Below are 54697 nucleotides of genomic sequence, written 5' to 3'. Positions count from 1 at the left end.
CGCTGCAGAAGCACCGGGCGGCGATCACCGACGAGCCGGTACCGCTCGTGGCGGTCTCCCGCAACGGAACCAGCTGTTCCGGGCTCCAGGCGGCGTACGGCCCCGAGGAACTACTCAGCGCCTGGCGCAGCGCGTGAGGAGGGGCCGGGCTCCTGGGGTTGCAGTTCCGATTGCATTCACCTCCGTCCGGCGCGTCCCCCGTGCTCCCGGTACGGCCGACGTTCACGCGACCCGTACCAACACCGTGGTGGTAGACCAGTCCGGCAACCGGACCTGGTAGGTCGGCGTCGGCTCGGTCGTCCGCCTGCTGCTTCGCGGCTTTACGTTGATCCCTGCCCCGCTGTACCGCGGTGATGATCCAGCCCACCACGGCGACGAGCAACGCGACGATGACGGCGGCGGCCGTCCCCCAGCCTCGAAGCACCTGCGAGGTGCTCTCCACCGGGGGTAGCGGCGGCGGGGTTGCCGTCATGGTCACCGTCTCGGTGGCAGTGGCTGTGACGGTCGGGACCGATGGTATAGGCGAACTCATGCAGGGCATTCTGCCGCCCTTCACATCACGGAATCAGGCCGACCATCCAGCTCAACCTGTTCGCCCGAGGCGGCCTCGGGCTTGAGTTCCTCGGCCAAAGACCGAAACAAACGGTCGGCCCTTTCCTGGTCACTTGGAGCAAGCTGCCCGGGGTCATTGCTGTAGGCGAGGTATATCCCCGGGTCGGTGACATTCTCTAGGTGAAGGGTGAAGGTCAGAAGGGGCATCCAGCCGTCATGGTGGCCCAGCTTCGCCTCGATCTCGACGCGCTGCTCCTTCGGCTCGAATGCGAACTCGCCGAAGGGCGTGCCGAAGTCGGCGATAAGCTCCAATGCCTTGCGTCCCTCGACGGCAAAGACGGCCGGGAGGTCCTTGTAGTCGCCCTTGCCTGGATCGAACCGGCTGCGGGTGTTTCGCCAGGGGAGCGGAAGCACCGTGCCAGGCTCGTCCAGGAAGCGCATGCGCAGGTCCTGTACCACGATGGGCTTGGCCCCGGTGTTGAAGAGAATCAGGGGGATACGGATCGCCAGGTTCTTCTTGAAGGAGCCGGCGAAGGTGTGGGGCTCGAACGCCTGCAGCCTTCCCTGACGGGCATGCAGCCACCAGAACGACCCAATCGTGAAGGCCAGGGCGAGCAGTGAGATGAAAGCCGCGGAAGTCATCCACGCGATCTCTATCGAGGGTGTCACCCGAGAAGCATGGCAGCATCCGCGCGCATCTGCGCGGACCGGCTATAACCGGGACTATGTTCTTATCGATCTTGACCACATGCTCAGAAGTCAGGCCAAAGCCGCTCGCAACCACTGGCACTTCGGAACAATTAGCGCGTGAAGACTGATCTCCCGCCGCGACCACTCCGCGCCATCATCGGCGCGGTGCTGATGGCGCCTCTACTCGTCGCCATGTATGTCCTCCTGACGATACCAATAGCCGAGGAACCGGTACAACTTCTACCACGCTGGGCACAGTGGTACTACCTGGGTGGCATCACCCTTGTCGTCGCTATTTGGCTCGCCTTCCTCCTCTATCGTCGCGACACAGAGGCCTATCGTCGGGCACTTGAGCAGGTTGGGCGAAACCCGAGTGATCGAATTCAAGATCGTATCGATGCGGTCCACCGCTCGTTCAGCGAAGCGGCCACGCTTATGGATCAGCTCCGCCGCGACGTCGAAGCCCAACAAGCCGCACGCGAAGCCCTCATCGCCCAGGCCGAAGAGCAGCAGCTGTTCCTCGCTGTCGACCAGGAGCAGGCCGAGCGTATCCGGCAGATTCTCGTCGGGGAGACGAAGAAGACTATCCTGGCCGAACGCCGTCGCGAGTACACGTTCCTCCTGGCCGGCCTGCTCGCATCGATCCCGATCGGCTTCTTCGTCAACTGGTTCTCGTGAGCGGACGAACAGGCAGGGAGCCGATCAACTGACGACTGACGAAGTTGGAGCCACAAGATCTGAGTTCTGCTCGCCTATGGCGTACCGCCCCCCGTGAGAGTCTGGCCACCATGCCTTTCTCCGCCAAACAGTTTGAACTGGACAGCGAATTCGAGCGCTATGTCCTGGATGCGGTAGCGCCAGGAGTGCCGCCCTTCAACGGGCATCATGCTCTTGACTGGCGCAGCGGACGTTTCCAGCAGCACGCTCAAGTCACCCCAGGAACGATCAACGTACGCGTCCACGTCGGCGGCAGGCCCACGCCGTCGACATGACGCCGCTCGTATTCAGCGCGGCCTGGAAAGTCCTGGACTTAGAGCCTGCTAGCAATGGCTTAAGCGGCTGTTGGTGTCGGCCCGTATAGGGCGGGGCCGATCTTGTTGATGTGGCCCTGGTGGGACCATTGGGAGAGTTGGACGCGGAAGCTGTTGATGTTGTCGATGTCGAGGATGGCGGCCAGTTCGGTGCCTTTCCAGGCGCACCAGGGCTGGGCAGCGAGGAGCTCCAGGACCTTGCCGCGCCGGTCCGGGCTGGTCAGGGTGGGTAGCGGGGGTGGGTCGTTCCATCGACCCGGGGGCGGTTCGCCGGCGAGTTCGCGGGTCAGGCGGCGGGTCATCTGGTGGACGGTGGCCCACCAGATCATCGCCTCGTGGTGTGCGGGGTTGCGTTCGTAGCAGCGCACGAGGCGGCGGTGGCGCATCAGCCAGCCGAAACTCCGCTCGACCACCCACCGGCGCGGCAGGACGGCCAAGCCCTTGACGGCATCGGTGCGTTTGACGATCTCCACGGCCAGGCCGAGGACCCCGCGCGCCCAGACGACGTTCACCGCGGCGGCGAGCCGTTCGGTCAGGCGGGCGCCCGCCCGGCCAAAGCCAGCGCCACCGCGCGCAGGACATCGCGAAGGGCCAGGCTGTGACGGCCGTAGCGGCTGGTCAGCCCGGGCACCTGCTCGGCGAAGGTCTTCTTCGGGCAGCTCTCGTTGTGGCAGAAGAACCGCCGTACCTGCAGGTGAATGATCGTCTCTTGGCCGTTGATCGCCATGTCGCACAGCTGCCGCACATACCGGCTGTGCACCCGCCGAGACGGGCATCCACACGCCGGGCACTGCGCCTCCACCGTGCCGGTTCTCACGTGAATCCGCACCGACCGGCCGGATCTGAAGACCCCGTCAAAGCCCAGCCCGGCCAGATGAGGAAACAGGACCGCCAGCAGTTCCTTGATCGACACAACCGCGATGCTCGCGATCAAGACACGGCCTACCGGCCAGAACGCTTGAACCGTGATCTACCCGAACGGCCGGATCACGGAAAGTGTGCCTGAGCCAGTTTTCCAAGCTCGTCGACATATGTTCCGCCGCTGCTGGCGTTCGGGTGCCTCCGATGACACACCGTGGCACATCCCAGCAGGGGAAAGTGGGTGTAGCCGCAGGTCAGGCAGATGATCGGCCTGATCGCAAGGGTAGGGCGGGTGGGACTTGAACCCACGACCCACGGATTATGAGTCCGATGCTCTGACCGGCTGAGCTACCGCCCCGCAATGGTGGAGTCTCTCATAAGTTTGGCAGCAGGGGGATGTATGGGTGGTAGGTGAGATCAACTTTTGTCATGGGAGAGGCGTATAAAGACGCCGCCGCCCGGGGTTCGGGCGGCGGCGTGGGTGGGATGTTACGGGCGGGTCGAGCCTACGGAGTAGGCGCCGGAGCCGCTGTAGGCGTGGACGCGGAGGCGGTAGTAGCCCGCGGTGCCGCTGTAGGAGACAGTCTCGTCAGGTCCTGAGCTGGTGCCGCTCGCGACGGCGACCCAGGCGCTGCCGTTCCAGCGCTGCAGGTAGAGGTCGAAGTCGACGCCAGTAGGTCCGTCGAGGCAGGCGCGGTGGGTGCCGGAGACGGTGGACTGGTAGTAGGAGTTGTTCGGGAGGTAGACGTTGGCGCCGCTGGTCAGCGAGCCGGTGTAGGTGTTGGCGTAGCCGGAGCAGGTCCCGCCGCCGCCTCCGCCGCCCTGGGTGACGAGCGTCAGTCCGTACGCGGAGAGGATCTCGTTGACCGGCTGGAAGTAGGTCGTGCCGCCGGAGGTGCAGTTGCCGGAGCCGCCGGAGGTGACGCCCTGGGCCTGGTCGCCGGAGATCCAGGAGCCGCCGGAGTCGCCGGGTTCGGCGCAGACGTTGGTGCGGGTCAGGCCGGTGACGGTGCCCTGGGGGTAGGTGACGGTGGCGTTGAGCTGCTGGACGGTGCCGCAGTGCCAGCCGGTGGTGGAGCCGGAGCGGCAGATGGAGCCGCCGACGACCTGGGCGCTGGAGCCTGCCACGTTCACGGTGCCGCCGCCGGAGCCGATGACGACGGGGCGGGGGGTCCAGTTGGCGTTCACGGCGACCCAGGCGTAGTCGTTGCCGGGGAAGGAGGAGGCCTGGAAGGTGCCCTGGGCGACCCGGTTGAAGCCCTGGGTGGAGGCGCCGGCGGTGCCGCAGTGGCCGGCGGTGACGAAGCCGTTGGTGGCGCCGCGGGTGATCGAGAAGCCGATCGAGCAGCGTCCGCTGTTGTTGATGTAGTATGCTTCGCCGCCGCGTAAGTCGTAGTACGGCTGCGGCTGCTCCTGCGTGGCTTCGATGCGGACCGCGGCCGCGTCGACGCCGCTGGCCGCGACGAAGGCTTCGGCGGCGGCCTGGTCGCGGGAGAGCACGACGACGGTGTTGGCGCGCACGTCGACGTAGTAGCTGGGGACGGTGGCGGGGGCGGTGACGGCGTCCAGGCGGGCCTTCACGGCGTCCAGGTCGGCGAGGGTACGCGTGACGACCTGGGCTTTCGCGCCGGACGCGGTGATGGCGGAGGCCGCGCCGGCGTCGGTGACGGCGACGGTGAGGGTGGCGGCGTCGCCGCTGAGCCAGGAGCCGGCGAACCGGTCCCCGAGGGTGGTGCGGATCTTGCCTTCCACCTTGCCGAGCCGCTTCTCGTTCAGCAGCCGGGTTTCGGCCTGCTCAGCGGTGAGGTTCAGGTCCCGCTGGAGGGCCTGGACCATGGTCGGCGCGGGTTTCTCTGAGGTGGCCGTGGCGGGGGTGGAGGTGAGGATGAGGGCGACGCCGAGGGTGAGGGCGCTCGCCGCGCTCAGGATGTGCCTGCTGCGCATCGGGTCTCTCCTTGGGGGTGGGAGTGCCGTCAACGTAACGGTGCGAATCCCCCGCGAGGACCTACCAATTGCCCCCCACCATGGAGTTATAGCACCGTGCCATAACCATGGTTTCGGTCCAGCCAATTCGAGTACGCCGGGCTCTGGCGTGCCGCGTCCTCGTGCGCGGCCTTGGCGTGGCCGACGATCTGGGCGGCCTTCTCGGCGGCGGGCGTCTCCGGATGCCAGCCGAGCAGCTGCCGCCAGCGTAACGGCGTGCCGATGATCGGCAGGGCGACCAGGCCCTCGCTCAGCCGGAACGTGCCCTGACACAGCGCCGCGGCCCGCCCCACCCTCACCAGATGCACGCAGGTCGCCACATCCGTCTCATAGATGGTCGCGGGGGTGAATCCGGCGCGCGCGGCCGCCACCGCGAAGCACTCGCCGAAGCAGCCGTCGCCGGGCGTGACCGCCCACTGCTCGTCGGCGAGCGCGCCGAGCTCGACCTCGAGTTCCCCGGCCAGCGGATGCTCCGAGGACACCAGCACGAAAACCGGATCCATCGCCACGAGCGCCCACGAAACGGCTTCGTCGCCGGGCGCCCGGGTGTCCCCGCAGACCCCGATCAGCGCGTAGTCGAGCCGCCCGAGCATCACCTTGGTGGCCAGCTCGCCGGTGGACCATGAGGTGGCCGTGGTGATGACCGCGTCCGGTTCGGCTTGCGCCAGCCGGTCCACCAGGCCGCCCAGGATCGGCCCGTTGGCCGCCCCGATCCGGTAGCGCCGCCCTGGCTCGCCGCCGTTGGCCAGCCGCGCCGCCTCTTCCTGCAGTTGCCGTACGGCGGGCAGCAACACCTGCGCGCGGGCCAGCACGAACTCACCCAGCGGGGTGGGCCGCGAGCCGGTGTGGTCACGCTGGAACAGGGCGCCCCCGAGCGCCCTCTCGATTCGTTTGAGCTGCGCGGTCAGCGCGGGCTGCGCCAGCCCGAGCACGGTGGCCGCTTTGCTGACGCTGCCGGTCTCGGCGACCGTGCGCACAATGCGGAGATGGCGGAGCTCCAAGTCCATAGCCAGACCGTATGACTACGGCATAACTCCAGCAATGATGATTTGTCACACATTCTGACTAGTCAAGTCGGAAATGGGTGGTCAAGACTCGGTCGAGGGGCGTACGGCCTGGGAATTCACCGGGTAGGGGCGCTGGCGGGAGCGGTGCCGTACAAGGGGGATCGTTGTGGGGATTTGGCGGCGGATGACGGCGATCACCCTCCTGGTCGCGAGCGCCGCCGGATGCGCCACGATGCCCTGCACCAGCGGCGGGACCGAGGCCGTAGTCGCGCGGACCCGCCCGCCGGTCCAGCAAAGCTTCAAGATCGGCCTGCTGCTACCCGAGTCCAAGACCATCAGATACGAGAAGTTCGACCGCCCCTACATCACCAAGTCCGTCAAGAAATCCTGCCCCAACTGCACGCTCGTCTACGCCAACGCCGGCCAGGATCCCATCCGGCAGCAGCAGCAGATCGACGCGATGCTCGCCGGCGGCGTCGATGTTCTCATCCTCGACGCCGTGGACGCCGAGGCCATCGCCCCCTCGGTCCAGAAGGCCGAAAAGCAGGGCGTCAAAATCGTGGCGTACGACCGGCTGGCCGATGGCCCCATCCACGCCTACAGCTCCATCGACAACATCGAGGTCGGGAAGATGCAGGGCCAGGCCCTGCTCGACGCGCTGAAGGCGGGCGGGAATCCCTTCCGGGGCCCGATCGTCATGATCAACGGTGCGCCCGACGATCCCAACGCGCGCGAATTCAAGAAGGGCGCGCACCAGGCCCTGGACGGCCACGTGGTGATCGGCCGGGAGTACGACACCCCTGACTGGAGCCCGGAGCGGGCCAGGATCGAGGCGAGCGGCGCGTTCGCCACGCTCGGCGCGGACCGGGTCATCGGGGTGTACTCCGCCAACGACGGCATGGCCGGGGGCATCGCGGCGGCCATGAAGACCGCGGGCGTCCCGAAGGGCACCCCGCTGACCGGCCAGGACGCCGATCTCGCCGCGATCCAGCGGATCCTGCTCGGCACCCAGACCATGACCATCTACAAGCCGATCAAGCCGGAGGCGGAGAGCGCCGTCCAGATGGCCATCGATCTCGCGGCCGGCCGGCCGGTCAAGGCGCCGAGCACGGTGACCAACGACACGGTCAGCCGCATCCCCGCGATGATCATCGCTCCGATGGTGGTCACCAGGGACAACATCAAGGACACCGTGGTACGGGACGGCTTCTGGACGGTGAGCGAGATCTGCGCCCCCACGAACGTGAAGCCGGCCTGCGAGTCCACCGGGCTGACGTGAGATCGTCACGGCATGACCACAGGCAAGGTCCTCTACATCATCGTGTGCGCCGCCGGAGCAGCCGCCGACGTCGGCAGGCTGGTGACCTTGGCGCAAGCCGAGGGATGGGTCGTCCAGATCGTCGCCACCCCGTCCGCCCTCGACTTCATCGACGTTCCCACCCTGGAGAAGCAGACCGGCCGCCCCGTTCGAAGCCGCTATCGCAAGCCGGACGAACCCAAACCCTCCCGCGCCGACGCCATCATCGTGGCCCCCGCCACCTACAACACGATCAACAAATTCGCCCTGGGCATCGCCGACACCTACGCCCTGGGCCTCCTCGCCGAAGCTCCCGGACTTGGAATCCCCGTCGTCGTCCTCCCCTTCGTCCAGACCGCGCTGGCCACTCGTGTCCCGTTCCTGCGCGCGGTCGGCGAACTACGCGAGGAGGGTGTCCGCGTCCTCATCGGCCCAGGGGAAATCGAACCCCGTTCCCCGGACTCGGGTGACTACCCGTGGAGCCGGACGCTTGAGGTTCTCGCCGAATTGAGCTCATAGACCAGGCGGATCCGCCCGTCTCGGGAGAGGTGTGCGACAAGTATGTCCTCACCGTCTGTACGCGCCCGCGCGCGTCGCGGCCACGGCGGCTTCGGCGGCGCGGTCCGCCGTGGCTTCGTCTAGTGGGTCGGCCGTGGTCAGCAGGCGGTAGTAGAGGGGTGCGGAGACGGCGCGGATCACGTCGTGGGGATCGGTGCCTTCGGGGGCCTCGCCGCGGTCGATGGCCTGCCGCACGCAGGGGGCCCATTCGGCGATGCGGATGGCGTAGAAGCGGTGCAGGGCGTCGGCTGTCCCGGTGTCGCAGGTGGCGGCTGCGATCACCGCCTTGAACAGTTTCCCCTGGCGCGGGTCGGCCAGGGTGCGCTGCACGAGCCGGGCGTTGGCCTTGAGGTCGCCGAGCAGCGAGCCGGTCTCGGTGCGCGGCAGTGACTGCTCGGCCATGTCGACCAGCAGGTCGGCCACCAGGCTGGTCACCGTTCCCCAGCGGCGGTAGACGGTGGTCTTGCCCACGTCCGCGCGGCGGGCGATGTCGGCGAGGTCAAGATGGGCGAAGCCCTGCTCCGCCAGGGCGTCCCCCGCCGCTCGCAGCACCGCCGCCCGCACCCGCGCCGTACGGCCCCCGGGGCGTACGGTTCCCGGATTCGCCTCATCCATAACGGAACTCCGGTTTCGTTAGTGGCCTACCTCTGCTATGTTTGCGACATCTTAACGGAACCATAGAACCGTTAACCGCGAGGGGGTTGATCATGGAGTTCAGGCGGTTGGGTGCGTCGGGCCTCAAGGTGCCCGCGCTCAGTTTCGGCGCGGGAACCTTCGGCGGCCGAGGGCCGATGTTCGAAGCCTGGGGCAACACCGACGTCCGGGAGGCGCGCCGCTTGGTGGACATCTGCCTGGAAGCCGGAGTCACCATGTTCGACACCGCCGACGTCTACTCCGGCGGAGTCTCGGAAGAGGTGCTGGGCGAAGCGATCAAAGGACGCCGGGACCAGGTGATCCTGTCCACCAAGACCAGCCTCCCGATGGGCGACGGCCCCAACGACGCGGGTTCCTCACGCTCGCGCCTGATCGCCGCATGTGAGAACGCGTTGCGCCGCCTCGGCACGGATTACATCGACCTGTTCCAGATGCACGCCTTCGACGCCGGCACACCGATCGAAGAGGTCCTGTCCACACTCGACGACCTCGTACGAGCCGGAAAGATCCGCTACATCGGCGCCTCCAACTTCTCCGGCTGGCAACTGATGAAATCACTGTCGATCTCAGAGAAGTACGCCCATGCGCGTTATGTCGCCCATCAGGTCTACTACTCCCTGGTCGGCCGCGACTACGAATGGGAACTGATGCCCCTGGCGATCGACCAGGGCGTCGGAGCGGTCGTCTGGAGTCCGCTCGGCTGGGGCAGGCTGACCGGCAAGATACGCCGCGGCCAGCCACTCCCCACCCACAGCCGACTGCACCAAACCGCGGACTACGGCCCGCCAGTGGAAGACGAGGACCTCTTCCGCGTGGTCGACGCCCTCGACGAGATCGCGAAGGAGACCGGGAGAACGATTCCGCAAGTCGCCATCAACTGGCTCCTCCAGCGACGAACGGTGTCATCGGTCATCATCGGCGCGAGGAACGAGGCCCAACTACGAGACAACCTTGGCGCCATCGGCTGGACGCTGACAACCGACCAGATGTCCAGACTCGACGCCGCTAGCTCCAGAACAGCGCCATATCCGTACTTCCCCTACCAGCGCCAGGAAGGCTTCGCCCGACTCTCACCCGTTGCATGGTGATGTGACCCCTGCGGTGCCCGGCCGATCCCTCGCTGGAAACGCACATCGACGGTGATTAGCGAATGAACCTCGAAGGCTCCAGCTAGATATCGTGATAAATCCGGCTATCCTGATCCAAAGCAGTCGTCGATGGTCCGGGCGTGCCGCTGAAAGCGCCTTCGACATGAACATTTACCCTCTCGCGGGAGCGTGCCGCGCTCACGCATGAGCGCCATCCACGTCCGAACGCGCAAGGATCTGCGCCGCCAGCGCCGCAGACGTCCACCACAGTGCCTCGATCATTTGTACGCGGCCCCGCTGTGGCCACTGCACAGCGCCAACCTGGGCACCCTGCTCCGTACCTGCGACGCGGCCGGCGCGTGCCTGGCCGTGCCGCGCCTGCCGTGGGTTCCCGAAGCGCTGGCACGGGGCAACACGCTCAGGCAACCCGCTTGCGTGCACTGGGTACGCAATCCCGTCACCTGGCTGACCGAGCAACGCGCGTCGGGAGCCCGCATCCTCGGAGTCGAACTGGCCGACAACGCCATCCACCTGGCCGACCTGCCCATGGCCCGCCAGCCGACCATCGCCGTCCTGGGCCACGAAAGCGACGGCATCCCCCCAGAAGCCCTCGACCTCCTCGACGCCGTCGTGGAAATCCCCATGATCGGCACAGGAGCCAGCCTCAACGTCGCCGTCGCCGGTTCCCTCGTGCTCTACAAACTCGCCGGTTTCGTATAGGCACTCACATAGTGGACGGCCAACGACCTTCGGCCGGCTGCGCCTCGGATGGCCCGGGCCACGGCGGCATGGTGACGGCCACGATCTCCAGAACGGTGGTTCCACTGTTCCTGAACTGGAACGCGGCACCTACGGGGATAGTGAGCGATAAGCCTTGTTCGAGGAGAATCTCATAGTTTTCGTCGTCCAGGTTCTGCCACATTGCCCCGGTACCGGCGACGACATACCAGATCTCCTCGACCGTGCGATGCCGTACAGGCCGGGAGACCGCACCAGGCGGCAACTCGAAGTGCGCCATACTGCCACGCCCCGTGGCACACAGCAGCCGAACAGACGAACCATCGGGCGCCAAATCATCTACCTCAGGGGACAAACGCTTCCACTGGGGCATTCGGCCCGCGCCTTCACGATCTGCGGCCATAAAGCACGGTATATCGCCATAAGCACGGTCGCCAGCGGTGAGAAGCTTCATGGCTTTGCCCTGCGCTTGGGTCAGGCTATCTCTGGAGACCCCCCACTACCTGTTGGTGCACGGGTACTTGCGCCGGGCTAGCATGCCAATATGAGCGCGCCAGCCAGCCATGACGTTCCCGAGCAGCCCCGGGTCCCCCGGACCGCCGACGGGATCGCCGCCGCGCTCTCCGGCAGCCGCCGTATGGAGTTCTACCGGCAACTCGGCACAGCCCCTTTGGAGCAGGTGGAGACCATCCTGCGCCGCTGGTGGGGCGAGGCGATGCTCGACACCGACCCGGCCTTGAAGGACGTGGAGCGGGACATCCGCCAGGGCCGGGCACCTGGGGGCGCAGCCGCCGAAGAGGTCTTCCCCGACTGGGCCGGCCATGTGGCCCGGGCGCGAGCCCGCCGGGAATGAGTTGTCGCGCTGAGCTGCACCCGTTCGCGTTAGCCCAGATGAAGGGCCTGCCGTTCGAGGTGGTTCAGGCACTGGCGGCAAGGACGGCGGAGCTGATCGAAGAACCGTGGGATGCCGTCGCCGTCTATCCTGACGATCCGTCGTTCCGGAGAACGGTGTTCGGCGATTTCGGGGTCATGGCGTTCCATGTCGATGAGGCCGCCGAGCTGATCATGATCTACAGCGTGGTCTGGGCGGGCTGACCATCCTGTTGCGGCGAACGCCCTGAGCAGCCGTGCATGGACAGCAGGAACCCGCGCCCCCGAACACGCCGAGGAATGGCAGCCGCATGCCACGGTCTCCGTTCTGGGGGGACCACGCAATCCAGTAGGGGCCATGCCGGGGAAGACGACGCCGGGCCGGGGGTTCCGTAGGGTTGGGCATGCTTTTGTGGATTAATGGGCCCTTTGGTGGGGGGAAGACGCAGACCGCGTACGGGATTCAGCGGAGGCTGCCGGGCAGTGTCGTCTGTGATCCCGAACATGTGGGGTTTGGTCTGCGGCGGATGATGCCTCCGGTTCTGCGGGGGGATTTCCAGGATCTCCGGGCTTGGCGGCAGGGCGTGTACGAGGTGCTGGATCTGGCCCTCGCGGAGCACGGCGGGACGGTCATCGTGCCGATGACGATCGTGGAGCCGGCCTATTTCCGCGAGACCGTCGGGCGGCTTCGGGAGCGTGGCCATGATGTACGGCATTTCGCGCTGCTGGCCGGGCGTGAAACGGTGTTGCGACGGCTGCGTGAGCGTGGCTTCGGACATGTTCTGGGGTTCATCGCGGGGAAGGACGCGCCCTTGCGCCGGGAGAGTTTCGCCGTACGGAAACTCGACCTCTGCTTGGAGCGGCTGCGCGAGAGGGAGTTCGCCGAACACGTGTGGACAGATCGCCTCACGATCCCGCAGGTCGCCGACCACATCGCCACGTCGGCCGGGCTGACCCTCACCCCGAACACGGACCACGCGGTACGGGGGTATCTGCGCCGGGCCTGGATAGGCGTCAACCACATTCGCTTCGACTGATCCGAGCCCACCGGTCCGCCTTGATGGAGGCGTGAGGATGCGGTCATCATGGGCACTCCACACCCGGCGCGGAGGAGCGCAATGATCTCTCAGCGGATCGCCCGGATCTGTGAGTTGCATGGGGATGACCTGGCCGGTTTCCTGGCGGGCACGGACGCCGCGGTGTTGCTCGACCGGGTGGTCGGGGTGGTTCGGGCGGGTGGGTCGCCCGGTGAGGATGAGCTGGATGCTCTGGACGACGCGCTGGCGGCTCTCGGCGTTGACGCGGGGACCGGTGGGACCCGGGGGTTCGAGCCGGTGCCGGGGCTGGGCGGCGGGCATCCGGTGATCGAGTTCTGGGCCTGTCCGACGGGGGCCTGTGATCGGCGGGTCTGGCGGGCGGGGGAAGTCTGCACGCTCCTTGAGCGGCCGATGCGCGTGCTGCGGCTGACCACGTGACCGGGTTCTTCGCCGAGCTGGGGAAGAAGGTCGCGGAACGGTGGCTGTCGCTGCTTCTGCTGCCGGGGTTCCTGCTGGTGGCGGCATGGGTGGCCGGGGTCAGGCTCGGGCACGGGAACGCCCTGGGGGCGCTCGATCTGGCGGCCTGGCTGACGGGGACGGCGGCTGCGGCGCAGTTGGCGCTGGCGGCGGCCGGGGTGCTGGCGGTGTCCGCAGGGTTGGGTTTGGCGGCGGCGGCCGGCGGGGTCGCGATCATGCGGCTGTGGACGGCCCGGGGGGTGCGGGCGCCGCTGGTGTGGCTGACACGGCGCAGGGAACGGCGCTGGAAGCACGCCCAGGCCGAGATCATCGGTGCCATAGAGGAGGAACGGCTCGCCGGTCTCGCGGATCTCGTCAACGCCAGGAACGCCATCTGCCTGGTCCCCTCGGCCCGGCCGATGTGGATCGGGGACCGGTTGCGCGCGGTCGATCAGCGTGTGCTGCGCTCCTACGATCTGGATCTGGCGGGCGTATGGCCGCGGTTGTGGCTGGTCCTGCCCGGGGAGGCACGGACCGAAATCGGGGTGGCTTACGAGAGTCTGGCCGCCGCCGCGCGATTGATGGCGTGGGGTCTGCTCTACCTCCCGGTGGCCGTGTTCTGGTGGCCCGCCGCGATCGTCGCGCTGGTCACCTGCGTGACGGCGTGGGTACGGGCGAGAGCGGCCGCTGAGACATTCGGCTCACTACTGGAATCCGCCATCGATTTGTACGCCCTAGACCTGGCCGCACACCTCAAACTAGACGCGGAAGGCCCGTTGAGCCGGGAGACCGGACTGGCGGTCACCCGGCTGGTCAGAAAGGATTTCATCGAGCTGACGGATCCCTGATGGGGGCTCGACGAATGAACGGACTGCGCGTGGCGGTGCTGGCGGTGCTGCTGCTGGCGACCGGTTCCGGCGCCGTGGTGGCGGCCCGGCAGGTGCTGTCCGCGCGCGACGGAGTCGAGTCGGTACGGCTGGCCGCGCAGAGCGAGAACGTCGCCACGGTCGATCCGGCGATGTCCCGCTTGCTGGCGGTGGCCGCCTGGCGATCCGCGCCGACCCCGGAGGCCCGCCGGGGCCTGCTGGCCGCCCTCACCCGCCCGCTCACCGCCGTGCTTCGGGGGCACCGCAACAGCGTGTACGCGGTGGCGTACAACCAGGACGGAACCCTGCTGGCCAGCGGCGGCGCGGACGGCACGCTGTGGATCTGGGACGCCCGCTCCGCCAAGCCGACGGGTCAGCCGATCAGGGGACACCGGGGCGCGATCACGCAGGTGACGTTCGCCGCGAACGACCGGGTGATCACCGCGAGCCGGGATCGCACGATCCGGATCTGGGACGGGGAGAAGCAGGTCGGCAAGCCGATCCGCGGCACGATCGTCGCGCCGGACTCCCGCGGGCGTGTCCTCGCGGTGGGCGACCAGAACGGCGTGCCCCGCCTGATCAACATGACCACCCGCCGCCAGCTCGGCCGCGCGTTCCCCCGCCACCCGAGCGGGCTCCGCGACCTGACCTTCGACGGCAGAACCCTGACCACATACGACAACGCGGGCGTCCTGCGCATATGGAACGCCCGCACGCATCGCCTGATCGGCCGAGTCGCCGGCGGACCAGGCCCTGTCACGATAAATCAGGGCAAGATGGCGTTCACGTTGCAGGGAACGCTGAGACGGCTGGACCTCGGGACCCGGCGGCAGACCGGCCGGCCGATCAAGGGCGACTTCGTGGCCCTCGCGTCGAAGGGAAACCTGCTCGCCACCGCCCAGCGGAACGGCGCGGTGCACGTCCTGGAATCGGGCGTCCCTCTGGCCGAACCCTTCCGCGCCGGGACCGTACGCGACCTGGCGATCAGCCCGGACGGCCAGTGGCTGGCCACCGCCAGCGACGACGAGCTCATCCGCATCTGGGACCTCGCCCTGACCCGCAAACTCAGCGGCGAACCCATGACCACCGCGCCGGGAATAAGAACGGCAACCGCCGCCCCGGGAGCCGCCGCCCCAGGAGCCATCGATCCGAGAACCCCCACCCCCGGAAGAAGCAGCGCCAGCACCAGCACCCCAAGCCCCGACGGCACCACCCTCGCCGTCGGCGACACCGCCGGCCGCACCCAGCTTTTCGACATCAAGACCGGGAAACCAGCAGGCGCCCCCATGGCCTGCCGCCCAGGAGTCGTCAACGCGGTCGCCTTCAGCCCCGACGGCCAGGGCCTGGCCACCGCGACCGCCAACAGCATCTGCCTCTGGGACGCCCGCACCCAGCGCCAGCTCCACAAGCGCCTCACCGGCCACACCGGCCAGGTGAACACCCTCACCTACTCCCCCGATGGCCGCCATCTCGTCTCCGGCGGCGACGACCACACGATCCGCTGGTGGGACGTGACCACCGGCACCCCGATCGACCTCACCCTCGCCCAGGCGAGCGGCATCTCCGCCCTCGCCTTCGACCCGAGCGACCCCACCCACCTGGCCACCGGCACCGAGAACGGCACCGTACGCCTCTGGAACATCACCGACAAACGCCCGATCGGCCCGCCCTTCCTCGGCCACACGGCCCCCGTGACCTCGATCGCGTTCAGCGGCGACACCCTCGCCACCGCCGCCGGAAATATCCGCCTATGGGACCTGACCACCCACAAACAACTCGGCTCCCCCCTCGGCCGTGCCCTGCGTACGGTCACCTTCAGCCCCGACGGACGCGAGCTGATCGGCGGCGGCCCGGCCGGGACCAGACGGTTGTGGAACCCCGCCCTGACCCCCGACCCGGCCACCGAACTCTGCGCCCTCGCCAGGCGCTTCCCGCCGCCCCTCGACCTCGAGTCCTACCTACCGGACCGGAACTACCCCGAGATCTGCCCCTGAGCCGCAACGTAGTCGTTGCACTGCGGCAGCCCCAGCTCCCGGATGATGTCGTTGAGCTCGAAGAAGTTGAGCTCGCCGATCCGGGGCAGCAGGTCGATGATCGGGGTTCCGTACTTGCGTGCCATGTATCGGTAGTTCTCCGCCGCCTGGTCGTTGTTGCCGTCGAAGCTCTTCGGGTGGGGCACGTGGATCGCGGTCGCGGCGCGGTTGAGGACGAAGCGGGCGCCGTCGCGGTGCAGGCGGTAGCCGAGGTCGAGGTCCTCGCCGCCCCAGCGGCGGAACTGCTCGTCGAACATGCCGACCGCGTGGAGTTGCGCGGTCCTGGCGGAGACGTTGCAGGTCCAGTAGTTCAGCCAAGGCGCGGGCAGGTCGGCGAAGTCGTCGCCGTACCTGGCGTAGAAGATCTCGCGGACGTCCAGCCACTGGCCGGTGCGCTCGAGCTTGGCGATGGTGGCGTCGGGGTTGGCGAAGTCGATCGCCTTGAGGATGAGGATCGCGTCCTCGTTGTCGAGGTTGAAGCAGTAGACGTAGCCGCAGACGGCGAGCGGGACGTCGGCGCTCGCGTGGCTGGCGAGGTGGGCTTCCAGGAAGGTGGTGCTGGCCAGCACGCCGGCGTCCATCAGCACGGTGATGTCCGCCGACGCCCGGGAGAGGCCGAGGTTGCGGGCCTGGGCGGCCCGGTGGCCGAGATCTTCCTGGAAGAAGTAGCGGAGATTGAGTCGGTCGCGGAAGGAGTCCACCATGGCCTTGGTGCCGTCGCTCGATCCGTCGTCCCCGATCAGCACCTCGAACTGATCCGGAGGCAGGGTCTGCCGGGTGAGCGAGTTGAGGGTGTGGCGGAGCAACTCTTCCCGGTTGTACGTCGGAATCACCACGCTGCATTTCATCGAAAACTCCCCAGGTCGGTACGGAACCAGCTGATAGTTCGAGCGATGCCCTCCGGGATGCCGACGGCCGGAGACCAGCCGAGCAGCCGGTGGGCCAGCCGCGTGTCCGGGCGGCGTTTCTCCGGGTCGTCCTGGCCGAGCGGCGCGTACACGAACCGGAGCGGGTTGCCGGTCTGGTCGGCGATCAGCCCGGCGATGTCCAGGACGGCCATCTCGTCGGTGCTGCCCAGGTTCACCGGGCCGCGATGCGGCGAGCGCATGAGCGCCAGCAGCGCGTCCACCATGTCGTCGACGTAGCAGAGGGAACGGGTCTGCTTCCCGGTGCCGTTGATCGAGAACGGCCGCCCGGCGAGCGCCTGCGCGATGAAGCTGGGCACCACCCGGCCGTCGTCCAGCCGCATCCGGGGGCCGAACGTGTTGAAGATCCGCGCGATCGCGACATCGGTGCCGTACGCGCGGTGGTAGGCCACCGTGAGCGCCTCCGCGTAACGTTTGGCCTCGTCGTAGACCGATCGCGGGCCGACCGTGTTGACGTTGCCCAGATACGACTCCGGTTGCGGGTGTTCGAGCGGATCGCCGTACACCTCGGAGGTGGAGGCGAGCAGGAAGCGCGCGTTCTTGGCGCGGGCCAGGGCGAGCACGTTGTCGGTGCCGGCGGAGCCGGCGCGCAGCGTCTCCAGCGGCAGGCGCTGGTAGTCCACCGGCGAGGCCGGGGAGGCCAGGTGGAAGATCTCGCGGATCGGGCCGGGAATGTCCAGCGGCTCGACCACGTCGGCCGTGATCAGCTGGAAGCCGGGCACGGCCCGCAGATGGGCGATGTTCGCCTCGCGGCCGGTGGAGAAGTTGTCGGCGCAGACGACCTGGCAGCCGTCGCGCAGCAGCCGATCGCAGAGGGTCGATCCGATGAAACCGGCGCCGCCCGTGACGAGCACGCGGGTCGGGTCCAAGCGCATATAACGGAGTCCTCTCAGTGAAAACCCGTCGGCGCTCGGGTGAGTACGGCGATTAACCAGAAACCCGTCCCATAGACAGCCGCATAGCCGCCGACCACGCGACTCGCCGCCGCGGCTGTCCAGATCACGACTTTCTAGTTAATATCTGGCTTTCGCGGCCAGATAGTCCGCGCAGGCGGGCATGCCGCGCAGCGTGATGATGTCGTTCAGGTTGAAGAAGTGCACGTCGGGGATGGACAGCAGCAACCGGGTGATGGGCGTGCGGTATCTGTCCGCCATCCGCCGGTAGTTGGCGTCGGCCTCGGCGTTGTTCTCCGACTCGCTCTTCGGGTGCGGGCTGTGGATCGCGACCGCGTCCCGGTTGAGCACGAAGTAGGCGCCGTCGCGGTGCAGCCGGTAGCCGAGGTCGATGTCCTCGCCGCCCCACGCGACGAAGTCCTCGTCGAAACCGCCGACCGCGCGCAGCTGATCGGTCCTGGCCGAGACGTTGCAGGTCCAGTAGTTCATCCAGGGCGCGGGCAGATACCCGTAGTCGTCGCCGTATTTGGTGTAGAAGTCCTCGCGCATGTCCAGCCACTGCCGGTTCGCGCGCAGCATCGCGATGGTGGCGTCGGGGTTGCCGAAGTCGATGGTGCGGTTCATCAGGTCGGCGTCCTCGCCGCCGAAGTTGTAGCAGAAGACGTAGCCGGTGACCGCGACCGGCCGCTCGGCGGCGGCGTGGCTGGCCAGGTGGGCGCGCAGGCAGCCGGAGCCGGGCAGCACGCCGCAGTCGAACAGCACGCAGACCTCCGCCTTGGCCTGGAAGATGCCGACGTTGCGGGTCTTGGCGGCCCGGTAGCCTTCGCGTTCCCTGAAGGAGTAGCGCAGGTTCAGCCGGTCCTCGAAGGCGCGCGCCACCTCGGCGGTGCCGTCGTCGGAGCCGTCGTCGACGACGATGACCTCGAACTCCTCGCGCGGGAGCGTCTGCAGGGTCAGGGCGTGGAGCGTGTGCCGCAGGAGTTCGGCCCGGTTGTAGGTCGGGATGACGACGCTGCATCTGAGCATGGGTGCCTCATAGGTAATAGGTGTTCGGGTCGAGCCCGCAGAGGACGCGACCGTAGAGTTCCAGGTTGGTGTCGGGGTGCATCAGGGCGTGCAGGTTGATCGCGCGCACGTCCCGCTCGATCTGCTGGATGGGCACGGTGTCGTAGATCGACGAGCCGCCGCTGGCCGTGTTCAGGATGTCCACGGCCTCCTTCACCAGCTGGCAGACCGCGCCCATGTCGGCGCGGGCGCGCGCCCGGTCCTTCATCGTCCAGGTCGTGGTGGTGTCCACCTGGGTGGCCAGCCGGTCGGCGTGGAACCAGGCTTCGTCGATCTTCATCTCGGCGGTGGCGACCTGCAGGTGGGTGATCGGGGCTTCGCGCTGGCTGGTGTAGCCGGTGTAGGTGATGCCGCGCTGCGGCAGGCGGTTCATGAACGCGCCCATCGCCGCCCTGGCCAGGCCGATCAGCGTGCCGACCGAGGACGCCGAGGCGGTGGGCAGCAGGGGCGCGCGGTAGACGGGTGTGTCCGCGTTCAGGCGTGAGGCGTACTGCTCGTGCAGGATCGCGCCGAGCGGGAGCACCCGGGCGGCCGGGACGTGCACGTCGGTGGCGATCGTGCTCACGCTGCCCGAGCCTTTGAGACCGGTCGTGTACCAGTCGTCCATGATCTCCAGGTCGGACATCGGGACCAGCGCCATGATCGGCCCGGTGCTCTCGGTGGCGGCGGCGATCACCTGCCACTGGCTGTGCAGGGCGCCGCTCATGAACGCCCACTGGCCGGTCACCGTGTAGCCGGAGCCCTTGGGCGTGGCCACCGCCGTCGGGCTGAGCGTCGCGCAGATCCGCACGTCCGGGGCCGAGAACACCTCGTCCTGGACCTCGTCGGGGAACAGGCAGGTCAGCCAGGTCGCGATCGACCACACGGCGGCGGTCCAGGCGGTCGAGCCGTCCCCCTGCCCGAGCACGCTGAGCACCTCGGTGAGGGTACGGCTGTCGCAGGCGTACCCGCCGTACCGCTCGGGGACTCGGAGTTTGAAGACGCCCGCGTCGCCCATCGCCTCGATGGACAGCGGGTGCAGGCGGCGGTGCCCCTCCGACCAGTACGCGTTTCCGCGCAACAATGGCACGATTCTTCCGGCACGCTCCGCTAATTCGGGTTTCTGTAGCGTTTCCATGACCCTCCTCGAATGAGACGGTAGGTCCCGTCCCCGAGGAGTCGCATCTTCTGAATTGCCGGGTGTTTCGAAATCATTCGATAACGGTATTTAGTGCAAACGCCCGATTAAATGCTCATGCCGCCGTCCACCTGGACCGGGCTGCCGGTCATGAACGAGCTGTCGTCGCTGGCCAGGAAGAGCACCACCTGGGCCACCTCGGCCGGGTCGGCGTGCCGGGCCAGCGGGATGTGCGCGTCGAACAGCCGGGCGGCCTCCTCGGGGGGCGCGCCGGTGACGGCCGTCTCGATCGTGCGCTGGAAGTCGTTGGCGACCGGTCCCGGGTGCACGGTGTTGACCCGGATCCCGCGGGGCGCGACCTCCTTGGCGAGCGTGCGCATCAGCCCGACCAGGGCGTGCTTGGCCGTCGCGTACGCGCTGACCCCCGCGTCCGAGGTCAGCCCGACCACGCTGGAGGTGATGATCACGCTCCCGCCGTCCGACATCACCGGCAGCGCGTGCTTGCAGACCAGGAACGAGCCCCGGACGTGCACGGCCAGCACCCGGTCGAACACCTCGTCCGGGTAGTCGACCACCGGCGCGACCACCCCGGCGATCCCGGCGTTGCTGAAGACGACGTCGAGCCTGCCGTACCGGCCGATGACGGCGTCGACGGCGGCGCGAACCTGCTCCGCGTCGGAGACGTCGGTCACCCGGGCGGCGCAGCCGAGCTCGGCGGCCCCGGCGGCCAGGCCAGGCTCGTCCACGCCCGCGAGCATGACCTGGGCGCCTTCGGCCGTGAAGAGCCGGGCCGTGGCCATGCCCAGGCTGCCCTCACCGCCGGTGATCAGCGCGACCTTGCCGTCGAGACGTCCCATGCGTTCATGGTCGGGGCAGCGGCGAAGCCTCGTCTTGCCCGCGAGCGCACAGCGCTTGACCGTGGCGGTACTCCCGGGGCGACAGGCCGAAGGCGGCCTTGAAGATGCGGCTGAAGTGCGAGGCGTCGGTGTAGCCCCACTTGACGGCGATCGCGCTGACCGGGCGGAGGCTCTGCAGCGGGTCGCGCAGGTCGCGACCGCACCGGTCCAGGCGGCGCTCCCGGATCCAGGCGAGCACGGTGGTGCCCTCGGCCCGGAACAGCTTGTGCAGGTAGCGCGTGGAGATGTGGTGCGCGCCCGCGATCTCGGCGGGGCCGAGGCCCGGGTCGCCGAGGTGGGCCTCGATGTAGGAGGTGATGCGCAGGAACAGCGCGTTGCGGGTGCGGCCGGGGTCGGCGGTGAGGTCCAGCCGCCCGGCCAGCGTGGTGGCGACCAGGTCGATGACGTTTCCGGCCAGCCTGGCTCCGCCGTGCGTCTCCACCTCCTCCAGCAGGGCGCCGATCTGGAGCAGGAACGGGCCGACGAGCGCGCCGAGGCCGGACTCGCCGGAGATCGGCGTGGCGGTGACCTGGGCGATCCGGTCCTGCGGCAGGCCCAGCATCGTGCGCGGGAAGATCAGCACGAGCAGCCGGGAGGGGTCCTCGAAGGTCAGCGTGTAGGGCCGGTCGGTGTCGTACACCGCGAATTCGCCCGGGTTGAGCACGGCCTGGCGGCCGGCCTGGCCGAGCAGCCCGCGGCCGCTGACGACCAGGCCGAGCTTGTAGCACTCGGCGGGCGCGGCCGTGGTCAGCTTGGCGGTGCGGTGGGCGGCGTGCGCGCCGGTGTCGACGTCGTAGACGCCGAGCGCGCCCAGGGTGGCCCCGCGCAGCCGCCCGTCGAATCCGGCGTCCTCGCGCGGGAAGGACGCCTCGAGCGGGACGAACGCGTGGGAGACCACATGGCGCCAGTAGTCGCGGCGCTCACCGCTCGACACGTTCTCGGTGTCGGCCAGGTACGGCATGCAGACAGCCTGCGAGCCCATGCACTGGCAGTCAAGGGATGTTCCCTGACGTACAAGACCCGGACGATCTGAGCTTTGACAATGGCGGCACAGGTGCTGGGGGCCGAACCGCCTGTCCCGAGCGGAGGCGCCACATTGTTGACCTACCACCCGACCCGCAGGACGTTCCTGGGCGCGCTCGGCATTGCCTCGATCGCGGGCTGCTCGGCCGGGCTCAGGGAGAGCTCCGGCGGCGGCCAGGCCCTGAAGATCGGCTACGTCAGCCCGCGGACCGGGCCGCTGGCGGTGTTCGGCGAGTCCGACGACTACGTGCTCGGCAAGGTCAGGGCCGCCCTGTCCAAAGGGCTGTCGATCGGCGGCCGGACCTACCCGGTGGAGATCGTCGCCAAGGACACCCAGTCCAGCGCGGCCCGGGCGGCCGAGGCGGCGGGCGAGCTGATCCAGCGGGACAAGGTGGACATCGTGCTGGCGACCTCGACGCCGGACACCACCAATCCGGTGTCGGACCAGTGCGAGGCGGCGAAGGTGCCGTGTGTCGCCACGATCTGCCCGTGGGAGATCTGGGCGGACGGGCGGCCCGCGCCGGCCTACTCCTACCTGCACTTCATCGGCACCCAGCAGGAGGTCGGGGTCTTCGCCGGGCTCTGGGCGCGGGCGGACACCAACCAGGTGGTCGGCGGGCTGTGGCCGAACGACACCGACGGCGAGCTGTACCGGCGTTTCGTCACGGCTGAGACCGGGTGGAAGGTGGTGGACTCGGGCGCGTACGAGGACGGCACCCAGGACTACACCTCGATCCTGGCGGCGTTCGCCGGCGGCGAGGCGGAGATCCTGCAGGCGGCGCCGATCCCGCCGGACTGGGTGACGTTCTGGCGGCAGGCCGCGCAGAACAAATTCCGGCCGAAGATCGTGTCGGTGGCCAAGGCCATGCTGTTCCCGAGCGTCGCGGAGACCCTCGGGGAGTTGGCCGAGGGTCTGGTCGCGCCGGTGTGGTGGTCGTCGGCGTTTCCGTACCGGTCGTCGCTGGACGGGAGCACCGCCAGGGAGTTCGCCGACGGCTACGGGCGGCAGTGGACGCCGCCGATGGGGTTCAACCACGCGCTGTTCGAGATCGCGGTCGCCGCGTTCAAGGCCGCCGCCGATCCGAAGGATCACGCGGCCGTCGCGGCCGCGATCGGCACCCTGAAGGGGGAGGCGATCAGCGGGCGGTACGACTTCACCTCCGGCCCCAGCAAGAACGTGTCGCTGGCACCCGACCTGCTCGGGCAGTGGCGCAGGACCACCTCAGGCAAGTACGACCTGGTCATCGTGGACAACACGCTCGACCCCACGATTCCCGTGCAGGGCGAGTTCACTCCGCTCCGATGATCGCGGCGCTGGTTCAGGGGGTTCTGGTCGGCGGCACGTACGCGCTGGTGGCGTGCGGGCTGTCGCTGGCGTTCGGGGTGATGCGGCTGGTCAACATCGCGCACGGCGATCTGGCGGTGTGCGGGGCGTATCTGGCGCTGGTGGTGGCGACCGGGCTCGGGGTGCCGGTGCCGGCCGCCGTGCCGCTGATCCTGCCGCTGGCGTTCGGCGCGGGGGTGGTGCTGCAGCTGGCGTTGTTCGAGCGGGCGTTGCGGGGTGGGGTGCTGGCGCCGGTGCTGGTCACGTTCGGGCTGTCGGTGCTGATCCAGAACCTGCTGGTCACGGGGGCCTCGGCGAACCCGCGGTCGCTGGACGGCGGGGCGTTCGCGCTGGCCGGGTTCGAGACCGGCGGGGTGGCGGTGTCGTGGCTGCGGGTGGCGGGGTTCGCGGTCGCCGTGGTGGTGCTGGGGTCGTTGCATCTGGTGCTGGCGCGGACGGGGTTCGGGCGGCGGGTGCGGGCCACGGCGGACGATCTTGAGGCGGCGCGGCTGGCGGGGGTCCGGGTGCGGCCGGTGTTCGCGGGGGTGGCGGGGATCTCGGTGGCGACGGCGGCGCCGGCCGGGGTGTTTCAGGGGTTGATGTCGACGTTCGATCCGTACGCGGGCGGGCTGCTCCTGATCTTCGCCTTCGAGGCGGTGGTGATCGGCGGGCTCGGGTCGTTGTGGGGGACGCTCGGCGGGGGGATCGTGCTCGGGGTCACGCAGCAGCTGGTCGCCCTGTGGGATGTGCGGTTCGCGGTGCTCGCGGTGCATGTGCTGTTCTTCGTGGTGCTGGTGGTCCGGCCGGTACGCCCATGAGATACATCGCCGGATTTATCGTCATATTGCTGGCGGCGGTGCCGTACACGCTGGGGCCGGCCGTGGAGCAGCCGCTGGTGACGCTGTTCTCGCTGGTGGCGATGGCGAGCTGGTGGAATCTGCTGGCGGGGTTCACGGGGCTGACGTCGTTCGGGCAGCAGGCGTATCTGGGCGTCGGGGCTTATGGGCTCTATGTGCTGGCGCTCGCGGGGATCGATCCGTTCGTGGCGATTCCGCTGGCGGCGGTGCTGGCGGGGATCGTGGCGCTGCCGGTCTCGTTTCCGGTGCTCCGGCTGTCGGGGGGACACTTCGCCGTCGCGACCTGGGTGCTGGCCGAGATCTTCCGCCTGTCGGTGACGCTCTCCCCCGCCATCGGCGGCAACACCGGCGTCTCCCTCCCCGGCATATCCGGATATTTGCCGCTATTGCGGCAGGCGGTCGTGTACTGGTGGGCGCTCGGGATCGCCGCTGGTTCGGTGCTGGCGGTGTGGCTGCTCGCACGCGGCCGGTACGGCCTGGCCGCCCGCGCGGTCGGCGATGACCCGGTCGCGGCGGCGAGTTCGGGGATTCGGGTGGCCCGCATCCGGCGCTGGGCCTACTGCCTGGCCGCCGCGGGCACCGGCGCGGTCGGCGCGCTGCTGTTCACCCACACGCTCTACGTGCAGCCGGGATCGATCTTCGGCGTGCAGTACAGCGTGCTGATGATGTTCATGGTCCTGATCGGCGGCCTCGGCACGATCGAAGGCCCGGTGGCCGGGGCGCTGATCTTCTTCGCCCTGCAGCAGACCCTCGCCGCCCACGGCCCCTGGTATCTGGTCCTGCTCGGCGCGGTCGCCGTCGCCGTCACGCTCTTCGCCCCGCGCGGCCTCTGGGGCCACCTGGGACGCCCCCTGTTCCCCATCGCCCACCTCCAGGAGAGATAGATGGAACGCCGAACGTTACTCAAGGGCCTGGGCCTGTCCGCCCTGGCCGCCACCGGCTGTAGCACGTCGATCCGGGGTTCCGGCGCGACCGGCACCGACACGATCGTGATCGGGTTCGTCAGCCCGCAGACCGGGCCGCTGGCCGGATTCGCCTCCGGCGACGCGTTCGTCGTGGACACGATCCGCAAGACCCAGGCGTTCGCGGGCGGCATCACCTCCGGAGGCAGGAAGTACACGGTCGAGATCGTGGTCAAGGACACCCAGTCCGACCCGAACCGGGCCTCCCAGGTGGCCCGCGAGCTAATCCTGCAGAACCACGCCGACATGATCGTCACCAGCTCCACGCCGGAGACGACCAACCCGGTGGCGACCGTCTGCGAAGCCCAGGGAGTGCCGTGCGTGTCGGCGGTGGTGCCGTGGCAGGCGTGGTACTTCGCCCGGCAGGCCGATCCGGCCAATCCGAAGCCGTTCACGTACACGACGATGTTCTTCTTCGGGGTCGAGCAGTTCGGCGGGTGTTTCGTCCCGATGTGGGAGCGCGTTCCGAACAGCAAGGCCGTGGCCGGGATGTTCCCCAACGACGCGGACGGCAACGCGTTCCGGGGGGCGTGGCCGGACATCATCGAGGATGCCGGGTACACGTGGGTGGACGGCGGTTCGTACACGAACGGCACCACCGACTACAGCTCGATGATCTCGAAGTTCAAGGAGGAGGACTGCGAGATCTTCATCAACGCGCCGATCCCGCCCGACTTCAACACGATGTGGAAGCAGGCCGCGCAGCAGGGCTTCAAGCCCAAACTGGCCACGGTCGCCAAAGTGCTGCTGTTCCCGGCGGACACGGTGGCACTGGGTGATCTGGTGAACAACATCGCGACGGACTCGTGGTGGGGTCCGTACATGCCGTACACGTCCTCGCTGGACGGGAGCACGGCGAAGGCGCTCGCCGACGCCTACCAGGCGGCGAGCGGGAAGCAGTGGCTGCAGACGCTCGGTTCGACCTACTCGCTGTTCGAGGTGGCCCATCAGGCGTTCACGGCCGTGGACGCGCCACACGACCGTAAGGCCGTCGCCGCCCTGTTGCAGAAGTTGAGTTATGCCGGGATTTCCGGGCCGCTCGACTGGACCAAGGGTCCGGTGCCGGGGGTGGCCATCCAGCAGCCGGTCGGGGTGCAGTGGAAGAAGGGCACGGACTTCCCGTACGAGATGGTGGTCGTCGACAACAGCCTCAACCCCGCCGTCCCGGTCGGCGCCGACCTCACCCCGACGAACCCGTGAACGTGCTCGAACTCGACCGGATCGCCAAACGGTTCGGCCGGGTGACGGTGGCCGACGACCTCACTCTTTCGGTACGGCAAGGCGACGCCGTCGGCGTGGTCGGGCCCAACGGCGCGGGCAAGACCAGCCTGTTCGGGATGATCTCCGGGGATCTGCGGCCGGACGCCGGAGAGGTGCGCTTCGACGGGCATCGGGTGACGCTGCTCGATCCGTCGGTCCGGTGCCGGTTGGGCATTGGCCGTACCTATCAGGTGCCCCGGCCGTTTCTCGGGCTGAGCGTCTTCGAGAACACGCTGGTCGCCGCGCAGCAGGGGGCCAGGGCGCGGGGGCGGGCCAGTTACGCGCTGGCCGCGCGGGTGCTCGGCGAGACCGGCCTCGCCGACCTGGCCGGACGCCCCGCCGCCCAGCTCGGGCTGCTTCAGCGCAAACGGCTTGAGCTGGCGCGCGCGCTGGCCACCCGGCCGAAGCTGCTGCTGCTCGACGAGGTCGCGGGCGGGCTCACCGATCCGGAGGTGACCGAGCTGGTCGCCTTGATCACCGCCGCCCGCGAGCGGGACGGGCTGGCCGTCCTCTGGATCGAGCATGTCGTCCGCGCCCTGACCGCGACGGTCGACCGGCTGATCTGCCTGGCCGGTGGCCGGATCATCGGCGACGGCGGGCCGCTGGAGGTGCTCGGGTCTCCGGCGGTGAAGGAAGTCTTCCTGGGGACCGCCGACGCCCTCACCGAAGCGGAGAACCGTGATGCTTGATGTGCGGAAGCTGAGCGCCGACCACGGGCAGTTGCGCGCGGTGCACGAGCTCAGCCTGGTGCTGGAGCCCGGCCAGGTGCACGCCGTCATCGGCGCGAACGGGGCGGGCAAGTCGACCCTGCTCCGGGCCATCGCCGGGCTGCATCCGCCCTCGTCCGGGGCCGTCCTGCTGGATGGCGAGGACATCACCCGGGAGCCGCCGGAACAGCGGGTGACCCGCGGGCTCTGCCTGGTCCCCGAAGGACGCCGGCTGTTCGCCTCGCTCTCGGTGGAGGAGAACCTGCTGGTCGGACGGCATCGCGCGGCGACCGGACCATGGAATCTCGGCAAGATCTACGACCTGTTCCCGTGGATGCGGGAACGCCGCCGCCAGCCCGCCACCCAGCTGTCCGGCGGCGAACAGCAGGCGGTCGCGATCGGGCGCGCCCTGGTGGCCAATCCCCGCGTGCTGCTCCTGGACGAACTCTCGCTCGGGCTCTCGCCGAAGATCGTCCAGCAGATGTACGCGCTGATGCCGCGCCTCCTCGAAACCGGGATGGCGATCCTCCTGGTCGAACAGGACGTCAGCCAGGCCATCCGGGTCGCGTCCCGACTGCAATGCCTCCTGGAGGGCCGGACCACCCTCGACGGCCGCCCCCGCGACTTCACCCCGGCACAGATCGAGGCAGCCTATTTCGGCTTGCGAGAGGAAAGCGAATGAACTTCCCAAGCACCATCACTCATAGCGCGGCCGCGCTGGCCACCACGGCCGGAGTGGTCCGCACCTTCCCCTACACCATCACTCAAAGCGCGGCCGCGCTGACCACCACGGCCGGAGTGGTCCGCACCTTCCCCTACACCATCACTCAAAGCGCGGCCGCGCTGACCACCACGGCCGGAGTGGTCCGCGCCTCCCCCTACACCATCACTCAAAGCCCGACCCTGGCATGCCGCCCGCTGCCCTTCTTGGCGCCGGTGCGGCGAGAACCATCACCAGCGCGAACGGCGCCGGATAACGGCGAGCAACCCGGCGGGCCGGCAGCTTCGTTGGGGTGCGGAGGGAACGTCGGTGAACTGGGTTAACGCGATTGTGCAAGGTGTTCTGCTGGGTGGGCTCTATGCGTTGTTCGCGTGCGGGCTTTCGCTCATGTTCGGAGTTATGCGGGTCATTAATCTCGCGCATGGTGATTTAGCGGTTGTCGCCGCTTATATCGTGATAGCGCTTGGGCCTGCGCCTTGGTCTTTTGTTATTGCGATTCCACTGTTTGGGGTTTTGGGGTATTTGCTGCAGAGGTCGCTTATTCAGGCGAGTATCGATCGAGGACCGCTGACCACATTGCTGGTCACGTTCGGACTTTCCGTGGTGATCGCGAATTTGTTGCTTGAGGTGTTCACGGCAGACAGTCACTCTTTTGATACGGGAGCGTTCGCGTCGGGGTCTGTTGAGATCGTGGACGGGCTGTCGGTGGGGTATCTGTCGATCGCGGTGTTCGTGGCGGCGGTGGCTGTACTCGTTGGGTTGCAGCTGTTCATGAGCAGGTCGGGGACCGGACGGTTGATTCGGGCGGTGGCCGATGATCCGGAGGCTGCGCGGTTGTCGGGGGTCGGGCATCGGCATGTGTTCGGGATTGCGGCGGCGATCGCGTTTGCGACCGTCGCGCTGGCGGGGTTGGCGTTTGGGATGTATTCGTCGTTTGCGCCGTCGTCGGGGACTTCGCGGTTGTTGTTCGCGTTCGAGGCTGTTGTCATCGGTGGGCTCGGGTCGTTGTGGGGGACTTTGCTTGGCGGCGTGGTGCTCGGGCTTTCTCAGGCGGTCGGGGCGCAGATCAATCTGAGTTATGCGGTTATTGCTGGACATTTGGTCTTTCTGGCGGTTCTGGCCCTGCGGCCGCAGGGTCTCACTGGCGCCGGCGCGCCTCGCGCGTGGTTTTCCCCTCTGCGGCGGGCGCGCCGGTTTCTCGACGTACGGCGGGCGGTGTCGGCTTTGCCGCGTCCTCTCTCTTCCGGGGGAGGCCCTCGGGAGCGAGCGACTCGGCCGTCTATCACGGCTGTGACGGTTGTCGTCGTGGGTGTGGCGGGGTTGGCCTGCCTGCCGTACGTCGTGTTTTCGGGGACTACGGACACGTTGGTGAATCTGTTCATTTTGCTGACGATGGCGAGCGCGTGGAATCTGCTGGCCGGGTACGGCGGTCTGGTTTCGGTGGGGCAGCAGGCGTTCGTGGGGTTGGGGGCGTATTTCGTGCTGATGCTGGCCCAGCGGGGGGCCGATCCGTTCGCGGCGATTCCGCTGGCGGTGATCGGGTGCGGGGCGGCCGCGCTGGTGTTCTCGTGGTTGGTGTTCCGGCTGCGTGGGGGATATTTCGCCATTGCTACATGGGTGGTGGCGGATGTGTGCCAGCTGGTGATCAGCCGGTTTCCCGCGCTTGGCGGCGGGACGGGGGCGAGTGTGCCCGGGTTTGCGGGGATCGATCCGGCTTTGCTGGGGGCGATGACGTACTGGGCCGCACTGGCGGTCGCGGTGGTCACGGTCGGGGGGATCTTTCTGGCGTTGCGGACGCGGCTGGGGCTCGCGCTGACCGCGATCCGGGATGACGAGACGGGGGCTCGGAGTCTGGGCGTGGGCGTGGCGCGGACGCAGCGGATCGTTTACGTGCTGGCCGCGTTCGGGTGCGGGGCGGCGGGGGCCTTGCTGGCGGTGAGCCAGCTCAACGTGGAGCCGACGTCGGCTTTCGCGGTCCAGTGGACCGCGCAGATGATCTTCGTGACGGTGATCGGCGGGCTCGGGTCGGTGGAAGGACCGATCGTCGGGACGGCACTCTACTTCGTGCTCCAGCAAGCGCTGGCCGGGTACGGCGCCTGGTATCTGATCATTCTGGGCTTGCTCGCGACGGGGGTCGCCATCTGGGCGCCGCGCGGATTGTGGGGATTGATCGCCGACCGCCAGGTGGCTTCGCTCACCTGACAGCCCACCTCACTGCTTGGATGGCCGCAGGGTGACGACGGTTTTGCCGAGCGCTTCGCGTTTCACCGCGGGCGCCGTACACGTTCGCCGAACTCATCCAGCGGGTGCGGCGATTCAGGTAATGTCCGGACTGTGAGGCTGGCTTCCCGAATCGCCGCAGCTGGAGTCTGTTTCGTCGCACTGACGGGGTGCTCCGAACCACCGCGACCAACGCTTGAGTCGGCGACCCGTAATTTGGTGACCGACGGCGAAAGGCTACTGGCGTCAACTCTGGTCACGAGCGTGGGACAGTTTCGGATAACCGAAAGAGCCGAAAAAGATTCGGATACAGGCTGCATCACCGGGTTGAAGCAACGCTTCTTTCGCGCTCAAGGGAATTATCTATACCCGGAACGACCATCCCCTGGCACTGCGGTAGGGGCAGCGCATGGTGAACTTCTCGCGATGAGCTACGATCAACTCGTCGACGATCTTGATTTCTGGGACAATGACCTGTCCGTGGTCGTTCTCCACAAGCCCGAATCCGCGGTGACATTCATGATCGCGGGACGAATCACTGAGCCGAATATCCTGATCGTCGGGAAGACCGACTGCTTCAAACCTGAGGAATGACTGTCTGCCACTATCTCTATCCCCCTCGAATCTCGAGCGCCTTCACCAGCGCGGGGGAGAGACGGCCTCGGAATGCCTGCATGAGCATTTCTCGATCTTCAACAGTGAGTGGGTCTTGCCCATGTTTTGCCAATGAAGCCTGCACTGCGTCCACCTCAGCTGATACGAGCCTGTCCGCGACCACGCCGGCCGTTTCAGGGGTCAGTTCGTCTAGGTGATCTTTGAGCACATCGGCCAGCAAGTCTTTCGGACCGCTACTGTGATAATCGACTGCGGTGCTGCCCAGCGGGGTGGCTTTCCTGAAGACCCGGGCGAAGGTGTAGTTCACTGGCAGCAAAGCGGCGTCGGCAACCATGTCGATGAACTCGTCGTCGTTGAACTCCGCGTAGGCCGAACCGCCCAGCAGCAGATTCGACAACCCGCCCGCCTCCGCGCTCAACCGTGTGTACACGGCCCGCTCCGCCTTGTCGGAGCTGTACGGATGGGCCTGGCCGATGTCCAGACTCTGGACATACGCCTCGAAGTCGGCCTGCAACTTCTTGGCCGTGTCCGGGTCCTGCATGAGCGCGCCAATGAAACGGGCCGCCACATCCTCGTGCAGGCCCTTCCACAGCCCGGACGGCGCCAAGCCCAGCTCCCGCGAATAGGCGTGCACCTGGCCGCGCGCCAGCTGACCCAGATACGGAGTGATGTGCTTGGCCAAGACCCCGTTGACCGGAGAGTTCTCGAAAGAGGCGAAATGACCGGAGGCGTTCTGCGTCCCGTCATAGCCCACCCCGTCTATCAGGTTGATCCACGCCCGCTCTCGCGTCGCCGCCGAACCCGTATTCGGATCGAGGGCGCCATCCAGCACCGCGGCAACCAGGTCGGAAAAGTGGGCCGTGCCGGTTCCCCTGATCAGATCCGGGTCCAGCAACTGCCCTGCCACCTGCCGATTCTCAGCCAGGAGCTGCTGCAACGCGTCCGCATTGCCGATGTAGGCCCCCGCCACCAGAACCGAGTTCCAGTCCGGCTCGGGAAACGACGCGGAGTAACCCGCGCCGGGCGAGCCCAACTGACGAACCGCGACCGCATTGAGGAACTCATCCGACGCCCGGGTTAGCGCCACCATCGCCGACAGCGTGGCTGGACCGGCGTTGGCCAGCACATCCTCCCGCCAGCCCGCCGGAAGTCGGCCCGAGGTCTCAGCGGCGGCGAAGGCGACCGCCAACGGCCCCAGCGATTCTTGCGCCGTATCCAGCTCTCCGATGGCCAGGCCGCGGCCCCGGCTGGCGGTGTGGGCGTCCAGCCACTTGGTGAAGATGGTCCGCACCGCCTCCGGACCGTCCAGCGCGGCCAGCAACGCCGCTGCATACGCCGGGTCGCGCGTGTCGGCGTTCCCGGCGGCGGTCAGACCCGCCTCCACCCTGGCCCAGGACTGCGCCGTACCATCGGCCAGGTGGGCGGCCAGCGCATCGGCCAGCTCTCTCCCGGCCTGCCTACCAGCCGAGACCGCCTCCTCCTGGCTCGTGAATGGCACTCGAACGGTCGTTAGCGGGGGCGAACCGTCGGGCACGACCTGCTGCAGCACCTCTAGCCGCCATCGCAGATCGACCTGCGCGTCATGGAAGAACGCCCACGCCCGGTGCATCGCCGTCACCCCACCGGAACCGGCCCAGTCAGCGCCCGCCTCGGCGATCGCGGCCTCAAGTCCGGGTCGCACCCCCGCCAGAACGCTCTTCCCCGCCTCCAGCCGCCGGATCAACGCCTGCACCCCGGCCGGATCCATTCCCATGAACTCGCCCACAGCAGCCTCCCGCGCACGGACGTACAGCCCGATCAGAGCCTAATCAGACAGCCCGTAGTGGTACGCCAGACCACCACCATGGAGTCCCAGGTACTCAAAGAGTCGCTAAAGCGCTATATCGCGAATTCGTGCCAGAGGTAGGCCACCTGGACGTCTCGGGCGGCCAACGGACCATTGTTGTCGATCTCGGGTCGGTGGAAGGACCGATCGTCGGGACGGCGCTCTACTTCGTGCTCCAGCAAGCGCTGGCCGGGTACGGAGCCTGGTATCTGCTCATTCTGGGCTTGCTCGCGACGGGGGTCGCCATCTGGGCGCCGCGCGGCTTGTGGGGGTTGGTCGCGCACCGACGGGCCGCTTCGCTCACCTGACAGCCCTTTCGACACGTCCGCCGCTAGAGTGAATTCATCAGTTGTTGATTTACTCTTGGCCCGGTCGTAATCTGACCGCAAGGAGGCGGTCACATGTCGTACATCCTGAAATTTCGGGATATTGGGGTGGAGGATCTCGGGCTGGTCGGCGGGAAGGCGCTCAACCTGGGGATTCTCACCGCGGCGGGGCTGCCGGTCCCGCCGGGTGTGGTCGTCACCACCGAGGCGTACGAGCAGGTGGCGGGCTCGCTCGACCTGGGCTCCCCCGAGCTGGCGGCCGACCCGGCGCGGGCCAGGGCGCTGGTGATGGGCGCGGCGATTCCGGACGACATCGCGAAAGCCGTGCGGCAGTTCGGGGACGTGCCGGTGGCGGTGCGGTCGTCGGCCACGGCGGAGGACCTGCCGTACGCGAGTTTCGCCGGGCAGCAGGACACCTACCTGAACGTGATCGGCGGCGACGCCGTGCTCGACGCGGTGCACCGCTGCTGGGCGTCATTGTGGACCGACAGGGCGGTGGCGTACCGGACGGCGAACGGGATCGACCACCGGGCGGTCCGGCTGGCGGTCGTCATCCAGGAGATGGTCCAGTCCGAGGTGGCGGGCGTCATGTTCACCGCCAACCCGGTGACCGGCCGCCGCCGCGAAGCCGTCATCGACGCCAGCCCCGGTCTTGGCGAAGCCGTCGTGTCGGGTGCGGTCAATCCCGACCATTTCGTCGTACGGGACGGGCGGATCCTGGAGCGGCGGCTGGGTGACAAGCGCATGGCCGTACGATCCCTGGCCGGAGGCGGGGTCGAGCATGTCGCGGCCGAGCACGACGCGGCGTGCCTCACCGACGCGCAGGTGCTCGCGCTGGCCGAGCTCGGGAACCAGGTCGAGGACCATTACGGATCGCCGCAGGACACCGAGTGGGCGATCGACGCCGACGGCACGCTGTGGCTGACCCAGGCCCGGCCGATCACCACACTCCACCCGATTCCGCAGGGCCCGCCGGGGCTGCGGGCGTATTTCTGCTTCAGCCTCGCGCAGGGCCTGACCCGCCCGATCACGCCAATGGGCATATCGGCCATCCGAATGTTGTCAGCGTCGGTCTCCGCGACCGTGTTCGGCTCCCCCGTCGCCGACCCGCGCGCCGGAGCCCCCACGTTCCACGAGGCAGGCGGAAGAATCTTCGTCGACCTGACGCCTGTCCTGCGCAGCAGCCTCGGCCGGGCGCTCGTGCCGCGCGTCTTCGACGTGATGGAGGCCCGCTCGGCCACCGTCATGCGCGGCCTGTTCGACGAACCCGAGTTCAGCGTCACCCACTGCTCCAAGCGCCCCGCGATCCGCCGTGCGCTGAAGCTGGCCCGGAGGTTCCACATTCTCCCGAACGCCGTCCAGGCCATCGCCAGCCCGGAGAAGGCGCGGCGGCGCGTGGCACAACTCGGCACCGACCTGAAGTCCCGCCTCCCGCTGCCGCCCGGCGTCGCTCCGCTGGACCACGTCGAATGGCTGCTTTCCACCCAGATAATCCCAATCGTCCCCTCGATCCTGCCCGCCGCCGCACCTGGCTTCATCATGCTCGGCCTGGCCGGCAAACTCCTCGGCGGCAAGGCCAAGCCCGGCGAACTCGCGAGCGTACTCCGCGGCCTCCCGCACAACGTCACCACCGAGATGGACCTGGAACTCTGGCACCTCGCCGAACGCATCAGAAAACACCCGGAAGCCACCGCACTCCACGACAACCCGCTTCCCCCGCCGGTACGCGAAGAACTCGACGGCTTCCTGACCCGGTACGGCGATCGCGCGGTCGCCGAGATCGACCTCGGCCTGCCCCGCTGGCGCGAGGACCCGTCCCACGTGATCGGCGTCCTCGCCAATCTTCTACGCCTGGAGGATCCGTCCCTGGCCCCCGACGCCCTGTTCGCGAAGGGCGCCGCCGAAGCCGAAAAGATGATCGCCGACCTGGCCCGCCGCGCCGGTCGGCTACGCGGCCCCTTCATCCGATTTGCCCTGGGCCGGGCCAGAGCCCTCGCCGGGCTACGCGAACTCCCCAAGTACTACCTGGTGGTGGCGCTGGCGACCGTACGCGATCTGCTGCGGCAGGTCGGCGCGGACCTGGCCGAACGCGGCGCGATCGAGAAGCCCGACGACATCTTCTTCCTCACCCTGCCCGAAGCCCGCGAAGGCGGCGACCTGCGCACCACCATCACCCAGCGCCGTGACGACTACACCCGCGAGCTGCGCCGCCGCCACATCCCCCGCATCCTCCTCTCCGACGGCACCGAACCCGAAGCCGTCGCCCACACGACCCCCACCGCCGACGGCGCCCTGACCGGCACCCCCGCCTCCTCCGGCCAGATCACCGGCACCGCCCGCGTCATCCTCGACCCGATCGGCGCCCACCTGGAGCCCGGCGAGATCCTCGTCTGCCCCTCCACAGACCCCGGCTGGACTCCCCTCTTCCTCACCGCCGCCGGCCTGGTCATGGAAATGGGCGGCGCCAACTCCCACGGCGCGGTCGTCGCCCGCGAGTACGGCATCCCCGCAGTCGTCGGCGTCCCCCACGCCACCGAATCCATCGAAACCGGCCAGCAGATCACCGTCGACGGCACCTCAGGAACGGTGACCTTCGCCTGAGCCCTTCGCCCACGTGAGCTGCCAAACGTCCCCCGGATGCCTGAGTGGCCCGATCCCCATCACCGTGACAGCCTTCACCGGCTGACCGGACGCTCGATTGATGACTCCGGGTTGGATATCTACGCTCAACGCATGGGAATCCCCACCGAACCAATCGGTAGCATCCCCCGTCCCCCCGCGCTGCTGACCGCGCTCGCCGATCACGCAGCGGGCCGGATCACCGCCAATGAGCTGGCCGAACACCAGGAAAAAGCCGTCGCCGACACGATCGTCCGGCTAACCCAGCTGGGCTGTCCCGTCCTGGTCGACGGTGAACAGTCCAAGCCGAGCTTCGTCGGGTACCCCATCAACGGCCTGACCAACCTCAGCCCGGACGGCGCGATCATCCCCTTCGCCGACGGTCACACCAGGCAACTCCCCCACCTGACCAGCGGCCCCTTCAGTTACCAGACCCACGCGGACACCTACCTCAAAGCCGCCCAGCGCCACACCACGTTGCCCATCAAGCAAGCCGTTATCGCCCCCTCCGCGCTGAGCCTGCTGTACCCCGCAGGCGGCATCCCCGGCTATCCGCGTGAAACTTTCATCGCCGACCTGGTCGATGCCGCGGAAGCCGACATTCGCGGCTGCCTGGACGCGGGCGCGCATGTGGTGCAACTCGACTTCACCGAAGGCCGCCTGTCCCTCAAACTCGACCCCAGCGGCGGTGTCCTCGACGCCTTCATCGCCCTGAACAACCAGGTCCTCGAACGCTTCACCCCCGAGGAACGAGCCAGGATCGGCGTGCACACCTGCCCCGGCGGCGACCAGGACTCCACCCACAGCCTGGACATCGACTACGCGGGCCTGCTCCCGAAACTGTTCCAGCTACAGGCGGGCAACTTCTACCTCCAACTGGCCAGCGAGCCCGACCCCGACCGCGTCCTGGCCATCATCGCGACCCACCTCCCCGCCGGGGCACGCGCCTTCATCGGCGTGACCGACCCGATCAACCCAACCCCCGAAACCCCGGATCAGGTACGCGACCGAGTCCTGGCCGCCGCCCGCCACATCCCCCCAGCCCAACTGGGCACCTGCGACGACTGCGGCTTCTCCCCCTTCGCCGACGACACCTCCACCTCCCGCGACCTCGCCTTCGCCAAGATCACCGCCCGTCTGGAAGGCACCGCCCTCGCCTCCGCCGTACTCACCGGGTGACCAGCTGGAGCAACTCCCTGTGCCCGTCGGGCATCCCGGCGGGCAACTCGTCCAGCTCGAACAGCCGCGCCTCAAGAACCTCCCGCTCATCCAGCACAAGTCCGTCAAGCCCGCCGATCAGGGTGGCCTCGTAATACACCTCAATCCGCAACTTGAATCCGCTGTTCACCTTGAGCAGCCGCCCCACCTCCACGGTCAGCCCCGTCTCCTCCCGCACCTCCCGCACGATCGTGTCCTCATGCCGCTCCCCCTTCTTCGCGCACCCGCTCGGAAACCCCCACGGCCTCTCCGCAGGCCACAACCGATGCCGAAGCAACAACACCCGCCCATCCTCGGCCCGCACAACCCCTGTGACCCCGCACATGAACTTCGCGTTCACCACCCAGAGAAGCCGCCACTGAACCGGCTTCACCAGCCGCCACAGCTTCGCAATCAACGCGTTCACGCCCACCTCCGGCCTCCGACACCCGGCTTCACTGTGCCAGACAACCGGCACCCATCAGCGAGAAGCCGCAGGGACCTGTCGCGGAATCCATCGCCGGTAATTAACACGATGGTGGCCATTGGATCAGTGATATGTGCCTAAGGCGGTGATCAGCCAGGTGAAGGCGGGAATGACGGAAGGGCCTGAAGAGCGGCCGCTAATGATGGCCAAGAGTTGCCAGTAGCGCTCCACCTGGATGTCCGCGAGAGTCCCCAGTCGTCGAGCGAGTTCCGCGCGATCCTCGGCCGACCTTCCGGCACCGACGATCCGGTCCACGATGACCTGCCCTGCGGTTGAATCCGGCCGAATCCCTTCGGCCAATGCTGGGTCAGCGTGTTCCAGCACCCTCCGCCGGAGCTCAAAGCCCTCGTCGAACCACGGTTCCCGCGATTCGCTGAGGACGACCTGCCGTAGCCGCCCGCGGAACTCGTCATCCGCGACCAGTTCCGCCAGTTCCAGCCAGGCGTCGACCTGATCGGACGTCGGATCGTCTGGGAGTTCTCCGGGCATCTCGCGCATCCACTCGGCGACCACCATGGCGTCATCGTCGAGTTCGATGCCCGCGAACACGCCACCGACGAAGTCGTCGATGATCTGCTGCCGCTCCGACGCCGACAGTCGCGCGAGTTTGTGCATGATCTGTGCCTCCTCTGCCGTGCCGGCCCGCTTGGCGACCGTGCTCAGTACGGCACGGCGCAGGCGTAGCGTCCGGATCTCCGCGTCCAATGCCCGCACGTGGGTGGTGGCCACCTCGGCGACCGTGACCCGCTGGGAAAGGATCTCCTGGATGTTCTCGAGTCCGATGCCAAGCTCGCGCAGCGTGCGTACCAGCTCGAACCGGGCGACGGCGGCCGCGTCGAAGAGCCGGTATCCGCCCGTTGACCGCTGGATGTCCGCGACCACGCCGCGATCGGCCCAGAACCGGATCGTGTGCACGGACAGGCCGGTACGCCGAGCCAGTTGCCCGATCGTGAAAAGCTCCGCGTCATCGTTCACGGCACCAACCTGCACCCTCGACCTACTCGAGAGTCAACCCAGGCATTCCAGACGAGCGTCAGGCCGGGCGTTCCACCGCGACCTCGTGGCCGCGCAACGGCACCAGGCAGCCGTCACAGCGGAGTTGCGGGTGGAAGTCCTGGCCGCAGGTGTGCATGTACACCATGGCCGGGCCTTCGGGGGCCCGATACCAGCGCTGCCCCCAGTCGATGGCGGTGATGACCACGGGAAAGAACGCGCGGCCCTTCTCGGTGAGGTGGTAGCTGGGCCAGTGGGCGCGCTCCGCGCTGGGGCTCTGCTCGAAGACGCCCAGCTCGCAGAAGACCCGCAGCCGTTCGGCGACGATCGTCGGCGGGGCGCCGAGGCGCTGCTCGAAGTCGCGGAAGCGGTGCAGGCCCTGGAAGGAGGCGCCCAGGATGGCCGTCGACCAGCGGTTCCCGATCAGCGTCATGGTCTGCGGGAAGACGCCCGCGACGGTGGAGCGCCGCCGGGTGGTGGCGGCCGGGACGGACCGTTCCCAGGTGCCGCTCGGGCCGAATCCGCCGTGGATGTCGCGGGGGCGCACCGGCTTGGCGCAGGCGGCGCAGGTCAGCACCGGCAGGAACGGCTCGCCGCAGCGCCGGTGCACCATGACGGGCAGCGACTCGACGTGTTCCGGCACCCAGGCCGCCTCCCACGCCCACACCGACAGCAGCACCGGCCACAGGTCGCGCCCGCGTTTGGTCAGCCGGTATTCCAGGCGCCGGGATCGGCTCTCGTACTCGGCCTTCTCGAAGACGCCCATGTCGGTGAGGGTGCTCAGCCGCCGGGTCAGCACGGCGTGCGAGATGGGCAGCGCCTCCCGCCACTCGCCGTAGCGGCGCACGCCGAGCATCGCGTACCGCAGGATGAGCAGGTTCCACTCGTCGCCGATCAGGCCGAGCGTGAAGCCGATCGCGTTGGCGCCGCCGACGGGCAGCGCGGTCGGCCGGTCCGGCGGGTGGACGAGCACGTGTCCCTCCATCGGGGGTGGTCAGAGCCGCAGGGCCTGGACCGGTGAGTCCGCCGCGCGCCAGCCGGGGATGCTGTCCCCGGCCGCCCAGCTGGCGTGGGTGCCGCTGGAGACGCGTTCCGGCAGCGTGATCCGCGCGATCGGTCCTTCGGCGATCCGGGCCGCGTCGAAGATCAGACACTCGGAGCGATCATCGTTCATGTCGGTGGTCAGCGTAACAACATAACCGTCGTCCTCGGCCGGCGATCCGTTACGCGGGGCCATGGCGGGTTCGCTGCCGTAGACGCCCGGCGGGAGCGCGAACCGGTCCTCGGCGCCGGTGCGCAGGTCGTGGCGGACCAGGCCGTCGAACAGGAACCAGCCTTCGACGCCGGTGGCCGCGTAGGCGTAGCGGTAGTCGAGGCCGCCGAAGGCGCTGTTGAGCACGCCGAACTCGGTGATCGAGTCGGTCAGGCGTTCCTCCCGGCACCGGCCGGTGACCAGGTTGAGCCGCCAGCGGTGCAGCCGGGTCTGCATGCGGTCGAGCGCGAGGAACCGGAACATGCGCTGGTAGTAGCCGCCGTCGCCGGTGTCCTTGGGTTCCGGGTCGTCCTGGAAGAAGCCGTCCAGCACGATCTCGTCGCCGTCCTCGTAGGCGTTGACCCAGTGCAGGACGTAGGTCGGGGCGGCTTCGAACCACTGGACCTTGGTGCCCTTGCGCGGGATCACGCCCAGCCGGGTCGGCAGTTCGGGGTGGAACCGGGCGGCGTACCGGCCGCGCGCCATCAGCTCGGGCTCCCAGAACATCGGGCAGTCATTGAGGATGGCGTAGTTCTCGGTGAACGCCATGTCGTGCGGCAGCCGCGGCCCCGGCAGCGCGATGTCCACGTAGTGGCTGAGCCGGTCGTCCGCGCCGACCACCCCGTAGTGCATGTACGGCTCATCGGTGCCGTAGTTGAAGAACAGCAGCTCCCCGGTGCGCGGATCGACCTTCGTGTGCGCCGACACCCCGCACGCGTAGGGAAAGTCGCCGCCCCAAGTAGCCTTGCCGAGCGTCTCCAGCGTCAGCGGATCCAGCCGGTAGAGATCCCCGCACTGGTAGAAGCTGGTCAGCGCCACCCCGGCGTGCACGATCACGTCGGTGCTTGAGGCGTCCTTCATCCGCCCCCGCGCGCCCCACCCGTCCTCGCGCGGCGACGTGGCCGGGCGTTCCGCGATCCCGGCCCAGAGCGGCTTGCCCGCCTCCGCCTCCAGCAGGAACCCGTCGGTGCGGATGAACCTGTTCCGGTAGAACGCCTTGCCGTCCCGGAACCCGATCACGTGCACCATGCCGTCCCCGTCGAACGGGTGGTAGCGCTCCAGCGCGGGATGCACCGGGTTCTCGGTGTTGCGGAGGTAGACGCCGTCGAGGTCGGCCGGGATCTCGCCGACCACCTTCAGGTCGTCCGCGCGCCACTCGGTGGTCTGCGGCCGCCACGGCCCGGTCCGGTACGGATGGTCGTCATCCTCCGGCAGGGTCGACAGGACGCGTCCGACGACGTCGACGTCCACGCACGTGCTCCTTTTGATTAGAAAGTCGTGATCTGGACAGCCGCGGCGGTGAGTAGCCTGGTCGGTGGCTATGCGGCTGTCTATGGGACGGGTTTCTGGTTAATACTCGTTGCCGACGACGAAGCTGACCGTGGTGGTCGTGCTGCCGCCGATGTTCAGGGTGCCGAACCGGCGCGCCCCTTCGATCTGGTACGCCCCGGCCCGCCCGGTCACCTGGCGGGCGGCGTCCAGCACCATCCGGACCCCGGTGGCCCCGACCGGATGGCCGCCGCCGATCAGCCCGCCGCTGGGGTTGACGGGGATGCGCCCGCCGATCTCCAGGTCGCCGTTCTCGACGGCCTTCCAGCTCTCGCCAGGCCCGGTGATGCCGAAGTGGTCGATGGCCGCGTATTCGGACATGGTGAAGCAGTCGTGGGTCTCGATGCCGTCGAGCGCGTCCACGCCGGGGATTCCGGCGCGGGCGAAGGCGTCGAGAACGGTGTTGCGCACGTGCGGCAGCACGTACGGTTCCGCCGCGCTGCGGGCCAGCTTCTGGGCGAGCGGCAGCCCGACCGTGCGGTGGCCCCAGCCCTGGATTCTGGCCGCGGGTGTCTTCGGCGCCTTCGAGCGGGCCAGGAATCGTTCCCCGACGAGCACGACCCCGGCCGCGCCGTCGGTGATCTGGCTGCAGTCGGTGCGGCGCACCCGGCCTTCGACGATCGGGTTGGCGGTGTCGTCGTCGGTGAAGCTGGCGTCGGTGAAGGTCCAGCCGCGGGTCTGCGCGTTCGGGTTGGCGCGGGCGTTGCGGAAGTTGAGCTCGGCGATGGCGTGCAGGTGGGCGTCGGCGAGGCCGTAGCGGCGGTCGTACTCGTCGGCGAGGGCGCTGAACATGTAGGGCCACATGAAGCGGGCGTCCTCGCCCTCGTGGCCGATCCAGGCGGCGGCGCCGAGATGCCCGGCCGCGTCGTCGCCGGAGACGGTGCGTTCCAGTTCGAGGCCGAGGACGAGGGCGGAGTCGTACCTGCCGGATTCGATGTCGGCCATGGCGGCGAGCAGGGCGACGCCGCCGGAGGCGCAGGCGGCTTCGTGCCGGGTGGCGGGCACCTCCCAGAATTCCGGCATGACGGTGGCGGGCATGCCGCCGAGCTGGCCCTGCCGGGTGAACAGCTGGCCGAAGGCGTTGCCGACGTGGATGACGCCGATGTCGGCGGCGTCCACCCCGGCGTCTTCGAGGGTTCCGGCCGTGACCGATTCGGTCAGGTCGCCGAATTCCCGATCATCCCGGCACCAGTTCCGGGCGAAGTCCGTTTGATAGCCACCCAGAATCCATACTGACATGGTTCCTTACTACAATAATGAGAGTGACGCGTCAAAGAGAGGCGTAACCGTGTCCGACGTTTTCCTGCTGGATTACGTGCGCACCCCCCGGGCGAAGGGCTCAGCCCGCGGTTCCCTGCACCATCAGAGCCCGGTGGACCTGGTCGCGGCGCTGCAGCGGGCTCTGGTGGACCGCACCGGCCTGGATCCCGGCGCGGTCGAGGACGTGATCGTCGGTTCCGCCTCCCAGGTGGACGAGCAGGGCGCCAACCTGGCGCGGACCGCGACCCTGCTGGCCGGGTGGGGCGACGGCGTGCCCGGCGGGACGATCAACCGGTTCTGCGCCTCGGGCGTCGACGCGGTGGCCCAGACCTCGGCCAGGATCCGCGCCGGCGACATCGGCCTGGCGGTGGCGGGCGGGGTGGAGAGCGTCTCCCGGGTGCCGATGTACAGCGACCGGGGACCGCTGTGGACGCATCCGGAGACGGTCCGGCGGATCGGGTCGATCCACATGGGCGTGGCCGCCGACCTGAACGCCACCATCGACGGCTGGACCCGCGACCAGCTGGACGCGTACGCGGTGGAGACCCACACCAAGGCCGCCGCCGCCTGGGATCGCGGCGACTACGCCGGGTCCGTGCTCCCGATGACCCGCGCCGACGGCTCGGTCTTCGACCGGGACGAGCTGATCCGCCCGGGCACCACGGCGGAGAGCCTCAAGGCCCTCGCTCCGGCCTTCGGCGACCTCGGCCAGGACTCCATCGCGCTCGCCGCCCACCCGGAGGTCGGCGAGATCAACCACCTGCACACGGTCGGCAGCTCCCCCGCGCTGGCCGACGGCGCGGCCCTGCTCCTGCTCGGCACCCGGGAGCAGGCCGACCGGCTCGGCCTGCGCCCCCGCGCCCGCGTCCTCGCCGCCGCCACCGCCGCCGTGGACCCCGTGATCATGCTCACGGCCGGCCAGGAGGCGATCGAGAAGGTCCTCGCCAAGGCCGGGCTCACCCCCGCCGACATCGACGTCTACGAGTTCGCCGAAGCCTTCTCCGCGCTCTGCCTGCGCCTGCGCCGCGACCTTGGCCCCGGCCCCGACCGGCTCAACCCGAGCGGCGGCACGATCGCCATGGGCCACGCGTTCGGCGCCACCGGCGCGATCATGGTCGGTGGCTGCGCCGACGCCCTCGAACGCCTCGGCGGCCGGTACGGCGTGGCCGCCGTCAGCGGCGCCGCCGGACTCGGCGTGGCCGTCCTGATCGAGCGGGTAACCGAGTGGTGACCGTGGCCCCGGAACGCACCTAGGGTTTGCGGCCGAGACCTCCGAATTGGAAGACCTCGCGGTCGGTGTACTCGGTGGACGCGTCGGGATACCACTGCGGCAGCGAGACGATGCCGGGCGGGAGCAGCTCGAAGCCCTCGAAGAGTTCGGCCACCTGCTCCGGGGTGCGGAGCAGAATCTCGGTGGCGCCGCTGGCGTTCCAGGCGGCGGCCGCCTTGTCCATCGACGGGCTGCTCACGCTGTGCGCGATCCCCAGGTAGCTGCCAGGCGCGAGAGCGTCCACCAGCACGGTCACCGCGTCGTGGAGCAGGGTGTCGTCGGTCACGAATTCCAGCACGCCCATCAGCATCAGGCCGATCGGCCGCGCGAAGTCCAGCGTGTCGGTGGCGGCCTGCAGGATGGGCTCCGGGTCGCGCAGGTCGGCGTCGATGTAGTCGATCCCGCACTCCAGGCTGCACCCGAGCAGAGCCCTGGCGTGCACCAGCACGATCGGATCGTTGTCGACATAGACGATCCTGGCGCACGGGTTGACCCGCTGCGCGACCTGGTGGATGTTGTCCGCCGTCGGAATGCCGGTGCCGATGTCCAGGAACTGGTCGATCTCCTTCTCCCCCGCCAGGAAGCGCACCAGCCTGCCGATGAACTGCCGTTCGGCTCTGGCGATGATCGGCAGATCCGGCATGAGTTTGATGATCTCGTCGCTGACCGCGCGGTCGGCGGCGTAGTTGTCGGTGCCACCCAGCCAGTAGTCCCAGACACGTGCCGGATGCGGCACCGAGGTGTCGATCCGGCGCAGCACGCGGGAGAGCTCCGCCGACTGCTGGATCATGACATCCCCTCTTTCGGTTCGGCTCCCCAGCCTAGACGAGCACCCCTCCGTAGATGGGGACAAACAGCCCAAACAGCGGCAATTCACTCTCCAGCGGTTGTTCCAGAATCGGAATATTTCCCCAGATCAGCCGGGTGCCACGCGGAGGCGGTCCACGGTGACGCCGCGGAGCAGGAGTTCGGACAGGGCGGCGGCGAGCAGCAGGCTGCCCAGCAGGGCGGCGGCGCCGACGGTGACGACCGGAACCGGGTCCAGCGGGTACGCCAGCGGGGGCGTCACGGGCTGGTCGGCGAACTGGGGATAATTTCATAACTTATTTTAACTTGCCGCGTGAAGTCGCAGAGGTGCGCTCGTGTCCAGGAACTCCTCCAGCACCAGCGTGGCCGCGCCGAGCGCCACCGCGTCGGGACCGAGCTCGCCCAGGATGATCGAGGTCGCGTTGCACGGCTGGGCGAGCGAGTTCGCGCGGGCGGCGGCCCGGATGCCGGGCAGCAGGTCACGGCCGATCATCAGCCCGGCCCAGCCGCCGATCAGGATGCGCTCGGGATTGAGCAGGTTGATGAGGTTGGCCAGGCCCATGCCCAGGTAGGCCACGGTCTCCTCGATCACCTGGGGATCGCTCTCCAGCACCCGGCCGAGCGCGGCCTGCCAGTCCGTGGTGCGGGTCGCGACCCCGGCCCGGTCGAGAATGCCCTCCGCCCCGATGTACGCCTCCAGGCAGCCGCGGCCGCCGCACCGGCACTGCCGCCCGTCCAGCGCGATCTTCGTGTGCCCCCACTCCCCCGCGCTGTTGCTGGACCCCCGCATCACCACCCCGTCGGCCACCACGGTCGCCCCCACCCCGGACCCGATCAGCACGATCACCGCGTGCGCGGCCCCCCGACCGGCTCCGAACCAGAGCTCGGCCTGCCCCATCGTCTTGGCGCCGTTGTCGATGAACACCGGCAGCGAGGTGCCCGCCCGCATCAGCGCGCCCAGCGGCACGCCGTCCCAGCCGAAGGTCTTGGCGTGGATGAGCGTGTCCTGGCCGCGCTCCACGATGCCGGGCACGCCGATGCCGACGCCGAGCACCCGGTCGGCGGGCACCCCGCCGTCCGCCAGCACCACGTCGATGCCCGCCAGGATCCGGCGGGTGACCAGCTCGATGTCGTGGTGGGAGGGCCGCAGGCTGTAGTCGACCCGGGCCTTCTCGGTCATCTCCAGGTCGAACAGCTCGACCCGGACGTGCGTCTCGGCGACATCCACGCCGATCACGTAGCCGTACGCCGGATTGACCCGCAGCAGCACCCGCGGGCGCCCGCCGTCAGAGTCCACCTGACCGGCCTCGACGATGATGTTGTCGGCCAGCAGGTCGCCGGTCATGGTGCTGATCGTGGCGGCGCTGAGCCCGGTGAGCCCGGTGAGCTCGTGGCGGCTGGCCGGGCCGTCGAAGTAGAGCGTGCGCAGCAGCATGCCGCGGTTGCCCCGCCGCACGTCCCGGACCGTCCTGCGCTCCGGCCTCGCCATGCGTCTGCCTCCCCGTGCTTAGTTCAATACGTGAACCTATAGTCGCGACGCTCTCACCTCGGCCGCAACCGGGACGAAGCCAATCGACAAGGGTAGCCCGCGTTGCGTTACCAAAGCGTTTCCCGCGGAGGGCTGATCTTTTTTTGCATCTTACATTATCGTCTGTGCAACCCCCGATGAAGGAGATGGAAATGATCAGGAGAGTCACCGGCATCGCCGCGGTCGCGGCGCTGCTCGCCGGACTCACCGCTTGCGGCGGCTCCGAGGAGGCCGCAGGGTCCACGACCCTGACGTACTGGATGTTCCAGGACCGGACTCCGCAGGCGGGTGAAGTCGTCGAGAAGATCCGTACCGACTTCGAGAAGGCCAACCCGGGCGTCACCGTCAAGATCGTCAAGATTCCCAAGGACGACTACAACACCAAGCTGGGCAGCGCGGTGGCCGCCGGAACCGTCCCCGACGTCGGCATCCTCGACCAGCCCCTGGTCGCCCGGTACGCGCTGGACAAGACCATCGTCGAGATGCCCGCCGGCACGGTCAACGAGGCGGACTTCTTCGAGGGGGCCCTGAACACCAACCGCGTCGACGGCAAGCTGTACGGCCTGCCCGTCGACCACACCGCCGTCGCGCTCTTCTACAACAAGAAGCTGGTCCCCACCCCGCCCAAGACCTGGGACGAGCTCAAGCAGATGAGCGACGCCATCCACAAGGCCGACCCGAAGGTGGCCGGCATCGTGGTGCCCAAGGGCGACGGCTACGGCGCTTGGATGTGGCCGGGCGTGGTGCACGGCGCCGGCGGCGAGATGGTCGACGAGGCGGGCAAGAAGATCCTTTTCGACCAGCAGCCGGCCGTGGACGCGCTGCAGCTCTGGGTGGACCTGCTGCCCTCCTCGCCGCGCGAGATCACCGACTCCGACATGGCCTTCGCCAACGGCCTGGCCGGGATGATGATCTCCGGGCCGTGGGACGTCGCCACCATCAAGGACCAGTTCCCCGAGCTCGACTTCAACGTCGCACCGCTGCCGTACAAGACGACACCGGCCGGGAACATCGGCGGCGAGAACGCCGTGGTGTTCGCCAAGGGCACGAACGCGGCCCTGGCCTGGAAGTGGCTCGCGTTCCTGACCAACTCCGACAACAACACCCAGCTCGCGCAGGCGCTCGGCGGCTTCCCGATCAACAAGGCCGCGGCCGAGCGGGACGCCGCCACCTTCGGCGAGCAGCAGCAGGGCTTCCTGGAGCAGCTCAAGGTCGCCCACGCCCGTCCGGCGCTGCCGGACTGGATCAAGATCAACGATGAGTTCATCGCCCCCGCCATCGAGGCCGCGCTGAGCGGCAAGGTCACCTCCCAGCAGGCGCTCACCGAAGCCGCGGACAAGACGCGCGCCCTGCTCGGCTGGAACAGTTAACGCGGAAGCGAGGCAATCGTGGCATCTCCGGTGCTGGCCGAAAGGCCCGCCGTGACGCCCCGGCCCGGGCGGCGCCGCCGCCCGGGTTTCGGGCGCTCGGACCGTCTCGTGGGGTGGTTGCTGATCACGCCCGCGCTGGTCTACTTCGTCGTCTTCCTGCTCTACCCGGCCGTGGCCGCGCTCTACTACAGCTTCACCGACTGGAACCTGCGCACCGCCCCCAACTGGGTCGGTTTCGCGAACTACGCCGAACTGCTCTTCAACGACGTCGAGTTCCCGCATTTCTGGAAATCGGTGCAGGTCACCCTGCAGTACACGCTGATCGCGGTGCCGCTCACGCTGGTCTCCGCGCTGGCGCAGGCGCTGCTGATCAACGCCATCCGGCGAGGCTCCAACACGTTCCGGCTCCTGCTCTTCCTGCCCGTGGTCACCGCGGAGGCGGCGGTCGGCGCGATCTGGCGCTGGCTCTACGACCCGCAGTACGGTTTGATCAACGCGGCGCTCGGCCTGGTCGGCATTCCCAAGCAGAACTGGCTGAACACCCCCGAACTGGTCATCCCCGCGCTGGCGTTCATCGCGGCCTGGCAGTGCGGCATCTCGATGATCATCTATTTGGCCGGTTTGAAGGGCATCCCCGAGTCGATCCGGGAGGCGGCCATCATCGACGGCGCCGGCCCGGTGCAGCGGTTCCGGAAGGTGGTCGTGCCGATGCTCAGGCCGACCACGTTCTACCTGGTGGTGACCGGCACCATCGCGGCACTCCAGGTGTTCGGGCTGGTCTATGTGATCTTCTCTGGCGGCGGCGGGCGGAGCGTGACCGGCGGTCCGGAACAGTCCGGGCTGGCTTACGTGCTCCACATCTACCTGTACGCGTTCCGATATGACGCGATGGGCGCGGCCTGCGCGATGTCCTTCATGCTGCTGGTGTTGATCATGATCGTGACGGCGCTCCAGTTCAAGTTCCTGAAGCAGGAGGCGTCGTGATCGCCAGTCAGGTGCGTAAGGCGCCCATCTACGTGGCGCTGGTGTTGCTGTCGCTGGTGTCGGTGGTGCCGTTCATCTGGATGCTGGCCACCTCGTTTAAGCACAGCTCGGACATCTACACCAAAGTGCCCAGCCTGCTGCCCCTGGACAAGCAGACCGGCGAGTGGGCGGCGACGCTGGAGAACTACGACCACGTGCTCGGGATCGGCGGGCTCGGGCAGGCGTTCCTCAACAGCGTCTGGGTGTGCGCGATCCTGGTGCCGGCCAAACTGCTGATCGACGCGCTGGCGGCGTACGCGTTCGCGCGCATTCCGTTTCCCGGGCGGGACAAGCTGTTCGTGGTGTTCCTGGCCGGGATGATGGTGCCGACGATCACGTTGCTGGTGCCGCGGGTGCACATCACGCAGGTGCTCGGGATGTACGACACGAGGTGGGGGCTGATCCTGCCCAATATCGCGTCGGTGCTGGATATTTTCCTGTTGCGGCAGTTCTTCATGTCGTTGCCGGGAGAACTGGAGGAGGCCGCCCGGATCGACGGGGCCGGGCGGATGCAGATCTTCTGGCGGATCGTGGTCCCGCTCTCCAAGCCGGTGCTGGCGGTGGTGACGATCACCAGCTTCATCTTCCACTGGAATGATCTGGTGTGGCCGTTGGTGGTGACCAACGATCCCGAGCTGAACACCCTGCCGCTGGCGTTGCAGCAGCTGGCCAGCACCGAGTCGGGGCGGGCCTACTACATCATGGCGGGGGCCGCACTGTCGGTGATCCCGGTGATCATCGTGCTGTTGATCTTCCAACGGCGGATCATGCAGGGCATCGCCTTCACCGGCCTGAAGACCTGACCCGGGTGCCGACCGGAAGCCGGAAACACGAGCCGGGGTGTGGAGGGACACCCCGGCTCAAACCCGCCTCAGGCGGTGATCGCGAGGACGGTGGGATCGACGGGGTGCTTCAAAAGCTGTCCGGCCAACGCGCGGGTCACCTCTTCGGCGGCTGATTCGCCCAGTCTGTGGAGTTCGTTGCCAAGCGCTCCGGCCACGTGCGGGGTCAGGACGACGTTGGGCAAATCCCATAATGGCGAGTCCGGTGGCGGGATTTCGGGGTCGGTCACGTCGAGTACGGCCGAGAGGCGGCCGGTGCGGAGTTCGGCGAGGAGGGCGGGTTCGTCCACGAGGGAGCCTCGGGCGGTGTTGATGAGGGTCGCGCCGTCGGGCATCGAGGCCAGCAGGCGGGCGGTGACCAGGCCCCGGGTCTCCTCGGTGGCCGGGGCGTGGACGGAGACGATGTCACAGGTGGCGAACAGGTCGTCCAGGGTGACCAGGGTCGCGCCGAGATCTTTCGCGGTGGCGGCATCGACGTACGGGTCGGAGAGCAGGACTGTGAGATCGAAAGGTCTCAGCAGCGTGAGGACGCGGCGGCCGATTTTGGAGGCGCCGAGCAGGCCCACCGTCCGGTGGTAGTTGCCGATGGTGAGGTTCCTGCGGGGAAGGTTGAGGTCGGCGCGGGTGGCGCGGTATTCGCGGGCGAGCGCGGGGACGGCTTTGCCGGCCAGGAGGATCATGGCCAGGGTGTACTCGGCGACGGGGACGGCGTTGGCGTCGGCGGCGGAGCTGACCGGAACGCCGCGGTCGAAGACGTCGAGGCTGAGGTGGCCCTTGACCGTTCCGGCGGCGTGAACGACGGCTCGCAATCTGGGCGCGTGCGCCAAAGCGGCGGAATCCAGGCGCGGGCTTCCCCAGCCGGTCAGGAGGACGTCCGCCGCGCGGAGGCGGTCACGCGACCGCGCGGACTGGAAGTCGATCAGCGGATCGGTCAGATCGATCTCGGCGACCGCTTGGAGGCGCTCCGCGATCGGAGGCGGGAACAAGCGCGGCGGGAGATCGGGGAACATCGCGAGTTCGACGCGCGGGCGCGTTCGGACCCGCGCGCCCGTCGTCAGCGAGTCCACGAGGGAACGTCGAGGGGCGTGCGCTGGACGCCGATCCACTGGCGGCGGGTGAAGCCGGGCATCTGGTTCTCCGCGCCGTGCCGGGCGTGGGCGTCGTTGACGTGGACTTCGCCCGCCTGGAGGCGTTCCGCGACGGTCATGCCGCGGATGAGGTCGGCGCTGAAGACCGAGTTCATCAACATCGGGTAGCCGTTGACGAGCGCGACGGCCTCCTCCTCGGAGTCGACCACGGTGATCGGGATGACCGGGCCGAAGATCTCCTCGGTGAAGGCGGGCATGTCGGGCGTGACGCCGGTGAGCACGGTCGGCCGGTAGAACAGGCCCTCGTAGGTGCCGCCGGTGGTCGCCTTGGCGCCCTTGGCGATGGAGGGCTGCACGATCGTCTGGTGGACGCGGTCGCGCTGGGTCTCGCTGATCAGCGGGCCGAGGTCGACGTCCTCGCGGACGGGGTCGCCGACGCGGAGCGCCGCTACCCGTTGGGTCACCGTCTCGGCGTACCGGTCGGCGACGGAGCGCAGGACGATGTGGCGGCTGGCGCTGATGCAGGTCTGGCCCTGGAATTCGAGCGAGGCGATGAGCGCGCACGAGGCGGCCAGGTCGAGGTCGGCGTCGTCGAGGACGACGAAGGCGTTGGAGCCGCCGAGTTCGAGGCGGATCTGGCGCAGGTCGGTGGCGGCCGAGGCGGCAATGGCCAGGCCCACCTCGCGGGAGCCGGTGAAGTCGAGCAGGTCCAGGCCGCGGTGCTCGGCGAGCGCGTGGCCCGCGTCGGGTCCGTCGCCGGTGACCAGGTTGAACACGCCCGGCGGGAAACCGGCGTGGTGGGCGGCTTCGGCGAGGATCTGGCCGCCGAGGATGGGGGTGAGTTCAGCGGGTTTGAGGACGATGGTGTTGCCGAAGGCGAGGCCGGGGGCGACGGCGCGCATCGCGAGGTTGAGGGGGTAGTTCCAGGGGGTGATGATGCCGATCACGCCCAGGGGGACCGCGCGGGAGAGGGAGAGCTTTCCCGCTTTGTACGGCTGGAGGATGTCGCCGGCGGATTGGGTCGCCTGAACCGAGGAGATGGCGAGCTGGCGCAGTCCCGCGGAGACCTCGTCCTCGGCCTTGGCGCGGACGCCGCCGGTTTCGCGCATGCTGAGGTCGATCAGCTCGTCGTACCGGCCGCGGAGGTGCGCCGCGAAGCGGTCCAGGTGCGCGGCGCGTTCCGGGGCGCTGAGGGCGGCCCAGCCCGGTTGGGCGGCGCGGGCGGCGGTGACGGCGCGATCGACGTCGGCGGGGGTGGCCTGGGCGTATTCGCCGATCTGCTCGCCGGTCGCCTTCTCGTGTACGGGGCCGGTGGTGGCCGGGGTGAAGGCGCCGTCGATGTAGAGCTTGCCGGATGCGAGGGAGGCGGTCATGGCGCAGATTCTAAACTTACTCGTATGCCTAAAATAAGGTCTTGACCACGGATTTCTGAGTGATCACCTCGTCGATTTTTCCGGATATGTCACGATCGGCGAGCACGGGATGTGCCGGGTGTGGCGACTTCTAATGATACTTAAAACTAAGTCTTGACAGCCCTGGTCCGGAGCGGCCACCCTTCCCGGTGAAGCGCATTCGCCCACCGACCCCGGGGGACCCGCAGTGGAACGATCGGCCTGGTCAGTAGCTCTGGAAGATCGCGGGGAGATGCGGGGGCTGGTGCGGGAGCTGGTGGCGCCGCTGCTTCCCCGGTTCAGTTCGGGGCGTGCCCGGCTGCGGCTCGGGGGCAACGCCGCGCACTATCCGGACGCGGCGGCCGAGCTGGAGTCGTTCGCCCGGCCGCTCTGGGGGCTGGCCCCGCTGGCGGCGGGCGGTGGGGCCTTCGAGCACTGGGACCTATGGCGGGAAGGGCTCGCCAACGGCACCGATCCGGGGCATCCCGAGTACTGGGGGGCGGTCACCGACATCGATCAGCGTTTGGTGGAGACGGCCGCCATCGGGCTCGCTCTGGCGCTGGCTCCCGAAACGATCTGGGATCCGCTCACCGGACGCCAGCGCGACGCCGTCGCCACCTGGCTTCAGAACGCGATGACCGTCAAGGCTGTCGAGAACAACTGGCAGTTCTTTCCTGTGCTCGTCGGGCTTGGGCTGAAGCGGGTCGGCGTCGAGGCGGCTCCGGTGGCGGAGCGGCTTGATCTGCTGGAGTCGTATGGGGTTGGAGCTGGTTGGTACAGCGATGGGCGTAATCCGCAGCGGGATTACTACATCCCGTTTGCGATGCACTACTACGCCCTGATCTACGCCGCTCTGGGGGACGATCCGGCCCGAGCCTGCCGGCTGAAGGAGCGCGCGGCCATGTTCGCGCATGACTTCCAGCACTGGTTCACCGCCGACGGCGCTGCCGTGCCGTACGGGCGGAGCCTGACCTACCGCTTCGCCCAGGGCGCGTTCTGGGGCGCGCTCGCCTTCGCCGACGTGGAAGCGCTCCCGTGGGAGGTGATCAAGGGTCACCTGCTCCGCCATGTGCGTTGGTGGCTTAATCATCCGATCCGGGACGGTTCTGGACTTCTTACGATTGGGTACGCGTATGCGCAGCCGCATCTCGCTGAGCAGTACAACGCGCCGGGGTCTCCGTACTGGGCGTTGAAGGCCTTTCTGCCCCTGGCCCTGCCTGAGACCCACGCGTTCTGGCAGGCCGGGGAGGCCGCCGCGCTGCCTCTCCCGGTGACCAGCACACAGCCGGATCCCGGCGTCACCCTGATGCGCTGCGAGGAAGGCCGCCAAGTGGTCATGCTGACCTCCAGCCAGCATCACAACTGGGTACGCCACGGCGCGGCCAAATACACGAAGTTCGCTTACTCGACCGCGTTCGGCTTCAGCGTTCCCGCGGGGACCTGGGGGTTGGAACAGGGCGCTTTCGACAGCACCCTCGCGCTGAGCGACGACGGCGACCATTGGCGTCCGTGCGAGATCCCCCAGGATCCCTCGGCGCATGCCGGTCTTCACTACTTCCGGTGGAATCCCTGGCAGGATGTGGATATCGAAACGTGGCTCATCGCGTACACGCCTTGGCACGTGCGGATCCATCGCGTCCGCTCGGGCCGTACCCTGCAAACCGCCGAAGGCGCTTTCGCTCTGAACCGGGACGTGCGCTGCCACCGGGCTGAGACAGGGGCAGGGCACGCCCGGATGCTGTCCCCCGCCGGGCTCTGCCAGATCGAGGATCTCGCGCCGTCGCCCGCGCGCCGGGGAGAACTCGTCGCGGCGCTCCCCGGCACCAACGTGATGGCCCCCCGGACGACGATCCCCACCCTGCTCGCCGAACTCGCGCCCGGCGAGCACTGGCTGGCCTGCGCGGTGCTGGCCCTGTCCGACCCACCGGTGGAATGGGCGAATCCCCCCAGCCTGACCCACACCCTTGCCGAGCAGGACCCGGTGGCCGCACGCCTGATCCTGTCGCCGCCTTGGCTCAGCGACCGCGGGCTCGGCGAATGACCTCCACGGCCGTGAGCGGACCTCGTGGATGAGGCCCGGCCGGGATCAGGCAGGCGACGTCAGGCAGCGCATGGCGTGCAGCCTTCGAGTGACGTCAGTTCGCGCCCGAGTCGAGGAACGGGCCCGCGACGGACGCGAAAGCCTCGGGGGAATCGTCGTGAATGCAATGGCCGACGTCGATGATCGCGAACTTCGCGTCTGGGATGATCTCGGCTACTTCCGCGAGGACCGCAGGGGGGATCAGGCCGCCGGATTCGCCGCCGCTGAGGACGAGCGTCGTGGCGGTGATGGCCGGCAGGCGATCCCACCACGCGGGATCGGGGGCACGAAGGCCCCGCCGCATCGGGTCCACCAGGCGCCAGTCGAAATCCACCGGTTCGTCGGGCTCGGGGAAGGAGTCCACGTGCACGGCCGGAGGGCGGCGGGGCGGGGCGGGTGGCTCTTCGAGGACCATGCGCCGGATCAGGGCCGGGTGCTCCTGCGCGATCCGGATGGCGATCGCGCCGCCCATCGAATGGCCGATCAGATCGATCTGATCGAATCCGCGTTTCTCGATGAAGGCCGCCACGTCCGCCACCATCAGATCGACGCTGTATTCGGCCGCGCGAGGGCTGCGGTCATGGCCTCGCGCGGCCAGGGCGAAGGTGTGCCGGTCCAGCCCGGAGATGAACGAGTCCCAGGTGGCCGGGCGGTCGGTCAGCCCGTGGAGGAGGACCAGGGGAACCCCTCCGGGCACCCCCCGCTCGACGTACGCAAGCTCGACGATGCTCATATCGAGCAGGCTAACGGGCCCCAATCAGATATGCGGGGCCAGATCGGCCAGAATCATCCGCTTGGGCTTGGCGCCCTTGATCTGGTGGATGATCTCGCCGTCGCGGTAGAGGTTGAGGGTCGGATAGCCGAGGACGTTGTAGCGCATCGCCACCTCGGGATGGTCGTCGGCGTTGAGTTTGGCGATGATGAGGCGGTCGCCGTACTCGGCGTCGATCTCGTCCAGGATCGGGGCGAGCATCTTGCAGGGCGGGCACCAATCGGTCCAGAAGTCCACCAGGACGGGACGGTCGCTCTTCAGCACGTCCTCGTCGAAGCTCTCCGTCGTCACTGTGATCATTGCGTTCTCCTGATCGCGCATCCAGGGCAGGCCTGCTTCAGCTGAGTGGCGACCTCGGTCCTCCGGGCGACCAGCGCCTGGATCTCCGCGTCGATCTCGGCCAGCTTGCGCTGGTAGACGGCGACGGATTCCGGGCAGGCGTTCCCTGACGCGTGCCCGGCCCGCAGGCAGGCGACGAACGGCCGGGCGTCCTCAAGCGTGAACCCCACGGCCATCAGCGAACGAATCTGAGCGACCAGCCGGATATCGGCCTCGTCATACTCCCGATAGCCGTTCGCGGCCCGCCGAGCCAGAATCAGCCCCTGCTCCTCGTAATGCCGCAACGCCCGAGCACTCACCCCCGCCCGCCGCGCCAACTCCCCAATCCGCATCGACCCTCCACCGGCACCCACCACCGGCGGCAACACCCACCGGCCCTCCGAACGTAAACGCTCACACCAACGTCAAGGTCAAGCCCCCGCTTCCCGCCACACACGGCGCCGCGACCTTGTCGGACGTGAAGCGGCTAGGCCCGTTTTCCGTAGGTGGGGATGATTGGGGCATCTTCGGCGCGGCTTGTTGATCGTGGCAGTCCGAGCCGGTAGTTCCTGAGCCTCGTGAGACAACCAGCGCAGTTCGGCGGCCCGAGTGT

56 protein-coding genes, 1 tRNA gene and 1 pseudogene (1 of these 58 cut by a window edge) are annotated in these 54697 nt (G+C 68.4%); 30 read left to right on the top strand and 28 right to left on the bottom strand.

The annotated features are described in order from the left end of the window. Positions 1–137, top strand: the 3' portion of a protein-coding gene (locus ABGB08_RS23195) for a hypothetical protein (RefSeq protein ID WP_347593562.1). 76 nt of this gene lie to the left of the window's left edge; 137 of the gene's 213 nt are visible here — the last part of the coding sequence; its start codon lies off the left edge, out of view; it ends in the stop codon at positions 135–137. A gap of 415 nt (positions 138–552) precedes the next feature. Here ABGB08_RS23195 and ABGB08_RS23190 read toward each other — a convergent pair whose 3' ends face one another. Further along, entirely contained in the window at positions 553–1221 is a 669-nt protein-coding gene (locus ABGB08_RS23190; RefSeq protein WP_347593561.1) for a hypothetical protein, read from the bottom strand. Positions 1222–1359: 138 nt separating this feature from the next. Between ABGB08_RS23190 and ABGB08_RS23185 the strand changes: the two genes are divergently transcribed. Beyond that, a complete protein-coding gene (locus tag ABGB08_RS23185; protein ID WP_347593559.1) occupies positions 1360–1920 on the top strand; it encodes a hypothetical protein in 561 nt (186 codons plus the stop codon). A gap of 110 nt (positions 1921–2030) precedes the next feature. Continuing rightward, positions 2031–2234, top strand: a complete 204-nt coding sequence (locus tag ABGB08_RS23180) for a hypothetical protein (protein WP_347593557.1) — start codon at positions 2031–2033, stop codon at positions 2232–2234. A 59-nt stretch (positions 2235–2293) separates the two neighbouring features. Here the strand turns inward: ABGB08_RS23180 and ABGB08_RS23175 are convergent. The 5 genes and pseudogenes from ABGB08_RS23175 to ABGB08_RS23155 form a co-directional block, all read right to left on the bottom strand. Further along, positions 2294–2746, bottom strand: a pseudogene (locus tag ABGB08_RS23175) (transposase); the annotation flags it as partial. A gap of 59 nt (positions 2747–2805) precedes the next feature. After that, positions 2806–3186 carry a transposase family protein gene (locus ABGB08_RS23170; protein WP_347593555.1) on the bottom strand — a complete coding sequence of 127 codons (381 nt, stop codon included), beginning with the start codon at positions 3184–3186 and terminating at the stop codon, positions 2806–2808. A 232-nt stretch (positions 3187–3418) separates the two neighbouring features. Then, positions 3419–3492 (bottom strand) — tRNA-Ile (locus tag ABGB08_RS23165). Between the two features lie 131 nt (positions 3493–3623). Beyond that, positions 3624–5078, bottom strand: a complete 1455-nt coding sequence (locus tag ABGB08_RS23160; protein WP_347593553.1) for a S1 family peptidase — start codon at positions 5076–5078, stop codon at positions 3624–3626. An 86-nt stretch (positions 5079–5164) separates the two neighbouring features. After that, entirely contained in the window at positions 5165–6124 is a 960-nt protein-coding gene (locus tag ABGB08_RS23155; RefSeq protein WP_347593550.1) for a LysR family transcriptional regulator, read from the bottom strand. A gap of 184 nt (positions 6125–6308) precedes the next feature. Between ABGB08_RS23155 and ABGB08_RS23150 the strand changes: the two genes are divergently transcribed. After that, positions 6309–7403 carry a substrate-binding domain-containing protein gene (locus ABGB08_RS23150; protein WP_347593549.1) on the top strand — a complete coding sequence of 365 codons (1095 nt, stop codon included), beginning with the start codon at positions 6309–6311 and terminating at the stop codon, positions 7401–7403. Positions 7404–7415: 12 nt separating this feature from the next. After that, complete coding sequence (locus ABGB08_RS23145; RefSeq protein WP_347593547.1) at positions 7416–7940, top strand: flavoprotein; 525 nt, start codon at positions 7416–7418, stop codon at positions 7938–7940. 48 nt (positions 7941–7988) lie between these two features. On the opposite strand, the gene ABGB08_RS23140 is transcribed toward ABGB08_RS23145, so the two are convergent. Further along, a complete protein-coding gene (locus tag ABGB08_RS23140; RefSeq protein ID WP_347593545.1) occupies positions 7989–8594 on the bottom strand; it encodes a TetR/AcrR family transcriptional regulator in 606 nt (201 codons plus the stop codon). A gap of 92 nt (positions 8595–8686) precedes the next feature. Between ABGB08_RS23140 and ABGB08_RS23135 the strand changes: the two genes are divergently transcribed. Both ABGB08_RS23135 and ABGB08_RS23130 read left to right on the top strand, forming a co-directional pair. Further along, positions 8687–9721, top strand: a complete 1035-nt coding sequence (locus ABGB08_RS23135) for an aldo/keto reductase (protein WP_347593543.1) — start codon at positions 8687–8689, stop codon at positions 9719–9721. A 204-nt stretch (positions 9722–9925) separates the two neighbouring features. Continuing rightward, positions 9926–10441 (top strand): TrmH family RNA methyltransferase, encoded by a 516-nt coding sequence (locus ABGB08_RS23130; RefSeq protein WP_347593541.1) that lies wholly within the window; start codon positions 9926–9928, stop codon positions 10439–10441. 4 nt (positions 10442–10445) lie between these two features. On the opposite strand, the gene ABGB08_RS23125 is transcribed toward ABGB08_RS23130, so the two are convergent. Further along, positions 10446–10913: a cupin domain-containing protein gene (locus ABGB08_RS23125; RefSeq protein ID WP_347593540.1), complete on the bottom strand. Its 468-nt coding sequence runs from the start codon at positions 10911–10913 to the stop codon at positions 10446–10448. Between the two features lie 90 nt (positions 10914–11003). Here ABGB08_RS23125 and ABGB08_RS23120 point away from each other — a divergent pair, with 90 nt between their 5' ends. The 6 genes from ABGB08_RS23120 to ABGB08_RS23095 all read left to right on the top strand — a co-directional run bounded on the left by ABGB08_RS23120 (position 11004) and on the right by ABGB08_RS23095 (position 15682). Next, positions 11004–11312 carry a hypothetical protein gene (locus ABGB08_RS23120; protein WP_347593538.1) on the top strand — a complete coding sequence of 103 codons (309 nt, stop codon included), beginning with the start codon at positions 11004–11006 and terminating at the stop codon, positions 11310–11312. A gap of 38 nt (positions 11313–11350) precedes the next feature. Then, a complete protein-coding gene (locus tag ABGB08_RS23115; RefSeq protein WP_347593536.1) occupies positions 11351–11554 on the top strand; it encodes a hypothetical protein in 204 nt (67 codons plus the stop codon). 179 nt (positions 11555–11733) lie between these two features. After that, positions 11734–12366 carry an AAA family ATPase gene (locus tag ABGB08_RS23110; protein WP_347593535.1) on the top strand — a complete coding sequence of 211 codons (633 nt, stop codon included), beginning with the start codon at positions 11734–11736 and terminating at the stop codon, positions 12364–12366. An 81-nt stretch (positions 12367–12447) separates the two neighbouring features. After that, positions 12448–12804, top strand: a complete 357-nt coding sequence (locus ABGB08_RS23105) for a hypothetical protein (protein WP_347593533.1) — start codon at positions 12448–12450, stop codon at positions 12802–12804. Beyond that, positions 12801–13670 (top strand): hypothetical protein, encoded by an 870-nt coding sequence (locus ABGB08_RS23100; protein ID WP_347593532.1) that lies wholly within the window; start codon positions 12801–12803, stop codon positions 13668–13670. The genes ABGB08_RS23105 and ABGB08_RS23100 overlap by 4 nt, the downstream gene beginning before the upstream one ends. A 14-nt stretch (positions 13671–13684) precedes the next feature. Next, positions 13685–15682, top strand: a complete 1998-nt coding sequence (locus tag ABGB08_RS23095; protein ID WP_347593530.1) for a WD40 repeat domain-containing protein — start codon at positions 13685–13687, stop codon at positions 15680–15682. Here ABGB08_RS23095 and ABGB08_RS23090 read toward each other — a convergent pair. The 6 genes from ABGB08_RS23090 to ABGB08_RS23065 all read right to left on the bottom strand — a co-directional run bounded on the left by ABGB08_RS23090 (position 15661) and on the right by ABGB08_RS23065 (position 21579). Beyond that, positions 15661–16569, bottom strand: a complete 909-nt coding sequence (locus ABGB08_RS23090) for a glycosyltransferase (protein ID WP_347593529.1) — start codon at positions 16567–16569, stop codon at positions 15661–15663. The two genes, ABGB08_RS23095 and ABGB08_RS23090, sit on opposite strands and share 22 nt — an antisense overlap. Continuing rightward, positions 16566–17522, bottom strand: coding sequence for a UDP-glucuronic acid decarboxylase family protein (locus ABGB08_RS23085; RefSeq protein WP_347593527.1), 957 nt, complete (start codon positions 17520–17522; stop codon positions 16566–16568). Before ABGB08_RS23085 ends, ABGB08_RS23090 begins: the two co-directional genes overlap by 4 nt. A 138-nt stretch (positions 17523–17660) precedes the next feature. Next, positions 17661–18566, bottom strand: coding sequence for a glycosyltransferase (locus ABGB08_RS23080; RefSeq protein ID WP_347593525.1), 906 nt, complete (start codon positions 18564–18566; stop codon positions 17661–17663). Between the two features lie 7 nt (positions 18567–18573). After that, a complete protein-coding gene (locus tag ABGB08_RS23075; protein ID WP_347593524.1) occupies positions 18574–19722 on the bottom strand; it encodes an acyl-CoA dehydrogenase family protein in 1149 nt (382 codons plus the stop codon). Positions 19723–19829: 107 nt separating this feature from the next. Beyond that, positions 19830–20579, bottom strand: a complete 750-nt coding sequence (locus ABGB08_RS23070) for an SDR family NAD(P)-dependent oxidoreductase (RefSeq protein ID WP_347593522.1) — start codon at positions 20577–20579, stop codon at positions 19830–19832. Positions 20580–20583: 4 nt separating this feature from the next. Next, on the bottom strand, positions 20584–21579 hold the full coding sequence (locus ABGB08_RS23065; RefSeq protein ID WP_347593521.1) for a helix-turn-helix domain-containing protein: 996 nt from the start codon (positions 21577–21579) through the stop codon (positions 20584–20586). A gap of 138 nt (positions 21580–21717) precedes the next feature. Here ABGB08_RS23065 and ABGB08_RS23060 point away from each other — a divergent pair, with 138 nt between their 5' ends. From ABGB08_RS23060 to ABGB08_RS23020, 9 genes are all read left to right on the top strand, one after another. Beyond that, positions 21718–22947 (top strand): ABC transporter substrate-binding protein, encoded by a 1230-nt coding sequence (locus tag ABGB08_RS23060; RefSeq protein WP_347593519.1) that lies wholly within the window; start codon positions 21718–21720, stop codon positions 22945–22947. Further along, positions 22944–23783, top strand: a complete 840-nt coding sequence (locus tag ABGB08_RS23055) for a branched-chain amino acid ABC transporter permease (protein WP_347593517.1) — start codon at positions 22944–22946, stop codon at positions 23781–23783. Before ABGB08_RS23060 ends, ABGB08_RS23055 begins: the two co-directional genes overlap by 4 nt. Further along, positions 23780–24706, top strand: coding sequence for a branched-chain amino acid ABC transporter permease (locus ABGB08_RS23050; protein ID WP_347593516.1), 927 nt, complete (start codon positions 23780–23782; stop codon positions 24704–24706). The genes ABGB08_RS23055 and ABGB08_RS23050 overlap by 4 nt, the downstream gene beginning before the upstream one ends. Beyond that, positions 24707–25984 (top strand): ABC transporter substrate-binding protein, encoded by a 1278-nt coding sequence (locus ABGB08_RS23045; protein WP_347593514.1) that lies wholly within the window; start codon positions 24707–24709, stop codon positions 25982–25984. Further along, positions 25981–26733, top strand: coding sequence for an ATP-binding cassette domain-containing protein (locus ABGB08_RS23040; RefSeq protein ID WP_347593512.1), 753 nt, complete (start codon positions 25981–25983; stop codon positions 26731–26733). Before ABGB08_RS23045 ends, ABGB08_RS23040 begins: the two co-directional genes overlap by 4 nt. After that, entirely contained in the window at positions 26726–27433 is a 708-nt protein-coding gene (locus ABGB08_RS23035) for an ABC transporter ATP-binding protein (protein ID WP_347593511.1), read from the top strand. Before ABGB08_RS23040 ends, ABGB08_RS23035 begins: the two co-directional genes overlap by 8 nt. Beyond that, the gene (locus tag ABGB08_RS23030; RefSeq protein ID WP_347593509.1) at positions 27430–27795 is read left to right on the top strand and encodes a hypothetical protein; all 366 of its coding nucleotides are present in this window, start codon (positions 27430–27432) and stop codon (positions 27793–27795) included. The genes ABGB08_RS23035 and ABGB08_RS23030 overlap by 4 nt, the downstream gene beginning before the upstream one ends. After that, on the top strand, positions 27782–29674 hold the full coding sequence (locus ABGB08_RS23025) for an ABC transporter permease (RefSeq protein ID WP_347593507.1): 1893 nt from the start codon (positions 27782–27784) through the stop codon (positions 29672–29674). The genes ABGB08_RS23030 and ABGB08_RS23025 overlap by 14 nt, the downstream gene beginning before the upstream one ends. Positions 29675–29911: 237 nt before the next feature. Then, positions 29912–30286 (top strand): hypothetical protein, encoded by a 375-nt coding sequence (locus ABGB08_RS23020; RefSeq protein ID WP_347593506.1) that lies wholly within the window; start codon positions 29912–29914, stop codon positions 30284–30286. A 16-nt stretch (positions 30287–30302) separates the two neighbouring features. Here the strand turns inward: ABGB08_RS23020 and ABGB08_RS23015 are convergent, their stop codons facing one another. Beyond that, a complete protein-coding gene (locus tag ABGB08_RS23015) occupies positions 30303–32054 on the bottom strand; it encodes a hypothetical protein (protein ID WP_347593504.1) in 1752 nt (583 codons plus the stop codon). A 146-nt stretch (positions 32055–32200) separates the two neighbouring features. Between ABGB08_RS23015 and ABGB08_RS23010 the strand changes: the two genes are divergently transcribed. The 3 genes from ABGB08_RS23010 to ABGB08_RS23000 all read left to right on the top strand — a co-directional run bounded on the left by ABGB08_RS23010 (position 32201) and on the right by ABGB08_RS23000 (position 36256). Next, positions 32201–32440: a hypothetical protein gene (locus ABGB08_RS23010; RefSeq protein WP_347593502.1), complete on the top strand. Its 240-nt coding sequence runs from the start codon at positions 32201–32203 to the stop codon at positions 32438–32440. A gap of 93 nt (positions 32441–32533) precedes the next feature. Continuing rightward, on the top strand, positions 32534–35059 hold the full coding sequence (locus ABGB08_RS23005; RefSeq protein WP_347593500.1) for a PEP/pyruvate-binding domain-containing protein: 2526 nt from the start codon (positions 32534–32536) through the stop codon (positions 35057–35059). Between the two features lie 132 nt (positions 35060–35191). Continuing rightward, complete coding sequence (locus ABGB08_RS23000; RefSeq protein WP_347593498.1) at positions 35192–36256, top strand: cobalamin-independent methionine synthase II family protein; 1065 nt, start codon at positions 35192–35194, stop codon at positions 36254–36256. Here ABGB08_RS23000 and ABGB08_RS22995 read toward each other — a convergent pair. The 5 genes from ABGB08_RS22995 to ABGB08_RS22975 form a co-directional block, all read right to left on the bottom strand. Further along, positions 36246–36701, bottom strand: a complete 456-nt coding sequence (locus tag ABGB08_RS22995) for an NUDIX domain-containing protein (RefSeq protein WP_347593497.1) — start codon at positions 36699–36701, stop codon at positions 36246–36248. The genes ABGB08_RS23000 and ABGB08_RS22995 overlap by 11 nt on opposite strands. Before the next feature lie 123 nt (positions 36702–36824). After that, entirely contained in the window at positions 36825–37736 is a 912-nt protein-coding gene (locus ABGB08_RS22990; protein ID WP_347593495.1) for a MerR family transcriptional regulator, read from the bottom strand. A gap of 58 nt (positions 37737–37794) precedes the next feature. Continuing rightward, on the bottom strand, positions 37795–38727 hold the full coding sequence (locus ABGB08_RS22985; RefSeq protein ID WP_347593493.1) for a helix-turn-helix domain-containing protein: 933 nt from the start codon (positions 38725–38727) through the stop codon (positions 37795–37797). Positions 38728–38748: 21 nt separating this feature from the next. Continuing rightward, positions 38749–40257 carry a carotenoid oxygenase family protein gene (locus ABGB08_RS22980; protein ID WP_347593491.1) on the bottom strand — a complete coding sequence of 503 codons (1509 nt, stop codon included), beginning with the start codon at positions 40255–40257 and terminating at the stop codon, positions 38749–38751. Positions 40258–40356: 99 nt separating this feature from the next. Next, entirely contained in the window at positions 40357–41574 is a 1218-nt protein-coding gene (locus tag ABGB08_RS22975; protein WP_347593489.1) for an acetyl-CoA acetyltransferase, read from the bottom strand. 49 nt (positions 41575–41623) lie between these two features. On the opposite strand from ABGB08_RS22975, the gene ABGB08_RS22970 reads away from it, so the two are divergent. Beyond that, positions 41624–42826, top strand: a complete 1203-nt coding sequence (locus tag ABGB08_RS22970; RefSeq protein ID WP_347593488.1) for an acetyl-CoA C-acyltransferase — start codon at positions 41624–41626, stop codon at positions 42824–42826. Between the two features lie 19 nt (positions 42827–42845). Here the strand turns inward: ABGB08_RS22970 and ABGB08_RS22965 are convergent, their stop codons facing one another. The 3 genes from ABGB08_RS22965 to ABGB08_RS22955 form a co-directional block, all read right to left on the bottom strand. Further along, positions 42846–43655, bottom strand: a complete 810-nt coding sequence (locus ABGB08_RS22965) for an SAM-dependent methyltransferase (RefSeq protein WP_347593486.1) — start codon at positions 43653–43655, stop codon at positions 42846–42848. A gap of 126 nt (positions 43656–43781) precedes the next feature. Then, complete coding sequence (locus ABGB08_RS22960; RefSeq protein ID WP_347593484.1) at positions 43782–43934, bottom strand: hypothetical protein; 153 nt, start codon at positions 43932–43934, stop codon at positions 43782–43784. A 39-nt stretch (positions 43935–43973) separates the two neighbouring features. Continuing rightward, on the bottom strand, positions 43974–45161 hold the full coding sequence (locus ABGB08_RS22955) for an ROK family protein (RefSeq protein ID WP_347593482.1): 1188 nt from the start codon (positions 45159–45161) through the stop codon (positions 43974–43976). A 191-nt stretch (positions 45162–45352) separates the two neighbouring features. On the opposite strand from ABGB08_RS22955, the gene ABGB08_RS22950 reads away from it, so the two are divergent. The 3 genes from ABGB08_RS22950 to ABGB08_RS22940 are packed head-to-tail and all read left to right on the top strand — an operon-like array spanning position 45353 to position 48396. Next, positions 45353–46570 carry an ABC transporter substrate-binding protein gene (locus tag ABGB08_RS22950; protein WP_347593481.1) on the top strand — a complete coding sequence of 406 codons (1218 nt, stop codon included), beginning with the start codon at positions 45353–45355 and terminating at the stop codon, positions 46568–46570. An 18-nt stretch (positions 46571–46588) separates the two neighbouring features. Further along, the gene (locus tag ABGB08_RS22945; RefSeq protein ID WP_347593479.1) at positions 46589–47554 is read left to right on the top strand and encodes a sugar ABC transporter permease; all 966 of its coding nucleotides are present in this window, start codon (positions 46589–46591) and stop codon (positions 47552–47554) included. Then, on the top strand, positions 47551–48396 hold the full coding sequence (locus tag ABGB08_RS22940) for a carbohydrate ABC transporter permease (RefSeq protein WP_347593477.1): 846 nt from the start codon (positions 47551–47553) through the stop codon (positions 48394–48396). The genes ABGB08_RS22945 and ABGB08_RS22940 overlap by 4 nt, the downstream gene beginning before the upstream one ends. Before the next feature lie 68 nt (positions 48397–48464). Here ABGB08_RS22940 and ABGB08_RS22935 read toward each other — a convergent pair whose 3' ends face one another. Both ABGB08_RS22935 and ABGB08_RS22930 read right to left on the bottom strand, forming a co-directional pair. After that, a complete protein-coding gene (locus tag ABGB08_RS22935) occupies positions 48465–49502 on the bottom strand; it encodes a hydroxyacid dehydrogenase (protein WP_347593475.1) in 1038 nt (345 codons plus the stop codon). After that, positions 49490–50896: an aldehyde dehydrogenase family protein gene (locus tag ABGB08_RS22930; RefSeq protein ID WP_347593473.1), complete on the bottom strand. Its 1407-nt coding sequence runs from the start codon at positions 50894–50896 to the stop codon at positions 49490–49492. The genes ABGB08_RS22935 and ABGB08_RS22930 overlap by 13 nt, the downstream gene beginning before the upstream one ends. Positions 50897–51167: 271 nt before the next feature. Here ABGB08_RS22930 and ABGB08_RS22925 point away from each other — a divergent pair, with 271 nt between their 5' ends. After that, complete coding sequence (locus tag ABGB08_RS22925; protein WP_347593471.1) at positions 51168–52955, top strand: DUF2264 domain-containing protein; 1788 nt, start codon at positions 51168–51170, stop codon at positions 52953–52955. A 94-nt stretch (positions 52956–53049) separates the two neighbouring features. Here ABGB08_RS22925 and ABGB08_RS22920 read toward each other — a convergent pair whose 3' ends face one another. Genes ABGB08_RS22920 through ABGB08_RS22910 form a run of 3 tightly spaced genes read right to left on the bottom strand, consistent with a single transcriptional unit; the run spans position 53050 to position 54437 of the window. Beyond that, positions 53050–53727 (bottom strand): alpha/beta fold hydrolase, encoded by a 678-nt coding sequence (locus tag ABGB08_RS22920; RefSeq protein ID WP_347593469.1) that lies wholly within the window; start codon positions 53725–53727, stop codon positions 53050–53052. Between the two features lie 24 nt (positions 53728–53751). After that, positions 53752–54066, bottom strand: coding sequence for a thioredoxin (gene trxA / locus ABGB08_RS22915; RefSeq protein ID WP_246268023.1), 315 nt, complete (start codon positions 54064–54066; stop codon positions 53752–53754). After that, positions 54063–54437 carry a MerR family transcriptional regulator gene (locus tag ABGB08_RS22910; protein ID WP_155352562.1) on the bottom strand — a complete coding sequence of 125 codons (375 nt, stop codon included), beginning with the start codon at positions 54435–54437 and terminating at the stop codon, positions 54063–54065. The genes trxA and ABGB08_RS22910 overlap by 4 nt, the downstream gene beginning before the upstream one ends. Between the last annotated feature and the right edge of the window lie 260 nt (positions 54438–54697).

The sequence above is a fragment of the Acrocarpospora sp. B8E8 genome (assembly GCF_039871605.1).
GTDB classification, from domain to species: Bacteria; Actinomycetota; Actinomycetes; order Streptosporangiales; family Streptosporangiaceae; genus Acrocarpospora; species Acrocarpospora macrocephala.
Note: the sequence above shows the minus strand (reverse complement) of the source record. Positions and strands in the feature narration are given on the sequence as shown.

What these genes read in the sequence shown, in the direction of transcription:
- ABGB08_RS23180 (WP_347593557.1), top strand. Translation starts at nt 2,031, where the DNA reads ATGCCTTTCTCCGCCAAACAGTTTGAACTGGACAGCGAATTCGAGCGC.
- ABGB08_RS23160 (WP_347593553.1), bottom strand. Translation starts at nt 5,078, where the DNA reads ATGCGCAGCAGGCACATCCTGAGCGCGGCGAGCGCCCTCACCCTCGGC.
- ABGB08_RS23155 (WP_347593550.1), bottom strand. Translation starts at nt 6,124, where the DNA reads ATGGACTTGGAGCTCCGCCATCTCCGCATTGTGCGCACGGTCGCCGAG.
- ABGB08_RS23150 (WP_347593549.1), top strand. Translation starts at nt 6,309, where the DNA reads ATGACGGCGATCACCCTCCTGGTCGCGAGCGCCGCCGGATGCGCCACG.
- ABGB08_RS23145 (WP_347593547.1), top strand. Translation starts at nt 7,416, where the DNA reads ATGACCACAGGCAAGGTCCTCTACATCATCGTGTGCGCCGCCGGAGCA.
- ABGB08_RS23140 (WP_347593545.1), bottom strand. Translation starts at nt 8,594, where the DNA reads ATGGATGAGGCGAATCCGGGAACCGTACGCCCCGGGGGCCGTACGGCG.
- ABGB08_RS23135 (WP_347593543.1), top strand. Translation starts at nt 8,687, where the DNA reads ATGGAGTTCAGGCGGTTGGGTGCGTCGGGCCTCAAGGTGCCCGCGCTC.
- ABGB08_RS23130 (WP_347593541.1), top strand. Translation starts at nt 9,926, where the DNA reads ATGAGCGCCATCCACGTCCGAACGCGCAAGGATCTGCGCCGCCAGCGC.
- ABGB08_RS23125 (WP_347593540.1), bottom strand. Translation starts at nt 10,913, where the DNA reads ATGAAGCTTCTCACCGCTGGCGACCGTGCTTATGGCGATATACCGTGC.
- ABGB08_RS23120 (WP_347593538.1), top strand. Translation starts at nt 11,004, where the DNA reads ATGAGCGCGCCAGCCAGCCATGACGTTCCCGAGCAGCCCCGGGTCCCC.
- ABGB08_RS23115 (WP_347593536.1), top strand. Translation starts at nt 11,351, where the DNA reads ATGAAGGGCCTGCCGTTCGAGGTGGTTCAGGCACTGGCGGCAAGGACG.
- ABGB08_RS23110 (WP_347593535.1), top strand. Translation starts at nt 11,734, where the DNA reads ATGCTTTTGTGGATTAATGGGCCCTTTGGTGGGGGGAAGACGCAGACC.
- ABGB08_RS23105 (WP_347593533.1), top strand. Translation starts at nt 12,448, where the DNA reads ATGATCTCTCAGCGGATCGCCCGGATCTGTGAGTTGCATGGGGATGAC.
- ABGB08_RS23095 (WP_347593530.1), top strand. Translation starts at nt 13,685, where the DNA reads ATGAACGGACTGCGCGTGGCGGTGCTGGCGGTGCTGCTGCTGGCGACC.
- ABGB08_RS23090 (WP_347593529.1), bottom strand. Translation starts at nt 16,569, where the DNA reads ATGAAATGCAGCGTGGTGATTCCGACGTACAACCGGGAAGAGTTGCTC.
- ABGB08_RS23085 (WP_347593527.1), bottom strand. Translation starts at nt 17,522, where the DNA reads ATGCGCTTGGACCCGACCCGCGTGCTCGTCACGGGCGGCGCCGGTTTC.
- ABGB08_RS23080 (WP_347593525.1), bottom strand. Translation starts at nt 18,566, where the DNA reads ATGCTCAGATGCAGCGTCGTCATCCCGACCTACAACCGGGCCGAACTC.
- ABGB08_RS23075 (WP_347593524.1), bottom strand. Translation starts at nt 19,722, where the DNA reads ATGGAAACGCTACAGAAACCCGAATTAGCGGAGCGTGCCGGAAGAATC.
- ABGB08_RS23070 (WP_347593522.1), bottom strand. Translation starts at nt 20,579, where the DNA reads ATGGGACGTCTCGACGGCAAGGTCGCGCTGATCACCGGCGGTGAGGGC.
- ABGB08_RS23065 (WP_347593521.1), bottom strand. Translation starts at nt 21,579, where the DNA reads ATGCCGTACCTGGCCGACACCGAGAACGTGTCGAGCGGTGAGCGCCGC.
- ABGB08_RS23055 (WP_347593517.1), top strand. Translation starts at nt 22,944, where the DNA reads ATGATCGCGGCGCTGGTTCAGGGGGTTCTGGTCGGCGGCACGTACGCG.
- ABGB08_RS23050 (WP_347593516.1), top strand. Translation starts at nt 23,780, where the DNA reads ATGAGATACATCGCCGGATTTATCGTCATATTGCTGGCGGCGGTGCCG.
- ABGB08_RS23045 (WP_347593514.1), top strand. Translation starts at nt 24,707, where the DNA reads ATGGAACGCCGAACGTTACTCAAGGGCCTGGGCCTGTCCGCCCTGGCC.
- ABGB08_RS23035 (WP_347593511.1), top strand. Translation starts at nt 26,726, where the DNA reads ATGCTTGATGTGCGGAAGCTGAGCGCCGACCACGGGCAGTTGCGCGCG.
- ABGB08_RS23030 (WP_347593509.1), top strand. Translation starts at nt 27,430, where the DNA reads ATGAACTTCCCAAGCACCATCACTCATAGCGCGGCCGCGCTGGCCACC.
- ABGB08_RS23015 (WP_347593504.1), bottom strand. Translation starts at nt 32,054, where the DNA reads ATGGATCCGGCCGGGGTGCAGGCGTTGATCCGGCGGCTGGAGGCGGGG.
- ABGB08_RS23005 (WP_347593500.1), top strand. Translation starts at nt 32,534, where the DNA reads ATGTCGTACATCCTGAAATTTCGGGATATTGGGGTGGAGGATCTCGGG.
- ABGB08_RS23000 (WP_347593498.1), top strand. Translation starts at nt 35,192, where the DNA reads ATGGGAATCCCCACCGAACCAATCGGTAGCATCCCCCGTCCCCCCGCG.
- ABGB08_RS22975 (WP_347593489.1), bottom strand. Translation starts at nt 41,574, where the DNA reads ATGTCAGTATGGATTCTGGGTGGCTATCAAACGGACTTCGCCCGGAAC.
- ABGB08_RS22965 (WP_347593486.1), bottom strand. Translation starts at nt 43,655, where the DNA reads ATGATCCAGCAGTCGGCGGAGCTCTCCCGCGTGCTGCGCCGGATCGAC.
- ABGB08_RS22955 (WP_347593482.1), bottom strand. Translation starts at nt 45,161, where the DNA reads ATGGCGAGGCCGGAGCGCAGGACGGTCCGGGACGTGCGGCGGGGCAAC.
- ABGB08_RS22950 (WP_347593481.1), top strand. Translation starts at nt 45,353, where the DNA reads ATGATCAGGAGAGTCACCGGCATCGCCGCGGTCGCGGCGCTGCTCGCC.
- ABGB08_RS22930 (WP_347593473.1), bottom strand. Translation starts at nt 50,896, where the DNA reads ATGACCGCCTCCCTCGCATCCGGCAAGCTCTACATCGACGGCGCCTTC.
- ABGB08_RS22925 (WP_347593471.1), top strand. Translation starts at nt 51,168, where the DNA reads ATGCGGGGGCTGGTGCGGGAGCTGGTGGCGCCGCTGCTTCCCCGGTTC.
- ABGB08_RS22920 (WP_347593469.1), bottom strand. Translation starts at nt 53,727, where the DNA reads ATGAGCATCGTCGAGCTTGCGTACGTCGAGCGGGGGGTGCCCGGAGGG.
- trxA (WP_246268023.1), bottom strand. Translation starts at nt 54,066, where the DNA reads ATGATCACAGTGACGACGGAGAGCTTCGACGAGGACGTGCTGAAGAGC.
- ABGB08_RS22910 (WP_155352562.1), bottom strand. Translation starts at nt 54,437, where the DNA reads ATGCGGATTGGGGAGTTGGCGCGGCGGGCGGGGGTGAGTGCTCGGGCG.